46 protein-coding genes, 5 pseudogenes and 1 riboswitch are annotated in these 54,121 nt (G+C 39.3%); of the genes and pseudogenes, 45 read left to right on the forward strand and 6 right to left on the reverse strand.

Features of this window, described 5'->3' with window-relative positions:
- The 10 genes from JCM10596_RS30420 to JCM10596_RS17510 all read left to right on the forward strand — a co-directional run.
- The coding region (locus tag JCM10596_RS30420; RefSeq protein WP_034681622.1) for a hypothetical protein at nucleotides 1-193 on the forward strand (193 nt) is incomplete at its 5' end.
- On the forward strand, nucleotides 175-822 hold the full coding sequence (locus tag JCM10596_RS17470; RefSeq protein WP_025028236.1) for a hypothetical protein: 648 nt from the start codon (nucleotides 175-177) through the stop codon (nucleotides 820-822). The genes JCM10596_RS30420 and JCM10596_RS17470, both read left to right, overlap by 19 nt.
- A gap of 804 nt (nucleotides 823-1,626) precedes the next feature.
- On the forward strand, nucleotides 1,627-2,250 hold the full coding sequence (locus tag JCM10596_RS17475; protein WP_025028237.1) for a class I SAM-dependent methyltransferase: 624 nt from the start codon (nucleotides 1,627-1,629) through the stop codon (nucleotides 2,248-2,250).
- Between the two features lie 55 nt (nucleotides 2,251-2,305).
- The gene (locus tag JCM10596_RS17480) at nucleotides 2,306-2,872 is read left to right on the forward strand and encodes a GNAT family N-acetyltransferase (protein ID WP_034681625.1); all 567 of its coding nucleotides are present in this window, start codon (nucleotides 2,306-2,308) and stop codon (nucleotides 2,870-2,872) included.
- A 62-nt stretch (nucleotides 2,873-2,934) separates the two neighbouring features.
- Nucleotides 2,935-3,573 (forward strand): type 1 glutamine amidotransferase family protein, encoded by a 639-nt coding sequence (locus JCM10596_RS17485; RefSeq protein WP_025028239.1) that lies wholly within the window; start codon nucleotides 2,935-2,937, stop codon nucleotides 3,571-3,573.
- A 48-nt stretch (nucleotides 3,574-3,621) separates the two neighbouring features.
- On the forward strand, nucleotides 3,622-4,248 hold the full coding sequence (locus JCM10596_RS17490; RefSeq protein WP_025028240.1) for a hypothetical protein: 627 nt from the start codon (nucleotides 3,622-3,624) through the stop codon (nucleotides 4,246-4,248).
- Between the two features lie 206 nt (nucleotides 4,249-4,454).
- Nucleotides 4,455-4,889, forward strand: a complete 435-nt coding sequence (locus tag JCM10596_RS17495) for a DUF6678 family protein (protein WP_025028241.1) — start codon at nucleotides 4,455-4,457, stop codon at nucleotides 4,887-4,889.
- 105 nt (nucleotides 4,890-4,994) lie between these two features.
- A complete protein-coding gene (locus JCM10596_RS17500; RefSeq protein ID WP_034681627.1) occupies nucleotides 4,995-5,732 on the forward strand; it encodes a YwqG family protein in 738 nt (245 codons plus the stop codon).
- 70 nt (nucleotides 5,733-5,802) lie between these two features.
- Nucleotides 5,803-6,297 carry a cysteine hydrolase family protein gene (locus JCM10596_RS17505; RefSeq protein ID WP_025028243.1) on the forward strand — a complete coding sequence of 165 codons (495 nt, stop codon included), beginning with the start codon at nucleotides 5,803-5,805 and terminating at the stop codon, nucleotides 6,295-6,297.
- A gap of 78 nt (nucleotides 6,298-6,375) precedes the next feature.
- A complete protein-coding gene (locus JCM10596_RS17510; RefSeq protein WP_025028244.1) occupies nucleotides 6,376-6,927 on the forward strand; it encodes a GrpB family protein in 552 nt (183 codons plus the stop codon).
- Between the two features lie 133 nt (nucleotides 6,928-7,060).
- On the opposite strand, the pseudogene JCM10596_RS26235 reads toward JCM10596_RS17510, so the two are convergent.
- Nucleotides 7,061-8,634: pseudogene (locus JCM10596_RS26235) on the reverse strand (FAD-dependent oxidoreductase).
- Between the two features lie 228 nt (nucleotides 8,635-8,862).
- On the opposite strand from JCM10596_RS26235, the pseudogene JCM10596_RS26240 reads away from it, so the two are divergent.
- The 8 genes and pseudogenes from JCM10596_RS26240 to JCM10596_RS17555 all read left to right on the forward strand — a co-directional run bounded on the left by JCM10596_RS26240 (nucleotide 8,863) and on the right by JCM10596_RS17555 (nucleotide 15,644).
- Nucleotides 8,863-10,808 (forward strand): annotated as a pseudogene (locus JCM10596_RS26240) (BglG family transcription antiterminator).
- A 157-nt stretch (nucleotides 10,809-10,965) separates the two neighbouring features.
- Entirely contained in the window at nucleotides 10,966-11,271 is a 306-nt protein-coding gene (locus tag JCM10596_RS17525; RefSeq protein WP_025028245.1) for a PTS sugar transporter subunit IIB, read from the forward strand.
- A gap of 15 nt (nucleotides 11,272-11,286) precedes the next feature.
- Nucleotides 11,287-12,633 (forward strand): PTS cellobiose transporter subunit IIC, encoded by a 1,347-nt coding sequence (gene celB / locus JCM10596_RS17530; RefSeq protein ID WP_025028246.1) that lies wholly within the window; start codon nucleotides 11,287-11,289, stop codon nucleotides 12,631-12,633.
- 89 nt (nucleotides 12,634-12,722) lie between these two features.
- On the forward strand, nucleotides 12,723-13,061 hold the full coding sequence (locus tag JCM10596_RS17535; protein WP_025028247.1) for a PTS lactose/cellobiose transporter subunit IIA: 339 nt from the start codon (nucleotides 12,723-12,725) through the stop codon (nucleotides 13,059-13,061).
- Nucleotides 13,054-14,384 (forward strand): annotated as a pseudogene (locus tag JCM10596_RS26245) (6-phospho-beta-glucosidase). The gene JCM10596_RS17535 and the pseudogene JCM10596_RS26245 overlap by 8 nt, the downstream one beginning before the upstream one ends.
- A gap of 105 nt (nucleotides 14,385-14,489) precedes the next feature.
- Nucleotides 14,490-14,789: a phosphocarrier protein HPr gene (locus JCM10596_RS17545; protein ID WP_025028248.1), complete on the forward strand. Its 300-nt coding sequence runs from the start codon at nucleotides 14,490-14,492 to the stop codon at nucleotides 14,787-14,789.
- 153 nt (nucleotides 14,790-14,942) lie between these two features.
- Nucleotides 14,943-15,086, forward strand: coding sequence for a hypothetical protein (locus JCM10596_RS29590; protein ID WP_159102368.1), 144 nt, complete (start codon nucleotides 14,943-14,945; stop codon nucleotides 15,084-15,086).
- 75 nt (nucleotides 15,087-15,161) lie between these two features.
- Nucleotides 15,162-15,644 carry a hypothetical protein gene (locus JCM10596_RS17555; protein ID WP_025028249.1) on the forward strand — a complete coding sequence of 161 codons (483 nt, stop codon included), beginning with the start codon at nucleotides 15,162-15,164 and terminating at the stop codon, nucleotides 15,642-15,644.
- Nucleotides 15,645-15,655: 11 nt separating this feature from the next.
- Here the strand turns inward: JCM10596_RS17555 and JCM10596_RS17560 are convergent, their stop codons facing one another.
- Nucleotides 15,656-16,126 (reverse strand): hypothetical protein, encoded by a 471-nt coding sequence (locus JCM10596_RS17560; RefSeq protein ID WP_199900156.1) that lies wholly within the window; start codon nucleotides 16,124-16,126, stop codon nucleotides 15,656-15,658.
- The gene (locus tag JCM10596_RS17565; protein ID WP_025028251.1) at nucleotides 16,126-16,914 is read right to left on the reverse strand and encodes a hypothetical protein; all 789 of its coding nucleotides are present in this window, start codon (nucleotides 16,912-16,914) and stop codon (nucleotides 16,126-16,128) included. The genes JCM10596_RS17560 and JCM10596_RS17565 overlap by 1 nt, the downstream gene beginning before the upstream one ends.
- Nucleotides 16,915-17,128: 214 nt before the next feature.
- A riboswitch (cobalamin riboswitch) is annotated at nucleotides 17,129-17,335 on the forward strand.
- A gap of 158 nt (nucleotides 17,336-17,493) precedes the next feature.
- Between JCM10596_RS17565 and JCM10596_RS17570 the strand changes: the two genes are divergently transcribed.
- From JCM10596_RS17570 to JCM10596_RS17615, 11 genes are all read left to right on the forward strand, one after another.
- On the forward strand, nucleotides 17,494-18,312 hold the full coding sequence (locus tag JCM10596_RS17570; protein WP_025028252.1) for a DUF4430 domain-containing protein: 819 nt from the start codon (nucleotides 17,494-17,496) through the stop codon (nucleotides 18,310-18,312).
- Nucleotides 18,309-20,051: a DUF4430 domain-containing protein gene (locus JCM10596_RS17575; protein ID WP_025028253.1), complete on the forward strand. Its 1,743-nt coding sequence runs from the start codon at nucleotides 18,309-18,311 to the stop codon at nucleotides 20,049-20,051. The genes JCM10596_RS17570 and JCM10596_RS17575 overlap by 4 nt, the downstream gene beginning before the upstream one ends.
- Nucleotides 20,045-21,553, forward strand: coding sequence for an S-layer homology domain-containing protein (locus JCM10596_RS28145; RefSeq protein ID WP_025028254.1), 1,509 nt, complete (start codon nucleotides 20,045-20,047; stop codon nucleotides 21,551-21,553). The genes JCM10596_RS17575 and JCM10596_RS28145 overlap by 7 nt, the downstream gene beginning before the upstream one ends.
- A gap of 154 nt (nucleotides 21,554-21,707) precedes the next feature.
- On the forward strand, nucleotides 21,708-22,055 hold the full coding sequence (locus tag JCM10596_RS30425) for a hypothetical protein (protein ID WP_234410549.1): 348 nt from the start codon (nucleotides 21,708-21,710) through the stop codon (nucleotides 22,053-22,055).
- Nucleotides 22,056-22,245: 190 nt separating this feature from the next.
- A complete protein-coding gene (locus JCM10596_RS30430) occupies nucleotides 22,246-22,488 on the forward strand; it encodes a DUF4430 domain-containing protein (protein WP_267879712.1) in 243 nt (80 codons plus the stop codon).
- Entirely contained in the window at nucleotides 22,485-23,411 is a 927-nt protein-coding gene (locus JCM10596_RS17590) for an energy-coupling factor transporter transmembrane component T (protein WP_025028256.1), read from the forward strand. The genes JCM10596_RS30430 and JCM10596_RS17590 overlap by 4 nt, the downstream gene beginning before the upstream one ends.
- A complete protein-coding gene (locus JCM10596_RS26260) occupies nucleotides 23,390-25,045 on the forward strand; it encodes an ABC transporter ATP-binding protein (RefSeq protein WP_234410550.1) in 1,656 nt (551 codons plus the stop codon). The genes JCM10596_RS17590 and JCM10596_RS26260 overlap by 22 nt, the downstream gene beginning before the upstream one ends.
- Nucleotides 25,046-25,103: 58 nt before the next feature.
- Nucleotides 25,104-25,793, forward strand: a complete 690-nt coding sequence (locus tag JCM10596_RS17600) for an ECF transporter S component (protein ID WP_025028257.1) — start codon at nucleotides 25,104-25,106, stop codon at nucleotides 25,791-25,793.
- A gap of 167 nt (nucleotides 25,794-25,960) precedes the next feature.
- On the forward strand, nucleotides 25,961-26,191 hold the full coding sequence (locus JCM10596_RS31485; protein WP_369345665.1) for a sugar phosphate isomerase/epimerase family protein: 231 nt from the start codon (nucleotides 25,961-25,963) through the stop codon (nucleotides 26,189-26,191).
- Between the two features lie 35 nt (nucleotides 26,192-26,226).
- Nucleotides 26,227-26,724 (forward strand): sugar phosphate isomerase/epimerase family protein, encoded by a 498-nt coding sequence (locus tag JCM10596_RS26265; RefSeq protein WP_369345666.1) that lies wholly within the window; start codon nucleotides 26,227-26,229, stop codon nucleotides 26,722-26,724.
- Nucleotides 26,725-27,389: 665 nt separating this feature from the next.
- Nucleotides 27,390-28,097 carry a class I SAM-dependent methyltransferase gene (locus tag JCM10596_RS17615; RefSeq protein ID WP_025028258.1) on the forward strand — a complete coding sequence of 236 codons (708 nt, stop codon included), beginning with the start codon at nucleotides 27,390-27,392 and terminating at the stop codon, nucleotides 28,095-28,097.
- On the opposite strand, the pseudogene JCM10596_RS26270 reads toward JCM10596_RS17615, so the two are convergent.
- Nucleotides 28,094-28,552 (reverse strand): annotated as a pseudogene (locus JCM10596_RS26270) (alpha/beta fold hydrolase); the annotation flags it as partial. The gene JCM10596_RS17615 and the pseudogene JCM10596_RS26270 sit on opposite strands and share 4 nt — an antisense overlap.
- Nucleotides 28,553-28,888: 336 nt before the next feature.
- On the opposite strand from JCM10596_RS26270, the gene JCM10596_RS17625 reads away from it, so the two are divergent.
- The 8 genes from JCM10596_RS17625 (at nucleotide 28,889) to argD (ending at nucleotide 36,017) form a co-directional block, all read left to right on the forward strand.
- The gene (locus JCM10596_RS17625; protein ID WP_025028259.1) at nucleotides 28,889-29,071 is read left to right on the forward strand and encodes an H-type small acid-soluble spore protein; all 183 of its coding nucleotides are present in this window, start codon (nucleotides 28,889-28,891) and stop codon (nucleotides 29,069-29,071) included.
- A gap of 127 nt (nucleotides 29,072-29,198) precedes the next feature.
- Nucleotides 29,199-29,630 carry a ribonuclease HI gene (rnhA, locus tag JCM10596_RS17630; RefSeq protein ID WP_025028260.1) on the forward strand — a complete coding sequence of 144 codons (432 nt, stop codon included), beginning with the start codon at nucleotides 29,199-29,201 and terminating at the stop codon, nucleotides 29,628-29,630.
- Nucleotides 29,631-29,693: 63 nt separating this feature from the next.
- A complete protein-coding gene (queG, locus tag JCM10596_RS17635; RefSeq protein ID WP_081792095.1) occupies nucleotides 29,694-30,887 on the forward strand; it encodes a tRNA epoxyqueuosine(34) reductase QueG in 1,194 nt (397 codons plus the stop codon).
- Nucleotides 30,884-31,423 (forward strand): methylated-DNA--[protein]-cysteine S-methyltransferase, encoded by a 540-nt coding sequence (locus JCM10596_RS17640; RefSeq protein WP_034681630.1) that lies wholly within the window; start codon nucleotides 30,884-30,886, stop codon nucleotides 31,421-31,423. The genes queG and JCM10596_RS17640 overlap by 4 nt, the downstream gene beginning before the upstream one ends.
- 272 nt (nucleotides 31,424-31,695) lie before the next feature.
- A complete protein-coding gene (gene argC / locus JCM10596_RS17645) occupies nucleotides 31,696-32,730 on the forward strand; it encodes an N-acetyl-gamma-glutamyl-phosphate reductase (protein WP_025028263.1) in 1,035 nt (344 codons plus the stop codon).
- Between the two features lie 34 nt (nucleotides 32,731-32,764).
- Nucleotides 32,765-34,018, forward strand: a complete 1,254-nt coding sequence (argJ, locus tag JCM10596_RS17650) for a bifunctional ornithine acetyltransferase/N-acetylglutamate synthase (RefSeq protein WP_051541363.1) — start codon at nucleotides 32,765-32,767, stop codon at nucleotides 34,016-34,018.
- A 12-nt stretch (nucleotides 34,019-34,030) separates the two neighbouring features.
- Complete coding sequence (gene argB / locus JCM10596_RS17655; protein ID WP_025028265.1) at nucleotides 34,031-34,828, forward strand: acetylglutamate kinase; 798 nt, start codon at nucleotides 34,031-34,033, stop codon at nucleotides 34,826-34,828.
- Complete coding sequence (gene argD / locus JCM10596_RS17660) at nucleotides 34,821-36,017, forward strand: acetylornithine transaminase (protein ID WP_025028266.1); 1,197 nt, start codon at nucleotides 34,821-34,823, stop codon at nucleotides 36,015-36,017. Before argB ends, argD begins: the two co-directional genes overlap by 8 nt.
- A 68-nt stretch (nucleotides 36,018-36,085) precedes the next feature.
- Here the strand turns inward: argD and JCM10596_RS17665 are convergent, their stop codons facing one another.
- On the reverse strand, nucleotides 36,086-37,015 hold the full coding sequence (locus tag JCM10596_RS17665) for a DMT family transporter (protein ID WP_025028267.1): 930 nt from the start codon (nucleotides 37,013-37,015) through the stop codon (nucleotides 36,086-36,088).
- Nucleotides 37,016-37,230: 215 nt separating this feature from the next.
- Between JCM10596_RS17665 and JCM10596_RS17670 the strand changes: the two genes are divergently transcribed.
- The 6 genes and pseudogenes from JCM10596_RS17670 (at nucleotide 37,231) to JCM10596_RS17695 (ending at nucleotide 46,572) form a co-directional block, all read left to right on the forward strand.
- A complete protein-coding gene (locus JCM10596_RS17670; RefSeq protein ID WP_025028268.1) occupies nucleotides 37,231-38,337 on the forward strand; it encodes a carbamoyl phosphate synthase small subunit in 1,107 nt (368 codons plus the stop codon).
- Nucleotides 38,324-41,551: pseudogene (gene carB / locus JCM10596_RS26275) on the forward strand (carbamoyl-phosphate synthase (glutamine-hydrolyzing) large subunit). The gene JCM10596_RS17670 and the pseudogene carB overlap by 14 nt, the downstream one beginning before the upstream one ends.
- On the forward strand, nucleotides 41,548-42,528 hold the full coding sequence (argF, locus tag JCM10596_RS17680; protein WP_025028269.1) for an ornithine carbamoyltransferase: 981 nt from the start codon (nucleotides 41,548-41,550) through the stop codon (nucleotides 42,526-42,528). The pseudogene carB and the gene argF overlap by 4 nt, the downstream one beginning before the upstream one ends.
- Nucleotides 42,529-42,616: 88 nt before the next feature.
- On the forward strand, nucleotides 42,617-43,828 hold the full coding sequence (locus tag JCM10596_RS17685; RefSeq protein ID WP_025028270.1) for an argininosuccinate synthase: 1,212 nt from the start codon (nucleotides 42,617-42,619) through the stop codon (nucleotides 43,826-43,828).
- A gap of 23 nt (nucleotides 43,829-43,851) precedes the next feature.
- Nucleotides 43,852-45,228, forward strand: coding sequence for an argininosuccinate lyase (gene argH / locus JCM10596_RS17690; protein ID WP_025028271.1), 1,377 nt, complete (start codon nucleotides 43,852-43,854; stop codon nucleotides 45,226-45,228).
- Between the two features lie 408 nt (nucleotides 45,229-45,636).
- A complete protein-coding gene (locus tag JCM10596_RS17695; protein ID WP_025028272.1) occupies nucleotides 45,637-46,572 on the forward strand; it encodes an aminoglycoside phosphotransferase family protein in 936 nt (311 codons plus the stop codon).
- Here the strand turns inward: JCM10596_RS17695 and JCM10596_RS17700 are convergent.
- Nucleotides 46,569-47,558, reverse strand: a complete 990-nt coding sequence (locus JCM10596_RS17700; protein WP_025028273.1) for a DMT family transporter — start codon at nucleotides 47,556-47,558, stop codon at nucleotides 46,569-46,571. The genes JCM10596_RS17695 and JCM10596_RS17700 overlap by 4 nt on opposite strands.
- Nucleotides 47,559-47,777: 219 nt before the next feature.
- Between JCM10596_RS17700 and JCM10596_RS17705 the strand changes: the two genes are divergently transcribed.
- A complete protein-coding gene (locus JCM10596_RS17705; protein WP_199900157.1) occupies nucleotides 47,778-48,989 on the forward strand; it encodes a small-conductance mechanosensitive channel in 1,212 nt (403 codons plus the stop codon).
- On the forward strand, nucleotides 48,961-54,096 hold the full coding sequence (locus JCM10596_RS17710; protein WP_025028275.1) for a diguanylate cyclase domain-containing protein: 5,136 nt from the start codon (nucleotides 48,961-48,963) through the stop codon (nucleotides 54,094-54,096). The genes JCM10596_RS17705 and JCM10596_RS17710 overlap by 29 nt, the downstream gene beginning before the upstream one ends.
- The last annotated feature ends 25 nt before the right edge of the window (nucleotides 54,097-54,121 follow it).

The following is a 54,121-nucleotide window of genomic DNA, read 5'->3' on the forward strand; positions in this document are numbered from 1 at the left end:
TAATGAGCAGTTAGTATCAGTCATTTTAAATGAAAGAGTTCGCGGTAAAAAATTAGAAGGGTCAACTTATGAAAATGAATTAAATAGTTCCATATTAATTGAAATCGATCATATTGCAGAATCTTTAATAAATGATTTTCTCCCTCCTAAAGAGTTACTACAAAAATACCAGGGATGTTACCTACTAAAATAAATGAATTATGGGTATTTTTTGAAACTAGTCAATCAATAGATGAACTGATACCTTTTTATCCACTCCATTCATATGGAGAGAGTTATGAAAGATTTAAAAAAATTGTGCATTTATGTGGAGTTTATTTTGAAAATAACAATTGGAATGATGATTTCGTCAAGAAAATTTCTATTAATTCATTTAAATGGATGCTAGGACAACCATTATCATCAATTATTTTCTTCGATGCAAATTCTTTGAATAAAAAGGAAAAGCAGTTAACAAGTCTTGTTAAATCACAAGTTGAGTTTCTTAATCTAACAATAAGATATAAACTAGTAAAGTACATGCAGGTTTATACAGAAGTACTTAGGGCTTATTTGATTTCGATCAAAAAAAATGACAAAGCTGAGAATCTTGTTAATTTGTCCGCTTACTTAGAGTACGGAGCCTGTACTGTCCCAGCTCTCGAGTTTATGGCGATTGGACTTCCGAGAGAAGCCGCATTACTACTAGCTAATCGACTAAGTTACCTAGAAATATATACAGCAGAAATATGCTTAGAATGGTTGAAAAATTTTGATATTGAATCATTAAAAACGACCAGTTATATGAAGAAGCAAATAAAGATTGTTCAGACTAGTTTATAGCAAAATTTTTGGCTGTTCGTCATTTTCTGTGTAGCTCGCACATTTCAGCCTTTTCATAGGCTAGTCTTCCCCCTTCTTCACTTAACTACCAATCAGATGATGCCGCGTAAGCCTCAAGAGGTTTGGGCTTGAGGCTTACGCGGCATCATCTACAATGTGAGCAAATGGAGAAGGAATAATCGACTGTTCTTTCGAACATTCTAGTTTCACTCGAATACGGAAGTTTTCCAGATTACGAAAGAATACGTTTGCGATTCTTTATCTTGTGATTAATTCCTTCCCAATTTACGGTTAACGTAACTAATCGTTGTCCCAGAACACATATCAAACGCTTTTTTACGAAACCGTAGGTTTGGTGTTTACCAGTTGGTACTGATGTAAGTGGTTCAGAGAACACATCATTACAGTTATGACAACGCCAGCATTTGATATGGATAAATAAATAGATAGAGAGTTTTATCTAATAAATCTAAATCTCGCACCTTCCTAATTCGCTGATCATGTTTTTTAGGGTTGAGAAGCCACAATGAATATAATATTTAGGTATCGTCTTTGTCTCGACATCTAAGTAAATGGTATCTTTTTGAATATTTTGTTATAAAATTATAAACTCTGGCAATCCTAGTGGTAAACAAATATTTGTTTTCACTCGCTATTCCTCCTATTATTGTATTTGCCTACAAAAAAGGATTACCAGGAAATAGTGAGTTTTTCATGTTTGTTATTTTTTTTTTTCATAAATTAACAATTGAACAAATTTTTAGTGTACAGGCTTGTTTATTAAGGATGATTGGAGAGATAATAATGGGGAATACTGACAAGTTTGAAATGATTGCTAATACATATGACACTCCTGAACGAATCCAAATTGCAAAGGTATCATCAGATGCTATCCGCAATTATTTAGTTGACGCTAAAAGTAAGAATGCTATTGATTTTGGATGTGGAACTGGACTTATCGGAATGAACTTGTTAAATGAGTTTAGTTCTATGCTTTTTCTAGATACGTCACAGAACATGATTAATCAAATAAAGCAAAAAATAACTGATTTCAATCTTCAGAATGTAGATACGTTATGCTTTGATATTGAAAAGGAAAGTTTGGTGGATGTTCATACCGACTATATTTTTATGACTCAGGTTCTACTCCATATTCATGATGTGGAATTAGTTTTATCAAGATTATTTGATGTTCTTAATGAAGGAGGGCATCTACTAATTGTGGATTTTAATAAAAATGAAAAAATTGTTTCAGATATGGTTCATAACGGATTTAATCCAGATGAGTTAACCGACATAATGACTAAAATAGGCTATAGGGATATTCAATTCAAAACTTTTTTTACAGGAAGTAAAATATTCATGGGACATGATGCGTCTATGTTTATACTTGATTCAAAAAGGATTCATAGTAAAGAATGCCTTTGAGTCGACTCTCTTGACCGCAATATAAAAGCTTTTTGGCAAAGGAGAGTCCCCTTCAATTCAAGGAAATAGGGTTTTATTACGAAAGCCAATCGAGAGCGACATCCATGACTATTATAGCTATGATAGAGATGAAGAAATTGAAAGAATGTCTGGGAAAGGCACGAGAAATTTAAAACCATTAACGTTAGAAGAAGCTAGAAATTATATAAATGGATTTTATGAGCAGAAATATAAATGGTGTATTGAGTATGAAGGAAGATGTATAGGAAAAGTAGGACTAAAAGTAAACGATATTGACTGTAGGGCAAGATATTCTGTTGGATTTTTTGACTCTAGCATTTTAGGAAAAGGCCTGGGGACTGAGGTTACCCAATTAATATTACAGTTTGCGTTTGAAGAGATTAGATTACATAGAGTAGATTTAAGAGTCCTTGATTATAATCGAAGAGCGATTGCTTGTTATGAGAAATGTGGATTTGTAAAAAAGGGAGTAGAAAGAGAAGGGGCATTTATTGAGGGGAAGTTTCAAACAGATGTAATAATGAGCATATTAGATAGAGAATATATGTCTATTAGAGATCAATTTATTAAAATGGTAGGGGAGCCCCATGGCAATTGCTGATCAATGATTTGAAGATGGGTGCGGTCATTCGGAGTTTCGAAATAAACATTAGGAGGAGAATAATGACAACCGAATTAAATTGTAAAAAATGCTATGTATATGTTCTGGATACTTTAGCTGATTGGGAAATTGGTTTCATCACTGCGGAGTTAAATAGCCGTAGGTTTTTTGCTAATAACACAACAGTAGAGCTTATCATGATTGGAAATACTTTAGAGCCAGTTAAAACAATGGGTGGAATAACCATTACACCCGATAAGGATATTCATAATGTCGAATTTCAAGAAGGCGATTTACTCGTTCTTCCTGGAGCAGATACCTGGATGGATGAGAAAAATAAAAACGTATTAGAAATCGTATCAAATGTAATTAATCAGAAGGTTATCATTGCAGCTATTTGTGGCGCTACAGTAGCATTAGCTCAATATGGCTTATTAGATCATAGAAAGCATACAAGTAACGATAAGGAGTTTTTAAAAATGTTTTGTCCTGATTATAGGGGAGGTTCTCATTATGTAAACACTCCAGCAGTGGTAGATGATAACTTAATCACTGCCACAGGGCTAGCTTCATTAGAATTCTCATACGAAATATTTAAAAAGATCAACGTAATGAAAAAAGATACAGTAGAAGCATGGTATCAATTACATAAAACGAAAGAATCGAAATATTATTATAGTTTAATGGAATCACTGAAATAAACTGAACGATGTCTCTATTGAAAAGAAAAATACAGTAGGTGAGAAACTTTGAAAAGGTCGTATGTAGGTTTAATGATCATCCTTATTCTTATCCTGATTAGTCTTGGCTGTTCTAATAAGCAAAAGCCGAATACACCTACTATCTCAATAAACCCAGATTCTGAATATGAGAATACTTTTAAGGATTTAAATTTAGGGATTTTATTTGATTTTGACTTTTATTTACCTAGTGCAGATAAAAGATGGGTAAACCTTTGGGTCGAAAGATACAATGATGGAAAAAAAGATTCTCAACCTTTAACGCAATTATCCTATGGCAACAGCCCTAATAAGGTGGAAGAAGGTAATTTGGGGTTTGGAATGATAAATCCAAACTCAAAAGATACTCTAGTATTTCTTTATGGACCTGGAGTAAGCATGCAACCATCGATAATTGAAAAAGAAAATAAGACTTATACTCTTAGTTCTTGGGACTATGCCATTGGAAAAGGAAAAGAAGAGATGGAGTTAAAGTTAGGAGAAACTAAAATATTGGCGGCGTATAGAGAAACGAGAAGTAAATCAATGAGTATGATTGATTTACAAGATGAGGAATCAGTAAACAGAATAATTAAAGAAGATGATATGGTCCTATTGCTGAAGATAAAAGTGGAAGAAAATAATGAAGTGCCATAGAAACCTTGAATGGGCTAAAGTCCAAGCGAAAGACATTGTCCGCTCGCATCGCGGCCAGCACAGTCACGCAAGAATGACTCCTAGGCAGTTTAAGATGGGGGCATCGTGAACAAGAACGTTATGTGTAATTTGGCGGATTAACGATAGAGTAGCGACTATAGATGGCCGCAATTTGAAAGAATATCAATGGAGGTTTTCTTTGTTACATGGATAGGAGAATGGAAAGTCTTAAGAAAAATATACAATCTGTCTTATCTGAAAAACAGTTACATCCTATAATGAATAACACAAAATGGAAAGAGTTGCAGAGCGCAGTTATAAATACATTACCCTTTCCTCCACCTTATCAAGTTAAATATGTGTTGGAAGAAACCCCTGAACCAATCTCCTTTGATAATGATGTGTGGTATTTTGGGGATTGGAACGAGGGACTATCACTTTTTTATTCAGTAGAATGGATTCGAGTCAGACCTAGGTATTTGAAACATAGGGGCGTACTTATAGACGACGAATTAATTGATATTACAGTTGAATTTCTCAGAGTTTTACACCATCTTAATATCCCTTATATAGAAGAAAGTAACTCATATTATATCTTTGGTTATACATCAAATACGGATAAGCTATTTTCAAAGAAATAGGGAGAGAACACTATAGCAAAGAAGGGATTACCGTCTAAAGTAAGTAACTGAAGAACCTACTAGAAAACTTGGTAATCTAGTGATGTTGGAAAGGAGATTGAAAAAATGTATCAAGTATCTCAACTATTTAAAGAATATGAAAAAATCATTAAATCAACTGTTAGAAAAAGTAATGAGATAACATTTTTAGCTCAGAAAACGAAGCCATGGGAAAGTAAGTTGGGAGGTTGTCCTTATCTTGAAGATATAAGTGAATATCCAGTAGAGGATAACGGTAAGCCAATGATATTTCTAGCACAGATCAATCTTTCTGAATTAGTTGAATTAGATCATATGCCTAAACGGGGTTTGTTGCAATTTTATATTCACTATGATGATTGTCATGGATATGATAGACCTTGTAAGGTTCGATATATTGAGGAATTTATAACAGATGAGAATAAACTAGTAACAGAAAATCCTTATGAAGAAACTTATCAAGATTTGTTGCCTTTTGAAAGAGAAGGGAAGATGCTTTTTAAGTTGAGAGAAATGCCGATATCTACTTCTTGTGACTCATTATTTAATAAAGTTTTTTCAAGTATAGAATTTAGTGATGAACAGGAAGAAAAGATATGGGAGGAGTTTTGCGCAGCAGGAAGCAGAGTGGGGGGATATCCATACTTTGTTCAATCAGAGCCGGTCTATAGTGACAAATATAATATTTTATTATTGCAGCTTGATATAGATGATGAATGTGGAATTATGTTTGGTGATTCGGGAAATTGTAATTTTTTTATTGCGGAAGAAGACTTGAAAAATAGAGATTTCACCAATGTTCAGTATGATTGGCAATGTTGCTAATTTACAAGGAGAGAAAAGTGATTTACAGATTAATTTAAGTTTCTTAAATACTATTTGAGGAAGTGTTAAGATGAGAATAGCCATGTTAGTTATTGATATGCAGTCAATTTATTTACAAGAAGAACCAATTGAAAAGAAAGTGATGGATAAGGCGTGCATGTATATAAATCATGTATCTAATTTACTGCGTTCCAAAGATCATATTGTAATACATGTTCAAGATGTAGAAGGGCTTGAAGAATCAAATAAAGGAATGTATGATGTTATTCCGGAAATTGAAATCCATGAGAAAGACTTAATGTTGACTAAAGAGAACTCCAATGCATTTTGGAAAACTGAACTGGAGCAAAAATTGCAGGAACATAACGTGGGATTAGTCATAGTTTCAGGCTTCGCAGCGGAGCACTGTGTTCTATTTACCTACAATGGAGCAATCGAGAGAGGTTTCAAATCTGTCATATTACAGAATGGAATCGTAAGCACGAAAAATGATGTAATAAGTTCAACCTACAGAGACAGGAATTTGGTTTCTTATCCTGTTGTTGAGTATTTAATAAATAAGTGATTGAAACTCCCGCGGCGAAAGTCGCAAGCCCTACACAGATAAAGTAAATTATATGCAAATTCGAAGAAGGAGGACTAAATGAAAAGTAATCATGATGAAAGTACATGGCCTATTTGGGCAAATGAGGAGATAAATATAGTTCAACCTAATCCCAATTGGATTGAAAGAGGAGTTCTTGAAAAAGAACTTCTTCTCCATCATTTAGCACAATTTGGTGTAACGGAAGTGGAACATTACGGGAGTACATCTATTCCGTTTTTACCTGCTAAACCAATTATTGATGTAATGGCGAAGATAGATTCATTTGAGAAAATTGGTGAAATAGCTTCAATTTTAGCTCCTCATGATTGGAATTACGTACCTCCAGAATTAGATGGGAGACCTTGGCAACGTTTTTTTGTGAAAGTAAAAAACGACAAACGAGTAGCACATTTACATATTATGCTAGAGGAAGAAATAAGGTGGGATATGCAGCTATTGTTTCGTGAGCGATTAAGAAATAATCCACAGCTTATTACAGAGTACGCTTCACTTAAACAAAACTTAGCAGAAATGTACAATAATGACCGTGAAGCATATACCAAAGCAAAAACAGAATTTATTAAATATGTCTTAGACTCTAAGGAGTAAGTGTCAAGAGTGATATATACATAGAAAGTGCCGAATTTTGCAAAGATATCTTGCAAAGTTCGGCACTTTATTTTGCTGCTTGGATCTACTTTACAAGGTAGGTATAGAGATTGACGCTTGATTTACTCTGTATTTAGACTCTCCTCAATTGCGGCCAAGCAATTTCTACACCGAGACTGGTCAGCATATTTTGGAATCTGAGTGTATGTGTTGCGCTTCGATATACGGCTCTGGGTGTCAGATCATTTTGCAAACAATAGGCGGCTAGAGCACCGCTGGCTTCACCAATATTCCATTCTACAGGATGAAGTCGATAGCAGCCGTTGGTAATATGAGTGGTCCCAATGTTTTTACATGCGGGTAACAAGTTTTCCATGCGAACAGGAATCAAGCTGCCCAGTGGAATTTGGAACGGCAAGCTAGGAATGTCTACGTAATTTCGTCCTTGTGTACTTGGGTGCAGGTCGATGCGATAGCAGCCGACACCGACAGAATCTCGAAAAGGAGGAGCGATTTGCTCGTTTTCTCGTCCTATGGCACTCACATGTTGCTCTAATACAGTAAATAGGGCTTGGATTCGTCGAGACTCTCGAATATATGGCTTTTTAGCTAGACCATCTATTGTCCCTGTGACATCAGAACGTAAACGTAAGCCAGGGTATCCTATTTTTCCATCGGGGCGAGGGGCTTCGGTCTGCATCCAATACAAGAAGGACAAGCTTAATTGCTTGGCTGCATGAAGGTGGGTTTGTTTTTCTTCTTCACTGACATTGATAATAGGACCTAACCAATATCCAATTTGTTGCCAATTGACTAAAGTAATATCACTTTGGAAGACAGCATCATCAAATAAGGATGTATCCATGATTCGTCTGTAGTTCCATAATGAAAATTGGTCTCCCTCGCTAAATAATGGATATTCAACTGGCTCCAGAGTACGAGGATTCACTCCCGTCCAACTTAGCAGATGGTCTGGCCAGAAATCTGCTTTGTAGTTCTTCCAAAAGGAATATTGCTCTGGTTTGTCGATTGTAAAATCTTCACCCTCTATGTAATCCATAGCGAAGCAATGGGTAAAAGACTGCATATTCATAGGATCTGCTTCTTCTAAAGCATGAGGCTCGCCTGTTTCTTTTTGTGATTCTGCCCCAACTCTAAACTCTACATTAGCAAGGGGCAGCAGTTCACCTGTTTCTGTTGCATCTAAGATATAACGTCCTGTTAATACATATGCTTGATTAGAAGGGGTATGCTGAATCGTTACAGAGTCGATCTTATCTCCCGTTACCTCTGCTGATACGGGGATACACTCAGTGACAATCTTTAATCTACCACTATGAATATATGGAGCTAGCATATCTTGGATAGCTCTTAACGCCGTTCTTGGTTCATGGGCAATTCTACTTACGATCGCATTGCCAGGATTTAAATAGGGATTTCGATATGCTGTGGAGGTTAAACTGAAATTCTGGCGGTAATAATCCCTTACTCTTTGGCGGAATTGCCGGTAGGATGCTGTACATCCAAATTGCTCAATCCAGGGGTGTTCATCAGGAGGTACTGCTTGGCTCGTTAATTGACCTCCAATCCAATCACTCTCTCTGTCATGATGACTGAATATCCTAAGCGTGCTGCTGATAAGGCTGCGGCACAGCCACCTGTACTTGCACCAATAATAATCACATCCGCATTCCATTCTTTTGCCATGTTTCGTCTCCTCCCTATACATAAGAGTTTTTATAGCTTATGTATATTCCATAAATTAACACTTATGAATTTGAACTGTCAACCCCTTAAGCTGGACGAATGGTAACAGGAAAAAGTTAGAGGGCTGTGGAACTACTAAAAAAAGAAGAGCTAAATGCTAGAATGAGGAATCGTATTTTTTGGATTCGTATCGCATAAAAGCAGGATGCAGAGAAAGGAGACAAAAAAATGCTTGGTGTCAGAATAACTTCTATTTTTCGTGAATTGTTAGCTGCAGATATACCTCTCACGAGTGAATATTTAGCAAAGGTGGTACAAGTGACGTCTCGAACCATACGCAATGATATGAAAGAATTGGAACTGCTCTTGTCTAAGCACGGGGCATCGATCAATTCAATCCGTGGGAAGGGGTATCAGCTGGAGATTATCGATAAAGAGCTGTTTAGAACGATGCTCCAAGAGATCTTTAGGTATGATGAACTAGGTTTTGGTTTTTCGCCTCATTCGCCTGATGATCGGGTTGAGGTTCTGTTAAAAAAACTTCTTTTATCTAATAAATATGTGAAACTAGATGAATTAGCAGAGGAGCTTTTTATTAGTAAATCGACCTTGCAAAATGATCTTCAGCAAGTGAAAAGAATGCTAAAAAAGTATGATATAACAATCGATATTCGTCCCAATTATGGGTTTAAGCTTAAAGGGGATGAGCGTAAGCTGCGCTATTGTATGTCAGAATATTTGCTAAATAGAAAAAAGCGAGAGATAGTAGAGGGTCCAATCTCAATTTTATCTGAAGCAGAAACGTCAAGGATTCAATCTATTATTATGGATTATGTAAAAAAATATGATTTAGAGATTTCAGACATCAGCTTTCATAATTTGATTGTTCATATTGCCATTGCATGTAGGAGAATTAGAAGCGGTCATCATGTTTCGATTTATCCTGAAGAGTTAACCGAAATTGCTGCTGAGAGTGAGTACATGATTGCTGAAGGATGGTAAAGGAGATCGAGCAGAGTTTAAACGTCAAGTTTCCCGATATAGAAATTGCGTATATTGCCATTCACCTATTAGGAACAAAGCTGGTAACCGATACAAAAATGGCTGAGAGTCAATTGAAAGCTCTCATTGATCATGAAATCTATCGCTTAACTATGAAAATCATTGATACGGTTGAAGAGAAGTTAAAATTAGGGATCAATCAAGATAAAGAACTTCAAATAAGCTTATGTATACACTTAAAGCCTGCGATTAATCGGCTACGATATGGGATGAATATACGAAACCCTATGCTGCATGAAATCAAATCCTATTATCCTGTTTCGTTCCAAGCCGGTGTCATTGCAGGACTCGTGATCAAAGAAGAACTACATATTGAGATCAATGAGAATGAAATTGGTTATATTGCTTTACATTTTGGTGCTGCGGTGGAAAGAGCAAAGCTGAATGATCGACCGAAACGGTGTATCATTGTTTGCGCTTCAGGAGCGGGGAGTGCAAGACTACTACAATACAAGCTACAGTCTAGGTTTGGCTCTAAAATAGAAATTCTTGGCACAACAGAATATTATCGGCTTGGTCAAATGTCCTTACATTCCTTAGATTTTGTGATTAGTACCATTCCCATTTCCAAAGAATTATCTGTACCTGTTATTGAAGTCAATACGATTCTAGGTGGGGAAGACATCGAAAAGATTGACTCTATTTTTTCAACAGAGGATCAAGATACCTTTGAATATACGAGAGAAGAGCTGGTTTTTCTTCATGAAAAACTACATACCAAAGAGGAAGTGATTTCTTTTCTAGGGGAGAAGCTTCAACAGTTAGGGTTGGTAGATCACGATTATACTCGTTCTGTATTAAAAAGAGAAGCGGTATCGCCTACTTGTTTCGGAAACCTTGTCGCGATTCCTCATCCGATCGTTCCACAGACGGAAACCACTTTTTGGGCAATATGTACTCTTGAAAAGCCTATTATGTGGGAGCATAAAGCGGTACAGTTTGTTTGTCTATTAAATGTAGAGAAGAATAGCTCAAAGAATCTGCAAAAAATGTATAATATCCTGCTTAGTGTTATAGATAGCAAGGATCTTATTCAACAACTGCTAAAATGCCATACATACCCTGAGTTTATTCACGTTTTTACGAAAAAGTATTCCAATCATTTCCGTTAGGTAGCGGAAAAAGAATAGGTGTAAATGTAAGCGATTTCAAAATAGAATGAAATCAACAAGGATCACGCTCTACAAGAAATAATGTGACGCTCTAACTCCGATGTAGAGTGAAGGATATGGATGAATTTATACATTAAATTTTAGGGAGGAATTCAACATGAACATTCTATTATGTTGTGCAGCAGGAATGTCTACTAGCTTGTTAGTGACCAAAATGGAGAAAGCGGCAGCCGAGCAAGGAATAGAAGCAAAGATTTGGGCAGTTCCGGGTGATGCTGTGAAAAATCATATTGATCAAGCAGATGTTTTATTACTAGGACCACAAGTACGATATTTGCTGCCTCAGCTAAAACAGCTAGGTCAAGAAAAAGGGATTCCAGTGGACGTGATTCAGACAACCCATTACGGAACCTGCAATGGAGCAGAAGTCATTAAGCATTCCATTCAATTAATAAATGGCTAGAGAGGAGGATGTACGGTGGACAAATTTAGTGCATTTCTAGAGAAATACTTTCTACCTTTCGCTGGGAGAATTGCTGCTCAGAGACACCTTCAAGCACTACGCGATGGGATCATCCTAACAATGCCCCTGATTATTATTGGTTCTATCTTTTTAATCCTTGGTTTTATTCCCATACCAGGTTATAGCGATTTTATGGGCAGTGTCTTTGGTCCTCAATGGCTAACGAAGCTTCTCTATCCCGTTGATGCCACGTTTGGAATTATTGCTTTAATTGCAGGATTTGGTATTGCCTATCGTTTAGCTGAAAAGTATGGAATTGATCCCTTAACAGCTGGAGCTATATCCATATCAGGTTTTCTATTAGCGACTCCTTTTCAAGTGCTACGATCGTTTGAAGGATTTGAGGAAGCTGTAACCGTAGATGGTGTTATTCCTATCGCACTGATGGGAAGTGGTGGATTGTTTGTAGCCATGCTGATTGCCATCTTATCAACGGAAATCTACCGTTATATTACATCGAAAAATATTGTCATCAGAATGCCGGATGGTGTACCACCCGCAGTAAGTAAATCATTTATTGCTTTAATTCCAGGATTCATTGTTATCTCTATAATCTGGCTTATGCGCATTTTGATTGAAATGACGAGCTTTGAAAGCTTACACAATGTGGTGGGAGATATTTTATATACCCCACTAAGTGCCTTAGGTGGGAGCTTAATTGGTTCGATGATAGCGGTCACGCTTATTTCACTTCTATGGTTTACCGGATTGCACGGTGCTTCGATTGTTGGAGGGGTTATGTCTCCAATATGGTTATCTGCTACAGATCAAAACCGTATAGCATTCCAAGCAGGAGAGGAAGTCCCACATATTTTCACAGCGCAATTCTTTGAAATTTTTATTAACATGGGTGGTTCGGGAGCTACATTTGCCCTAGTCATCATTATGCTTTTATGGTCAAGAAGTAAGCAAATGAAACAACTAGGGCGTTTATCAGCAGGGCCTGGTGCTTTCAACATTAATGAGCCTATTATTTTTGGAACACCGATTGTAATGAATCCCATTCTGATTGTTCCTTTCTTCTTAACCCCCTTAACGATGACCGTTCTTACCTATTTTGCCATGAGTACAGGGTTAGTTGCCAAACCAGTAGGAATTGCCATACCGTGGACGACACCTCCTATCATTGGTGGATACTTAGTGACTCAAAGCATCTCAGGTGCTGTTATGCAGATTGTGAATATTGGGGTTGGACTACTGATTTGGTTACCTTTCTTTAAAGTTTGGGATAGACAAAAGGTAGATGAAGAAGGAGGAAACACAACAACTCCTGAGTCCACAGGAGATAAGAAAGCAGGCTAACGTAAAATGGTGCAAACGTATACTTAACAGAAAATCGTTCAGCCCGAAATGATCATGAACAAATCATGTAATGGATTGGAGAGAGAGAAATGACAGTAAATACGAATGAGGAAATCATCTTCCAACTGATTCTTCACGCTGGTAATGGCAAGAGTTCAGCGATGGAAGCATTAGCAGCAGCTAAACGCGGTGATTTTGCAGAAGCACGAGAGAAAATCATTCAAGCAGGTCAAGAACTGAATGAAGCGCATCAGATACAGACCTCTCTTATTCAAGGTGAAATAAGAGGAGAAAAAATAGACATTTCTCTGTTGATGATCCATGCCCAAGACCATTTAATGAATGCCATCACGGTGAAGGAATTAGCAACGGAGTTCATTGATTTATACGAACGAATACACGCAAATGGAGGGTTAGACCATGAGTAAAACAGGGTTAAAAATTGCTACAATTGGCGGCGGATCAAGCTATACACCGGAGTTGGTGGAAGGATTTATTAAGCGTTATGCTGAACTCCCCCTTCGTGAATTATGGTTAGTCGATATTGAAGCAGGCAAGGAAAAAATGGAGATCGTAGGAAACTTGGCAAAGCGGATGATTGAAAAAGCAGGTTTACCTATTGAAGTTCATCTTACACTGGATCGGAGAGCTGCCTTAAAGGATGCCGATTTTGTCACCACCCAATTCCGAGTTGGATTATTAGAAGCTCGTGCCAAAGATGAAAGAATTCCTCTAAAATATGGTGTCATTGGGCAAGAAACAAATGGTCCTGGGGGACTTTTCAAGGGGTTACGAACGATTCCTGTCATCCTAGATATTTGTAAAGATATGGAGGAGTTATGTCCTGATGCCTGGCTCATTAATTTCACGAATCCAGCTGGGATGGTTACAGAAGCGGTACTACGGTATTCTAAAATCAAAAAAATCGTCGGCTTATGTAATGTTCCTATTGGAATTGAGATGGGGATTGCTAAATTACTAGATGTTGATCATTCACGTATTCGTATTGATTTTGCTGGGCTAAATCATATGGTTTATGGATTAGATGTTTATGTGGACGGTGTCAGTGTAAAAGAAACCGTGATTGAAAAATTAACAGACCCTACTAATAGTAGTTTTGTGAGAAATATTGAAGGGATTGGCTGGGAACCAGAATTTATTCAAGCTGTGGGTGTACTTCTATGTCCGTATCATATGTACTATTACAAAACACAAGAAATGCTAGAAAAAGATTTGAAAAATGCTGAAAAGGAAGGGACAAGAGCCGAAGTGTCCAAAGGCTGGAAGAAGAATTATTCGAGCTGTATAAAGATCCTGCATTAAACATAAAGCCACCTCAGCTAGAAAAAAGAGGGGGTGCCTATTACTCTGATGCAGCTGTTCGTTTAATCTCTTCTATCTATAATGATAAACGAGATATTCAGCCAGTCAATACAATGAATAGGGGTGCTATTGCTAGTATACCAAAGGAATCAGCGGTTGAAATAAGCTGTGTGATAACCAAAGACGGACCAAAACCCATTGGAATAGGAGATCTTCCGGTCCCAGTTCGTGGACTTGTTCAACAGATCAAATCATTTGAACGGATCTCGGCAGAAGCGGCTGTAACAGGGGACTACAATACGGCTGTACTAGCAATGACCATTAATCCACTAAGCCCATCAGATTCCATTGCCAAAGAGATTGTAGCTGAAATGATGGAAGCGCATAAAGAGCATCTCCCACAATTTTTTAACAAAATAGAAGTATAGTTTCAGATATAGTTCTAGTGAATGTCGCTAGAACTATATTTTTGAAACATAAAATAGTGAGGAGCTAAAATCTGGATAAGTTTTCAAGTAAAGGAGATAGGAAACATGTCAACAATCACGTATGTCATTACAGATCCTGTTGGAATACACGCACGACCTGCGACATTATTGGTGAATACGGCAAGCAAATACGAGGCGGAGATAAGATTAGAATACAAAGGAAAAGGAGTGAATTTAAAATCGATTTTGGGAGTGATGTCCTTAGGTATAAGGCAAGGAGATGAAATTGTTATTGTAGCAAGGGGGATAGATGAAACAGAAGCACTGAAAGCAATTGATGAAGTGATACAAGCTGGTCTGGGGGGACCTCTAGTTATTAGGGAAGAGAACGAGAGTTTTTCATAAAAGGAATAGATATAAAGGTCAAGATCGTGATTGACCTTTTTTTGTTGGCAAAAATAAATATGAAAACAAAGGTAAAATATGGTATTGTAAAGAGTAGTTGTGCATAAGAAGTTAGAGTTCATCAAAATCAGTCGTACGGAGGGAGGGGATTTCATGCAACCGAACAATGAGGATAACAAGGAACTGAGAAATCTAGCAAAGTGGTTGAAGGTATTGGCGATCACTTCTGTTGTAGGGCTTTCTGTTTTTGTCTTTTTTATCATTATTGGGATTTTACAGTTTGTACTTCAATCGTAATCTCTTGATGGTCCAATTCACAAGGTTTCGACTGCCGAGTGAAATTGAAACAGTCGAAGCCTAAGGAGTAATCGAATGTCCAATAAAAATGCCATTCTATTAATGATAACGATCCTTCTTATGATCGTGTTTTTTTCTGCCTGTGTTCTTAGTGCAAGTCAAGATAAGATCCATGTTAGAGTATCTAGCGAAACGATTAGAGAACAAAACGAGATAGAAAAATATGAAAAACTACCTCCTGGGGAGAGCTATACATTGCTTATCCTACATATTGAGATCGAAAACAAGGGACTTAAACCTATAAAGGAGTTGATGGTCTCCATCCCTACAGAAAATGAAGCCCAATATAGCAGATCAAGTGCCTTACCCGGATCAAAAAAGCTATATCCGAAAAGAATTGCAGGACCTTATATTTTTCGATTTGTTTTTAAGGGAGAGTACAGTGAGAAAGAAATACAAGTGTTTATGAAACAGCTTCAAGCCAATGTTTCATATCAAGAGGAGGGAGGAAAGAAAAACAAGAAGATATCTATAAGAAACCTTATAGATAGTCAATAACTAAGATGAATTCAGGACTTGTCTACTTTAGCCACCCCAATAGCCAAGTGATGCCATAATACTTGCTCCACCATGTCGGCTTGCTGTTCCTGACAATGGATGATAAGCACTACCTCAGATTGAATATCGTTGTCTTTTCTTTTTTGAAAAAAGCGCCTCTTGCCAATAAGTAAATCAAGAACGAACCCCACAACAGCACCAGATCCCAGACCAATCATTCCCCAGATAATCGGTCCCCATTCCCAAATGAAACCATAGATTGAACCTAACACCATCCCAGCAGTCCCTAAGGCTGCTGGACCATCAAATAGACTGATTCCATCGGCTTGATGTATGGTATCAAAAAACCTTCCTTGCTCTTTCTTTTTATTCAGAGGTATCGCCATGATTTGTTGTTTGGTCAACCCTCTTTCTTCTAGTTCTGTAATAGCCAGCTCTAATAAATGAGAATATTCAAAAGTAGATACGACATACATAGTCATCACCTCATTTCCTGTTTGCAAGGCATAACAAATGTAGAAGCTTGATAATTCTTTTGCAAGAATTCAGCTAACTCTGTTTCAAAAAGCCGGTTATATTCAACTGCTAATATATACGATCTGTAAATAGCAAAACAATAGATAGAAGGCATAAACATAAGCCATTGAGCGTCTACAACGTTCTTTGCTTGGGTAAAATCCCCTAACATCGTGTAATGAATCGCTGGAAGGAAATTAGAAAAATAGACCATTATGATCCAGATAATGAGCAGGAAAAAGCCTAACAGAACCCTTTTTAAATACAAATGACCAAGCCCTGGCATCATGATAGACCACCAAGTGGCTAACCAAGGGTGACGTTTATCAAGGTAATTCACACTAATATTTCCCATCTGAAAAGGGACAATGGGTGCCTTTTCTCTTTTTGCTAAAACATATAGTTTGTTGAGATCCACGCTTGTCCTGTAACTATCCCAGATAGAAACGATATAAACGGGGGCATATAAAAGAAACCACTTGGTATCTAAAACCTCCCTTGCCATGTCAAATTCGCCGATGAAAGAATATAAAATGGCGAGGTTTAAGTTAGACATTAAGTTAATGATAAACTCCCAGCCAAAAAGAATAAACCCTTTGAGATAAGCTCCATGTATCAGGTGCCCCATCCCTGGAAAAGCGGCGGACCACCAAGCAGCGACCCAGGGACTCTTCGGATGAATATAATTCGTATTTAATACGCCAACGTAGGCTCGGTATCTTCGATAGGACTGAGTTGATTGTTTTGTGTCCACTAGTATTACTCCTTAAAGTCTGATAATAGGGGGATTCTTCTCTGTGTAGAAATCTTTGTGTATCTATTAGTTATACCCACTATTTGTAAAAAGCAGACCTACTTAAGCTTTTTTTGTATTGAAGTGATAAGAATAAGGTTCAAAATCCTCTAATGTTTCATTCTAAAGGTACTATACATACCCAAATTCCTGTATAATAGATTCGATTACTATTAAATAAATATATAGATAAGGTGCTTCAAATCTCACACAAGATTTGCAAGCTTAATAGGGAAGCTCGGTGAAAATCCGACACGGTCCCGCCACTGTAAGTGTGAAGGTACTCTAAACAATGCCACTGTTTCTCCTCAAACGAAATGGGAAGGCTTAGAGTTACTGATGATGCACGAGTCAGGAGACCTGCCTTATCTCTGTTTTGTAGACGAACCTACGGAGAATTAGGGAGCGTGATACATAGTAGTGCTTATTTTTTGTTCTAGCCTATTAGCACCTTCAAATTAGGGAGGTGCTTTTCTTGTTTATCCACACTATTTTTGAATAGAAGAAGGTTTTATATTTTGAAAAATAAGGAGAATGGAAATGAACAATCGAATACAAATTAAAGCTTTGAATTTATTTTTAGCTGTGATCCTGATTGTGGGACAGGTATTCTTTGCCCTGCCTTCAATTGTTTTTGCTAACAGTGGGGAGAGTGCCATAGTAGGAATCAAGGTAGTAGATAAAGAAGGGGGCTTCTTAACAGATACCACCATCGAATCGACAGTTGGAGAAACGGCTTTAGAGCTTTTGAAGCGTGCAGTTGGTGAGGAAAATGTAGGGCTTGCCTCTTCTGCTTGGGGAGATTATCTGGTATCGATTCAGGGAGTAGCCGCAGAGGGAACCTATTATTGGTCTTTTCTAGTAAATGGCGAGATGGCACAGGTTGGAGTAGGTAGCTACGAAATTCAAGATGGAGATCAGCTTGAATTTAAGTATGTATCATGGTCAACGAAAGCTAACGTGAAGGTCAGCGGTAAAAACGGAGCAGAATTAACCAATATGGAAGTGGACATAACCCGAGGAGAAACGGCCTTAGAGGTGCTAAAACGTGCTGCTGGTGAGGAGAATGTAGGAATCGAATCCTCAGCATGGGGAGACTATGTGGTTTCCATCCATGGTGTGGTAGCAGAAGGAACGTATTATTGGTCCTTCCTAGTGAATGGAGAGATGGCTCAAGTAGGTGCTGGGAGCTATGCCGTGGATTACGGTGATCAACTGGAATTTAAGTATATTTCATGGGATACGGGTGATGGGGAAGACCCAACAGATCCTGACGATGGAGATCGTCATCAGAGAGAAGAACCCACCTCATATGATCTAGCGAAGCTCAGGAGATTGAAAAAATCATCGCTGATGTGAGTACAGATGTCCTTTCTAAGGGAATTACTTCAGATTGGGACGTGATTGCTGTATCCTTAGCTGGTAAAAAAGTGTCACAGAGCTACTTGGATCAACTTGTTGCGGAGATCAAAAAGAAAGATGGAGTCTTTTCTTCTGCGACAGACTATGCTCGTACGATTTTAACAGCCAAAGCTTTAGGAGCAAATCCTGAGAAAATAGGGGGACATAATCTAGTTGAGAAGCTTTATAGCTACGATAACTTATCTCAATACAACAATGGCTTAATTTATGCCTTGATTGCTCTGGATAGTGGTTCGTATACCATTCCAGATGATGCTAAATGGTCCAAAACAACCATTCTCCAAACGTTATTGCAAAAGCAAAATACAGATGGAGGCTGGAACTGGTTTGGTTCGAATGAGAGCGATGTTGATGTAACGGGGATGGCACTGACCGCCTTAGCATCATATACGGAAAAGCCCGAAGTACAGGAGGCGATTCATAAGGCACTGGCGTTCTTGACACAGAAACAGCAGGATAGCGGCGGGTTTAATGTGTCTGGTGATCCAGTCCCTACTGTGGCGCAAGCTATTATTGGCTTAACAAGTGTGGGCAAAAGTCCGTCGAATACAGAATTTACAAAGCAAAATCATACTCTCATTGATACTCTATTAAGCTACTATAAAGAAAATGAAAAACGATTCTATCATCAACAAGCTAGCTCAAGTATGGCGACACAGCAAGCCTTACAAGCCCTTGTTTCCTATAAGCATTTCATTGAAAAGAAAAGCTTGATGTATCACTTTGATGGTCAGTTTGGAACAAAACCAGATTCAGGTACAAACCCAGGTACGAATCCATCTGATCCATCTGATCAAAAAACAATCAAAGTAACCATTCGTGGACTAAATGGAGCAAATATTTTAGATACGTCTGTAACTGTAACGGGAAAAGCGACAGCTTATGGCGTTCTTCTTGAAGCTGTAGGGACGGAGAATGTGAAAGTCAGCGGTTCAGGAGAGAACGTTTATATTAAAGAAATTAAGGGATTAGCCGAGTTTGACCATGGTCCAAAAAGCGGTTGGAATTACTCAGTTAATCAAACCTTTCCTACGGTAAGTGCAGGAGCTTATACCCTTTCAAATGGAGATCATGTACGGTGGTTATATACAACGAATCTAGGCTCCGATGTTGGGGGAGGAAGCGGATCAACTGGATCAACCGTGGCTCCAGTAATGACCGAAGAGAAGCTGCAAGAGCAAAGAAACAAAACAGAAGAAGCAGTGAAAGCCTTAGCGGGATTAGAGAAGGATAATCGTCAATCTGTTAGACAGTTTGCTAAAACAATCGTCGTCCTACAGAATGAGCGAATGACTCAGGCTGAAGCAGATAAGCTGAAGGAAGAAATCAAAAACAGCTCAGTGAAGGAAAGCAAACGAGTTACCTCTCAACAAGAAACGATTATAGCAGATTCAGCCTATCTCGTATCTCTTATCGTTCCTAAAGAAGCCTTACAATCTGAGCAAACCATTCAGATCGAAAAGCTGTCCAGTCAAGCTGTGAACAAAAAGGAGCTTGTATCACCTGTTTATCAATTTGGACCTTCTGGAATCACATTTGAAAAACCGGTGTATGTGTCCATCCGAGTGCCACTTGAAGTGTCCGATTTAGAGAAACTGGCGCTCGTCTGGTTGGACGAGGAAAAAAATGAGTGGATCCCTATTCCAGCTGTGCTTGATCCAAAAACAGGTTGGTAACAGGGCTAGTCAATCACTTTACAAAATTTGCTGTGATTGATCGAACTAAGCTTGAAACAGCAAATGAACAGGCAAAGGTAAAGGAACAGATTAAAGAAACGGCACAGTTTCTAACAAAGCATCAGGAAGGCTCTGAGTGGGCATTATTTGCGCTGGCAAGAGCGGGTGCTCCAGTAGCTCATCGTTCAATCGAGCAGTTGGAAAGAGAGGTACAAGAAAATCAAGGGACATACCGCAATGTAACAGATATTGAAAGGCTGGTCTTGACTCTATCTGCCCTTGGAAAAGATCCACGTGTGTTTGCCGGTTATGATTTAATCGAAAAGCTGTATCAACATGAGAGAATGACCCATCAGGGATCGAATGGTTTGATTTTTGCCTTAATTGCTCTAGATAGCAAGTCATATGAGCTCCCTTCTCATGCTACGTGGACAAGAGAACGAATCATTGCTGAACTTCTGAGCTATCAGAATTCAACAGGAGCCTTTTCATTGGCTAAGGGGCATGAAAATAATGTGGATATTACAGCGATGGCGCTAGCCGCACTTGCCCCATATCAAAAACAAAAAGAAGTAAAAGAAGCGGTGGATAAGGCAGTGAAATGGTTATCCACAGAACAGCAAGCGAATGGTGGGTATCGCCAAGACATGGTGGAGAGCAGTGAAAGTATTGCACAGGTTGTCATTGGCTTGACTGCATTAGGGATCGATCCTGTTGGAGAAGCATTTACAAAAGAAAAAGGCCACCTTCTTACAAGGTTATTTGCTTTTAAAAATACGGATGGAGGTTTTGCTACACAAGTGGGAAAAGCCTCTGATCAGATGCCAACAGAACAAGCCTTAATGGCGTTAGTCGCGTATGAACGATTTTTAGCTGGGCAGAGTCGTTTGTATGATTTGAAGGAAATCAATGTGGGAAGCCAGCTTCCGAATGGAGAAACAGAAAAGAAGGCATTATTTGCAGATGATGCTCTCATTTCTCCTTATGCTTATGAAGCGGTTTATCGTGCTCTGGAGCTAAGAATTTTTGAAGGAGTAAGTAAGGATGAATTGCGCTTTGCTCCTAAACAAGACCTGACTCGTGCTCAATTTACCAAAGTGATTTTACAGCTCATGAAGGAGGAGCCAGCAGGACAAGGTAATGGGAATCATCCATTTGTTGATGTAACCCCAGATGCCTGGTATTTTCATAATGTGACTAGAGCTGCTGAATTAGGAATTGTTCAGGGGACAGCACCAACTACATTTGATCCGCATGCTTCTATAACAAGAGAACACCTAGCCCTCATGATAGGGAGAGCCTTAAAGCTGGATGCTTCCGCAAGTGGGCATCAATATAAGGATATTCAGCATCTCTCCTCTGAATCACAAGCCTACATTGCTGTTCTGCATGAACGAGGAATTATGATAGGGAATGGAGAGAAGTTTCACCCGCATCAAAAGGTGACTAGGGAAATGGCTGCTGTTATAGCGGTTCGCTTATATGAAATGATGAATCCATAGAAAAGAACAGAAAAAGAAAAGAACAGGAAAAACAAAAAGCGAGTAAAAGAAAAGAAGTAAAAGAAAAAAGAAGTAATGCAAAGAACAAGGAGAGGAATCCCTTGTTCTTTGTACCATTATAAGAAAGATATTGTGCTAGCTAGGGGGAAGAAGGATGCAAAGAAGATGGTCAGCTGTATTGGTTAAACTTCTTTTTGTCTTGGTAGCTTTTGGATGGATAGCAGGCTGTCAAACGTCAGAATTGACGTCAGAACGCCCGCCTGAGGAGGCAAACAACCTCATAGAACATACTGGAGTTGAGGCTCCAGCTACAAATCCACCAGTAACCATTGTAGAAGAACAGGACAAGAGTATTGAAATGCCAAGTGCAGAACAAAAAAAATACAACTCAGAAGAAAGAAACGACGGAAAAAACATCCGTAGTTCCGCAAGAAAAAAAACAAGCTCAGAGCCATCAAGTAGCAAACCAACAACAAGGACAAAACAACCAAGTAGCCTATAAGCAAGAAAAAGGGGAGGAAAAAAAGCAGGATCAACAGGATAAACAGGATAAACAGAATCAGTCTTCTCCAGATGAAGGAACAAAAGCCTCTGAAAAACAATCACTGTCGGTGACATTATCCATTGATAGTCAATCGATCAAGGGAGTTATTTTGACTAAGACAACGGTAAGTATTCATGAAGGAGATACCGTGTTAGATGTCTTAGTCAGAGCAACAAAAGAAAAGCGCATCCAAATGGAATACAAAGGAAGAGGAGGCACTGCCTATGTTCAGGGGATCGACCAATTGTATGAGTTCGATCAAGGTCCCACTAGTGGCTGGATGTACAGTGTCAATGGTGAATTTATTAGCAAAAGTGCAGGTGCAGTGAAGGTGAAGGATGGAGATGAAATCATATGGTGGTATACGTTGGATCTAGGTAGGGATTTATGAGCGAAAAGGGGATGAGTGTCAGCACGAAGAGAAGTGTAAATGATCACACGGGCTTTGCCTCGCTACATCCTATGGTCTTATTTATCTTTTATTTAGGGCTCTTTTTATTTGCGATTCTCTTTCTGCATCCTGTATTTCTTATTGTTTCCTTGCTTGCTGTCATCCTGCTAACTTTTATGTATGATCAGGGAAAAAGCTTCAAAAGAACGTGGTATTTTTTTCTGTTTATGGCCCTTGTGGTTTTGGTGGTGAACCCCCTTATTTCGCAGAGAGGAGCAACCATTCTTTTTTATCTCTTTGATCGACCTGTCACTTTAGAGTCGATGGTATACGGTGTGACAATGATGCTCTCACTTCTCACCTTGTTGATCGGCTTTATGTCCTATCAGGCTGTTATGACAGAAGATAAATTTTTGTATTTGTTTTCTTCTATGGTTCCAAAAGTAGCCTTATTAGCTGTACTCTCGATCCGTTTTGTTCCCTTACTAAAAAGAAGGCTATCAGAAATTATAGCTGTGCAGTGGACAAGAGGAGTGAGAATGAATCAAGGGACATGGAAAGAAAGAGCGACCAATGGGATGAAAATCTTAAACATCTTGCTTACATGGTCTTTAGAGGAAGCCTTGCAAACCGCTGATTCGATGAAGTCTAGAGGGTATGGGGTGGGAAGGCGAAGCTCTTTTTTTACCTTTACAATGGATCGACGAGATCGAATCGTGTTAGTCTTGCTTATGGTTCTACTTATGGTCAGTTTAGGTGGCTTAGCAGGGGGATATGGTAAATTAACTATCTATCCTGAAGTTGAACCCTTATTCGTCCAAGGGGTGGAATGGATCTACTTTCTTTGCTTCTGTCTGTATCATTTGGTTCCAATTCTTGTAGAAGGGAGAGAATGGCTTGTATGGCGCTCTTTGAAATCATAGATCTTACGTTTAGCTATCCAGATGAAAGGGTAGAGGCTCTTAGCCATTTTTCCTTATCCATTGAGGAAGGGGAGTTTATTGTTTTATGCGGGCCTTCTGGTTGTGGCAAGACAACACTGCTGCGGTATTTAAATAGAGAGATCCAACCTGTAGGCAAGCGCTCAGGGGTCATCCTATATCATGGTAGAGAGCTAGAGGAGTGGTCTACGGCGAAAACGTCAAAGGAGATCGGAATGGTCTTTCAGGATCCAGAAGCTCAAATCGTAGCGACAACAGTTTGGCATGAGCTTGCTTTTTCTATGGAAAACTTCGGTTATCCTCCAGAAGTGATTCGAAAGCGAGTAGCCGAAATGGCAAGCTACTTTGGAATGGAAGATCTGATGCATCGATCTATTCATGAACTATCAGGTGGACAGAAGCAATTGCTGAATCTGGCATCTGTTCTTACCTTACATCCCCGTGTTCTTTTACTTGATGAGCCAACCTCTCAATTAGATCCTATCGCTGCTCGAGAGTTTTTACTTTTACTCAAGCGGATTAACGAAGAATTTTCAATCACGATTGTTCTAAGCGAGCATCGCCTAGATACGGCTTTTCCTTTGGCAGATAAGGTGGTTGTACTGGAGGCAGGATCAAAACAGAAAGCCGGCTCTCCTCAAGACATCGTTGAATGGGTTAAGAGGAATGAATGTGAAGGGATATTTCCCTATTTACCAAGCATCGCTCAATTATATTTATCTATTGAAAAAGAAGATGCACAGGTAGAAGCTACAGGGTTCAATGAAGAGCCAGAGTTGGGTCAAGGAAAGGAATATAAACAAGAGTTACTAGTTCCTCTTACTGTGAAGGAAGGAAGGCGTTGGATCAGTCGGCTAATTGAAAAAACGGAGGATACTGAGGCGTACTCACCAAAGCGACGAATACAGAAAGAGCAGGTGTTAATAGATTGTTCTCATTTAAGCTTTCAGTATGAAAAACACCTCCCACCCATCATCAACAAGCTTTCCCTCCAGGTCCATCAAGGTGAGTTTCTAGCCATTGTTGGAGGTAATGGAGCAGGAAAATCGACTCTCTTAAAAATCATGGTAGGGTTACTGGAAGCGCAAAGAGGAAGGCTGCTGGTGCATAACAAAAAGGTCAAAAAAATGACCGATCTTGAACGGTGCAAGACTATAGGCTACCTAGCTCAGAATCCACTTACTCTCTTTCTTCATGATTCTGTAGAAGAAGAATTAAATCAGGCAATCAGGTTGTTACATGTTGATGATCCAGAGAAGAAAAGGAGAGATATCATCTCATTCTTTCAGTTGCAATCTGTGCTGCACAAGCATCCCTATGATTGTAGTGGAGGAGAACGTCAGAAGCTAGGATTAGCCCTGACCATTTTGGCGAACCCTTCTATTCTATTACTTGATGAACCAACGAAAGGGTTGGACCCAGTGGCTAAAGCAGAAATTGGACGTTTATTACAGGAGCTACAGGAACAAGGGACAACCATCGTCATGGTGACGCATGATATTGAATTTATCGCTTCCCATGCTTCACGCTGTGCCATGCTTTTTAATGGAGTGATCACGTCTGAAGGCGAACCGCATCATTTTTCAGTGATAATTATTTTTACACAACAACGATAAACCGAATGGTAAGAGAATATTTTCCCTATGCCTTACATTATGAGGATGTGTTGAAGCGATGGCCCGTTCACAAAAAATATCTTTAATTCTTGCCTTATGCTTGTTTTTTCTCGCCTTAATCGCTTCAGTGATCTCAGAAGGGGATCATTATTTATTATTTAGTTTTATGATGATTCTGGCTGCCAAGCTCCCGTTGTTTTTATCCTTTGAACGAAAAAAAATGGATGCGAGAGAAATTGTTTTAATTGCTATGCTAGCAGCGATTGCTGCTGTGAGCAGAATTCCTTTTGCAGGGATTCCGAGTGTACAGCCTACTTCTTTTGTTATTATTGTTGCGGGTCTTGTTTTTGGTGCGCATACAGGTTTTATGATCGGAGCCATAGCTGCTTTAGTTTCCAATATGTTTCTGGGACAAGGTCCATGGACACCTTGGCAAATGTTTGGCTGGGGAATGATGGGCTTAACAGCTGGATTATTGAAGGACAGCTGGCTAATGATGAAAGTGCCAGGGCGCTTGCTGTTTGGCTTTGTATGGGGTTTTTTATTTGGCTGGATTATGAATCTGTGGTTTATTATTGGGTTTGTCGAAGAGATCACCCTTCCACTTATACTAGGTTCTATGGCATCTAGCTTTTATTTTGATCTTATGCATGCTCTTTCAAATTGCTTTTTTCTTGCTCTATTTGGAACTGGGTGGATCAAGATTTTGAATCGTTTTAAAAGGAAGTATGGGTTGTTGAGAGCGTAAAACTCAATATAAAGAAATCAAAGAAATCTGACTCCATGTTATCGAGTCGGATTTTTTGTTAGTACACCCTGAAAAAAACAACAACAAATCGCATTTACCATATGAAGAAAATAGTATATTCTATTCAAAACAAACCATTTTCTAGAAAATAAAAGGAGAGTATGTAGATGATACAGATTCCAATAGCCCTTCAAATGTATACCCTAAGAAATGAAAGTGAACAAGATTTTGTAGGTACGTTAGAAAAAGTAGCAAAGCTTGGTTTTCAGGGAGTTGAACTTGCTGGATATCATGGGCTTACATCAGCCGAATTAAAAAAGGTTATCGATTCACTAGGCTTGCGCATAGCATCAAGTCATATTCCTCTTGAGGATTTAGAAGATAACTTGGTAAGGTAATAGAAGATCAGCATGTAATCGAGAATAATAAAATTGTGTGCCCTTACCTCCCTCCCGAGCAAAGAAAAGAAGAAGATTATCGCCAGCTCGTCAACAGTCTAAATAAAATCGGGGAGCACTGTAAACAAGAAGGCATCACTTTGTGTTATCACAACCATGATTTTGAATTAGAGCTACTATCGAATGGAAAGACCGCTCTTGAAATGCTGCTAAACGAAACGAACCCAGAATGGGTCAAGGCAGAATTTGATATTTATTGGTTAACACGTGCAGGGCATGATCCAGTGGAATGGATCAAGCGCTACCAAGGGCGTACTCCTCTCGTTCATTTGAAGGATATGACAACCGATGCTGAGAAACAATTTGCTGAGTTAGGTACAGGTGGGGTTGATCTTCATTCAGTACTTGAGATAGGAGCTGAATCAGGGATAGAGTGGTGGATTATTGAGCAGGATGAATGTAAGAACCCACCATTACAATGTGTTGAGAAAAGCATGAACTATCTTCAAAACTATAGGAATCAGTATCAATAAGGGTAAGAGTTGAAAGATAAGAAATTGCTCAAAAAAAATAATAAAAAAATATTTAGAATATTTACAATATAAAAATAATAGTGTAAACTAGACCATAAGAAAGAAAAATAAATCAGGAGGAGTTGATGAGATAAGCTAGATCGTCAGTAAAGGAATACATACTTGGGATTGGAAAGGATGTGAATCCAATGATCTAGGTAAGCGAAGTGTACTCTAAGCAGGATTGTACACGGGAACCTATGCTGAGTCAGAAGCTATTCAGAGAAACAGAGAGAAAATACTTATTATAATAGAAAGGATTATTTATTAATGACCGAGGAAGAAATAATCTAAGCGACCTTATCAATCAAAGGAGATAAGGTCGCTTTTATGTTGAAATTGTTAAATTTTGCAAGAGTAGAATCGATAGGTAAAAAAATTGTAGAAATAAACAAAAAAATAGTTGAACTTGTCTTATGTAGTAGATATAATATAAAACATGTGAATCATACAGTTCTTATTATAAGAACCTCGTGTTGGGATTTGTTCTAGACAAATTTTCAGCATACATACCTTTATTAACGCGGTTTTTCGTATCTTAGAAATACGAAGAGTCGCGTTTTTCCATTCTAACAGATAATAGAGATACATAAGATTCATCTAAACTAAATGTGAAGAGGTGAAATATGAAAGATAGAGTTAAGGAAACTTTTAATCAACTTGCTAGCGTTTATGAAAACACAGTTGATACAACGAGTTTGTATAATAGCGAATATGAAAGACCAGCAATGTTAGGAAAGATACCACACTATTTAAGGAATATGAATGTTCTAGATGCTGGTTGTGCGGCTGGATGGTATACTCTCCAATTAGTCCAACGGGGAGCAAATGTTGTTGCAACTGATATTAGTCCTGAAATGGTTAGTTCTACTATGAGGCGTGTTGGAGATAAAGCCAATGTTCTTTGTTTAGATTTAGAGGAAGAACTACCTTTTGAAGAGAACACCTTTGATTACATTTTGAGTTCATTAACCCTTCATTATATAAAGGATTGGAGCCATACTTTTAATGAATTTAAAAGGATTTTAAAGCCAAAGGGGATATTATTGTTTTCAGTACACCATCCGTTTTCAGACATAAAACTACTCCAAGATCCTAAATATTTCTCTACTGAATTAATTATCGATAAATGGAATAAAGAGGGTAAGTTATTTGAAGTTCCCTTTTATCGAAGACCTCTTCACTTAATATTAAACGATACACTTAAATGCTTTTCTATTGAAGAAGTTATAGAACCTAAGCCCACAATGAACTTCAAAGCACAAGCACCAGAAAGATATGAAATGCTAATGAAATGCCCGCAATTCCTCATTATTAAGGCTGTTTTGAATTAATATTTCTTAAGATCCCACACACGAGTCCAGTTATTTTTCTCAATCATATTAAAGGCTTCCTCTATATAATCTTTATTTCGAGGGTTAAATTTTGATAGCATATTTGCTTGTATTCTTCCAGAAATCCTCATGGGTATTATACGAGTGGAAAAGCGGTTGATCGGAATAAATATTTTTTCATACCAATTAAAAGAATTAGTAAAAGGAGTGCCAATTAAAATTAATGCTTCCACTCTTTCTGGGTAACGAATTGCGGTTTGAAGTGAAATATGCCCACCCATAGATAAACCACAAAGTATAGCCTTTTCAATATTTAGATGGTCTAATAGAGTAATTAAGTCTTTGGAAAAATCTCCAGAATCAACTTTCCCTTTAGGTAAGCTTGAAAGTCCATGACCTCTAACATCCCAGACGACCGTTTGATAACTATTAGAAAAAAACTTCACTTGTGGGTGCCATTGTTTATGGTTTCAAGATGCTCCGTGTGTAAAAATAATCGTCTTTCCTTTCCCTTGATTTTCGTAATACAGAGTAACATTATTACTAGTTATTGTAGGCATTTTACACCTCCAGAGTATATGGTTTAAGGATAACACTAAAGCAATCGTCTACTAATGCTTCCAATTGGACTATAATTAGTTAGTAAGTGAATATTCATTTACTAAGTATAAAGATTTCTTATAATGATAACTATATACTCTTTGAAATCTATCCAAACTTGTGCATATTTTGTCATGTTTTGGTCAAAATAATCAATATGAAAATGAAAGCACAAGGAGGATAATAAGAATATGGATATTGGACGTGCCAAGCAAATTATTGATTCCCCTACTGAAATTGAAGTTCTTTATCAAGGAATTCCTGTATGGATTCAGACAGTGAATGAAGGAAATGAAACGGCTCGTGTGTATATGAGGGAGAATCCAGATGATGAAAAAGTAGTATCGGTTAGAGAGCTAAACGAAGTGCACTAGAACAATATACATTAAACTAAAGGCAACCTTGGATACTTCTCTCTTCCATGGTTGCTTTTTCTATCCGTATACCATCACAAATCATGGTACAATATGGGTAGAAATGGGGAAGGGGACGAAGGGTATAATGAAGAACGTTGAAATCTATACGGACGGTGCTTGTTCAGGAAATCCCGGACCTGGGGGCTGGGCAGCTGTTTTAATGTTTGGTGAACATATCAAAGAGCTTTCAGGTGGAAGCGAGCACACGACCAATCAGAAAATGGAGCTATTTGCTGCTATTCAGGCACTAAAAGCCTTAAAAGAACCCTGTCAGGTTAGGCTATATAGTGATTCAGCCTATATGATTAATTGTTTTGAACAAAACTGGTATAAGAATTGGATCAAGAATGGATGGAAAAACAGCAAAGGAAAACCAGTTGAGAATCAAGATTTGTGGAAAGAATTATTAGAGCTAAGAGAGATCCATCAAATTGAGTTTATTAAGGTCAAGGGCCATGCAGATAATAAATGGAATAATCGATGTGATGAATTGGCTGTTGCCGCAGTCCCTAGATAAGTAGGAGAGGAATCGAACTGATCATATATGAACCATGCATGAAAGGAGGGAGAAGAAGAAGGTATGTCCACCCAGATGACACCTCAAGAAATACAAAAGCTAAAAGATGAGCTGATTCAATATGGAAGAGAGATAGGCATAGATAAGATGGGCTTTACCTCGGCGGAACCTTTTAAGGAGCTAAAACAAGTACTAATCAAGCATAGGGAAAAAGGGTATGAATCAGGATTTGAAGAACCAGATATTGAGAAAAGGGTAACACCAAAAATGGTTTTACCTGAAGCAGAATCGATTATTGCCATTGCCCTAGCTTATCCTTCGAAAATGGAGAACCCGCCAAAATCGACAAAAGGAGCTTACCGAGGAGTGCTATCTCGTTCTTCATGGGGAATAGATTATCATCATATCTTGCGTGATAAGCTAAGTAAATTGGAAGAATTTCTTCGTCAGCGTGTCCCTGATATTCAGGTTCAATCAATGGTTGATACAGGTGAGCTGTCGGATCGAGCTGTAGCTGAACGAGCAGGTATCGGGTGGAGCGGAAAAAACTGTGCCATTATTACTCCTGAATTTGGTTCGTGGGTCTTTCTTGGAGAAATGCTTACCTCCATTCCTTTCAAACCAGATACTCCAATCACGGAAGCCTGTGGGAGCTGTACAAAATGTATTGATGCCTGTCCGACAGGAGCGCTTGTTCAAGGAGGGCAGTTAGACTCTACCAAATGTGTTGCTTTTCTGACACAGGTTAAAGATTTTATTCCGTTAGAATATCGTGATAAAATAGGGAATCGCTTGTATGGCTGTGATACGTGTCAAACGGTTTGTCCAGAGAATAAGAAGAAGCATTTCGATCATCATCCAGAAATGAAGCCAGATCCAGAAATAGCGAAACCTCTTCTGATTCCTTTATTAGATATAACGAAAAGTGAATTCAAACAGAGATTTGGACCGACATCTTCTGCATGGAGAGGGAAAAAACCTATCCAACGCAATGCGATTATCGCTTTGGGACATTTTAAAGACGAAACAGCCGTTCCTCACCTCATTCGGTTGTTACAGAAAGACCCTAGACCAGCTATTCGAGGAACCTCTGCTTGGTCTTTAGCAAAAATAGGTGGAAAAGAAGCTCAAAATGCGTTACAATCAGCTAAAATAAAAGAATCAGATCCTCAAGTGAAGACCGAAATAGAATATGCCTTGAACCAGATAGATGTAAAAGGAAAAACAAGAAGCGGAAAGGGGAAAGACGCTTTATGACACGTTTGTCCAATTTGTACTATTCAGAAATGGACACACCGCTAGGAATGATTACATTAGCCAGAACCAAAAAAGGTTTATGCTGGTTGGAGTTTAATCAAGGGGAATCTGTTCTGCATATGCTGGAAAGATGGTCTAGAAAACATTTTTTAACAGACCAAATGCAACAAGATGATCAGGCTTTACAAGACATACGAGATCAATTGGATCAATATTTCGCAGGTCAAAGAAAGCAGTTTGATTGTGAGATTGATTTAATAGGAACTCCCTTCCAAAAGCTAGTTTGGCAGGCTCTTTTAGAGATTCCATTTGGAGAGTATCGCTCATATAAGGATATCGCTCAAGCCATTGGAGCTCCGAAGGCTGTTCGAGCAGTAGGGGGAGCAAATAATAAAAATAATATTCCTATCATCATCCCTTGTCATCGTGTGATTGGGACGAATGGTTCCCTAGTGGGTTATGGTGGAGGATTGCATATTAAAGAATACTTATTAAATTTAGAAGGCACTGAATACAAGGCAAAGAAAAAAGCCTAAAAATAAAAAAATTATCGTAATTGCTTTTGGGGTGACCAAAAAGTCTATGTGGACTTAGGGGTCACTCTTTTTTCAATAACAATAGTGGTGATTAATGTAATTTTTACAAAACAATTACCAACAAACGGTTTAATTTATGGTACTATAGGGTATAGAACAAATAGACTGTAAACGGATACAAAATTTTTACACTCTATTCCTAAAAACAGGTTGTATATTAATACATATGACAGTATAATAATTCAATATAGTAAAAGAGGGAGTGTTGAGAAGTGAAGGTATCAATCGTTGGTGCAACAGGCTATAGTGGAGTAGAACTTATTCGGCTTCTTCTACAACATCCACATGTCTGTATACATTCCATTGTGTCTGGATCGCAGAATGGAACAGAGATGAGAGAGGTCTATCCACATTTAAGTGGAATCATAGAAGATACATTAACAAATTTGGACATCGAGAGGATGGCAAAAGAAGTAGATCTGGTCTTTTTTGCAACTCCTTCAGGTGTTAGTAAAGAGAGTATACCGCTATTGATGGAACGAGGGGTCAAGTGTATTGATGTGTCTGGGGATTTTCGTTTATCAGCAACTGAATACGAAGCCTGGTACAAACACGAAGCAGCAGACCCAAAATATCTAGCTCAAGCAGTCTATGGGTTAAGTGAAATCTATACTGAGCGAATCAAGGACGCCTCGTATATAGCCAATCCTGGATGCTATCCTACTGCTAGTTTACTAGGGTTAATACCTGCTTTACAAAGCGGGCTTATTAAGCCTCATTCGATTATCATTGACGGGAAATCTGGTGTGTCAGGTGCGGGTCGAAAAGCCTCACTTGGTACACATTATGTAGAGATAAATGAAAATGTTCGTGCCTATAAGCTAGGGTCTCATCAGCATATTCCTGAGATTGAACAAACCTTAAGCGATGTCATTCAGGAAAAAGTAACGGTGACTTTTTCGACCCATTTGATTCCGATGACACGAGGTATTATGTGTACGATCTATACAGATTTAACTCAGGAAGTCACCACACAAGAGGTCATTCAGTTATATGAAGAGTTCTACCAGGAGCACCCTTTTGTCAGGATTCGTCCAGAAGGAACATGGCCAGCGACGAAAGAGGTCTATGGATCAAATTACTGTGATCTAGGCTTTAAGGTAGATGAACGTACCAAGCGTTTAATGATTGTGGCTGTTATTGATAATGTAGTGAAAGGAGCAGCTGGGCAAGCCGTTCAAAATCTAAATCTAATGTCTGGTTGGGAGATCACTACAGGATTGCAAATGACCCCTGTTTATCCCTAATTCAAATGAAACAATGAAAAGTGAGGCGGAAAAAATGAATAATCAAGATCAGGTAAAAGTAATAGATAAAAGTGAGGAGAAGCTCACTATATTGAAAGAGGCTAGTGTGACAACGGCAAAGGGATATCATGCTGGTGGGCTGTTTTGCGGAATTAAAAGAAAAAGATTAGATCTAGGTTGGCTATATTCAGAAGTGCCAGCAGCAGCAGCAGGCGTCTATACGACCAATCTTTTTCAAGCAGCTCCATTAACAGTAACGCAAGAAAGCATTGCAGTAGAGAAAAAATTGCAAGGGGTTCTGATTAACTCTGGAAATGCCAATGCTTGCACAGGCAAGCAAGGCTTAGCAGATGCTTACGAGATGCGTCATGCTTTTGCCGAGGCAATGGGAATGAAAGAGCATTATGCAGCGGTTGTTTCTACTGGAGTTATTGGAGAGTTATTACCGATGGAGAAAATAAAAGCAGGGATCAGCCAAATCTCTGAAGTCAAGGATCAGGTGACAGTGGAAGAATTTGAGAAAGCGATTCTTACCACGGATACATGTACCAAACATTTTGGTGTTCAATTGGAAATTGATGGACAACAGGTGACCATTGGCGGTGCAGCAAAGGGATCAGGAATGATTCATCCCAATATGGCTACGATGCTAAGCTTTGTCACAACGGATGCCAATATTGAGCAAGAACATCTCCATGGGGCATTAAAAACAGTGACCAACAAGACCTTTAATATGATTACTGTAGATGGAGATACGAGTACAAATGATATGGTTCTTGTCTTTGCTAACGGCTTAGCGGGGAATGCTTCCTTACACCCAGAGCATCCAGAGTGGGATGTGTTTCTGCTTGGGCTGGAGAAGGTGTGTCAGGAACTGGCGAAGAAAATCGCGCGTGATGGAGAGGGAGCTACTAAGCTCATTGAAGTGCAAGTAAAAGGAGCACCTAGTGATGAAGCAGCTCAAGCCATTGGTAAGTCCATTGTTGGCTCCAGTCTAGTGAAGACAGCAGTCTACGGTACAGATGCGAACTGGGGACGGATTGTGTGCGCTATTGGATACAGTGGGCAAGCGCTAGATCCCGACAAGGTGAAGGTATCCTTAGGACCGATCACGGTTGTTGAGAATGGGCTTCCTTGTGTCTTTAGTGAAGAGGATGCTAAGGCATACCTGGAAGAAGAGAATGTGTTTATCTATGTGGATATGAATCAGGGCGAAGGTCAAGCGTCCTGCTGGGGCTGTGATTTAACCTATGAGTATGTCAGAATCAATGCTTCGTATAGAACGTAATGGGGGAGAATCATGAAATATCTTGTGATTAAGTGTGGAGGAAGTGTCTTTGAAGCGTTACCGACAGCTTTTTATGAGAATATAGTCAAGCTTCATCAGAGTGGAGAGTGGTACCCTGTCATCGTGCATGGTGGCGGACCTCTCATTAACTCTTTACTCGAAAAGCTAGGAATCAAGACGCATTTTGTCAATGGTCTAAGAGTGACCACGGATGAGATGCTTGATGTGGTGGAGATGGTTCTGAGCGGCTCAGTGAACAAAAAAGTAGTGAAATACCTGACACAAGCAGAAGGAAAAGCATTTGGCATGAGTGGAGTGGACGGCGGTTTAATCAAGGCGAAGCAGCTGGATCCAAAGCTAGGCTATGTCGGGGAAGTCACTTCAGTTGAAGCTTCCTTTATTACAAACCTATGTCAGCAAGGATATATTCCTGTTATCTCTCCCATTGCGATCGATGAACAGGGACAGCGTTATAACATTAATGGAGATATTGCAGCCTCTGCTATTGCCAAGGTGTTAGAGGCTAAATTATGCCTAATTAGTGATATACCAGGAATTATGGTTCAACATGAGGATGATACGGTTGTTCTAAGAAAAGTGAGTAAAACAGAGGTTGAACAGCTCATTGCTGATGAAGTGATTACCGGAGGAATGATTCCGAAGGTGCAAGCGGCGATTGATGGGCTTGTGCATAAAGTACCTGAGGTGGCGATCTTAAATGGCTTAGATAGTGAGAGCCTATTAGATTTTTGTGCGGGCAAAGAAGTAGGGACTAAATTGGTTTTAGAAAAGGAGGCTTCCCATGCCTAATTCAGTTCTTTCTACTAATAAACAAGCAACCATGGACACATATGCGAGATTTCCCCTTACCCTCGTTAAGGGTCAGGGAAGCTATGTGTGGGATAACGAGGGAAATAAGTACCTTGATTTTAGTACAGGGATTGCAACCTGCAATCTAGGGCATGTTCCTTCTTACGTCAAAGAGAAGGTGGAGCAGCAGCTTCAAGAATTATGGCACTGTTCCAATTTGTATCATATTCCTTCTCAAGAAAAGCTAGCTCAAAAGCTAGTGGCTCATAGTTTTGCCGAGCGAGTATTTTTCAGCAATAGTGGAGCGGAAGCGAATGAAGGAGCGATTAAGCTAGCGAGACGATACGCTCAAAAGGTGAAGGGTTCGAACGCTTATGAGGTCGTTACCTTTAAACAATCCTTCCACGGGCGTACTTTAGCCACGCTAAGCGCAACGGGGCAGGAAAAAATTCAAGACGGCTTCTCCCCTCTTATGCCTGGCTTTCGATATCTTCCGTACAATGACATCAAAGCTTTAGATGAGTTGGTTACGGATCATACCTGCGCGGTTCTTCTAGAATTAGTACAGGGAGAGGGAGGTGTCTATACGGCTGATCTAGAGTGGATTCAACAGCTAGAGAAGCTGTGTAAAGAAAACCATATCTTGTTGATGATCGATGAGATACAAACAGGAATGGGCAGAACAGGGACTTTGTTTGCCTATGAACAATTTGGTATTACTCCTGACGTGATCACATTAGCCAAAGGGTTAGGCTCAGGGTTTCCACTTGGCGCGATTTTAGCCTCTGAGGAGGTTGCTAAGGGGTTTTCTCCTGGGAGTCATGGAAGCACCTTCGGAGGGAATCCATTAGCGACAACAGCAGGGCTGGCTACCTTAGAATATATGGTTGAACAGAATATCGCACAAAAAGCGCAAGAGGCAGGAGCTTATCTAAAAGAAAAGCTGCTCAAGCTTCAAGAATCGTTTCCTGTAATAAAGGAAATCAGAGGGAAGGGATTGCTTTTAGGGCTGGTATTTGAGGATCAAGTTCTTGAGCTGGTGACTAAGGCAAGGGAGAACAAACTGCTCATTGTTACAGCAGGACCTAATGTACTAAGGATTCTCCCTCCTTTAACAGTAAGTAAAGAAGAAATAGATGCTTGTATTGCTGTTCTAACAAAAGGGCTCGAAGCTTATCAACCCAAGTAAAATAGAATATCTAGAAATTCACGAACAAAAAAGAGAACCTGTTTCTAGCAGATTCTCTTTTTTTAGTGTCATTTTCCTTTAGTCACAGATTGAGGTTGGATAGGGGATGGTGGGAGGCTGATCTCCTGTTTCTTTTTAAACTGAGTAAAAAGATAGCATCCTCCAATTACAAAAAAACTTCCCACGATCTGTACCTGAGTTAATTGCTCTCCTAAAAAGAGAAACGCCAAAAGAGCGGTAAAAATCGGATTAAAATTAAGAAAGATTCCTGAAGTGGTGGCGCCTAGTTTTTGTACTCCTATATTCCAGAGGACCATGCAGACAACGGTTGAAATACATCCTGTATAAATGATCGCCCAGAGGAAAGAGGCATTAGGATTTGAAATGGTAAAATCAGATATCGTAAACGGCAGAAGAATAAGGAGTCCGAATACACCAGAGTAAAAGGTAGATAACATCGGAGATACCGTCTTCATTGCCCACTTGGCACAAACCGAATACAAGCCCCAAACGATGACGGCAGCAACCATCCACAGATCCCCTACATTAAGCTGAAGAGCTAACAGTCGATCAAGTTCTCCCCTTGTTAAGACAATGACAACTCCTAAAAAAGAAAACAGCATCGAAAAAATCTGAAGCAGGTTGATTCGATCATGTAAAAAAATAGCAGATACAATGGCAATAGAAATGGGATTAAGGGTTGATATCAAGCCCACATTGGTCGCTGAGGTTGATTCTAGAGCCCAAAATTGAAAAAGGTTAAAGAAGACAACACCAGTAATCCCCATGAAGAGTAGAGGGACGAGAGATTTTTTGGGAATGAGGAGCGTCTTCTCTTTATACCAGACGATAGGAAGTAGGCATAGGACGGCAATGATCCATCGCAGGCTAGTTAATGTCATGGAAGAGGCATGCTCGACTAAAAATTTTCCTACTACAAAATTACCTGCCCATAACAAGCTTGTCAGAAGCAAAAGAAAAATGTATACAATTGGCATAATAAGCCTCTCCTAACACGATGCATAAATTGAACTTAACGTATTATAGCACAAATTAAAAGATGTAAACGGATACAAAAAGTTTACAAAGTGAAAATAAAAAAGTGTTGTATATAAATGCATTAATAAGTATAATAATTCAATATAATCATGTGTGAGAAATAATCTGACATAGATGTTATTGGAAAAGCAAGCAGGTGTGAGGAGGGAACAAAATGGGGAAAGGATACCTCGTTTTAGAGTCTGGTGAAATTTTTGAAGGTGAAATCATAGGCAATTCTCAAGAAGTTATTGGGGAAGTTGTTTTTAATACAAGTATGACTGGATATCAGGAGATGATTACTGATCCATCGTATGCAGGGCAAATTCTTGTTTTTTGCTATCCATTAATCGGAAACTACGGAGTGAATCCATTCGATAGTGAAAGTACAAAGCCGCATGTTGCCGGAGTGATCATAGGGGATGTTTGTCTGAATCCGAGTCATTATCAAGCCAATCAATCCTTCTCTGCGCAACTAGAGCAAGCGGGAGTAAGTGGATTGACTGGTGTAGATACACGTGCCTTGGTACAAATCATTCGAAAACACGGTACACTTCGAGGAATTGTCACTCCTCATCTGCTAAGTGAAATAGAGATTGACTATCGTTGGCAGCAGCCGAACGTCAAGCAGCTCTTAAGTAAATGCTGGGTTCAAGAGGTTTCTACAAAAGAATGGATCACGTATGAACATTCAGGACCTCACGTGGCATTGATTGACTATGGCTATAAGAAGTCTATTTTAGATGCTTTATTGCAAGCGGAGTGCAAGGTAACGGTCCTTCCTTACGATGTGACCTATGCTGAGCTGTTGACCTTACAGCCAGATGGAGTGTTATTTAGCAATGGACCTGGAGATCCGATGAGTCTTAAAGCGATGTTTGGAGAAATCAAAAAAATAACGGAGGCTTTCCCTAGCATGGGAATCTGTCTTGGTCACCAATTGATTGCTTTGGCACATGGAGCGAAAACGACAAAATTAACGTATGGTCATCGTGGAGGAAACCACCCTGTCAAAGAGATTTTTACAGGAAAAGTAAGAATGACCTCTCAAAATCACGGCTATGTTGTATTAGATGAAAGCATTAATAAGGCGAAATTCGAGATCACTTATCGCAATGTCAATGATGGTTCAATTGAAGGGTTACAGCATAAACATTTACCTATTCAAACGGTACAATTTCACCCTGAAGCACATCCAGGGCCCAGTGATACGGATTATCTATTTATGAACTTTATTCAACAATTGACTCAAGTAGGGGAAATGAAATATGCCATTAAATAAAGAGATAAAAAAAGTGTTAGTCATCGGCTCTGGACCCATTGTAATTGGTCAGGCAGCAGAGTTCGATTATGCAGGTACACAAGCCTGCTTAGCCCTAAAAGAAGAGGGAATTCAGGTTGTTCTTATTAATAGTAATCCGGCTACGATCATGACTGATCCTACGATTGCCGATCAAGTTTATATTGAACCCTTAACAGTTGAAAGCATTGAAATCATTATACAGAAAGAAAAGCCAGATGGGATCATAGGGACCTAGGGGGGCAGACGGGATTAAATTTAGCTGTACAGCTATATGAACAAGGAATTTTAGAAAAATATGGAGTACGGTTGCTTGGAACTTCTGTGGAATCGATCCAAAAGGGAGAGGATCGCGAGAAATTTCGTAATCTGATGCTTGAAATTGGCGAACCAATCCCCGAATCCTCCATTGTCCACTCTGTGGAAGAAGGAATGAAATTTGCACACGAAATTGGCTTTCCTCTCATTATTAGACCTGCCTACACCTTAGGAGGAGCTGGTGGGGGATTTGCTTACAATGAGCAGGAGTTAGAACTGATCCTGAAAAAAGGCTTACAGTTAAGCCCGATTCATCAAGTCCTTCTTGAAAAAAGCATCAAGGGCTGGAAGGAAGTCGAGTATGAAGTGATGCGAGATGCCAATGATACATGTATCATTGTGTGCAATATGGAGAATATGGACCCAGTGGGTGTCCACACAGGTGATTCGATCGTCGTAGCTCCATCGCAGACGCTTTCAGATGTGCAATACCAAATTTTACGGGATTCTTCATTGAAAGTGATTCGTTCGCTCGCCATCATCGGGGGCTGTAATATCCAATTCGCTCTAGATCCCTATTCAAATCAATACTACATTATCGAGGTAAATCCACGTGTCAGCCGTTCCTCAGCTAGCTTCGAAGGCGACGGGATATCCGATAGCGAGGATGGCGGCAAAATGTGCCGTGGGTTATCATCTGGATGAATTAAAGAATCCGATCACAGGAAGCACCTATGCCTCCTTTGAACCGGCTTTAGATTATATTGTGGTGAAGCTTCCTCGTTTTCCTTTTGATAAATTTAGTGAAGCCGATCGTAGTCTAGGCACACAAATGAAAGCCACAGGTGAAGTGATGGCGATCGATCGTACCTTCGAAGGAGCTTTGAATAAAGGATTACGTTCCCTAGAAATGAAGGTATCAGGTCTATCACTTGGAATGTTCAAAAAATACAGTAAGGAAGAACTAATTCCTTATCTTGCCGAAGCCACAGATATCCGCCTTTTCGCGATTGCTGAAGGCTTTCGAAAGGGATATGAAATAGAAGAAATTCATCAATTAACCCAAATTGATCTTTGGTATCTGGTTAAAATCAAAAGCTTGATTGAGTTAGAACAGCAACTCGTACAATATACATGGTCAGACCTTCCAGAAGCTTTGTTTAGGAAGGCAAAAGAACAAAACATAGGAGATCAGTATCTTGCTTCCTTGTTTCAGGTTCCAGAGCAAGAAATTCGTCAGAGAAGACGTCAGCTAGGGTGGAAGCCAGGGTATAAGCTAGTGGACACATGTGCAGCTGAATTTGATGCAGTAACGCCTTATTATTACTCTACATGGAAGGGACAGGATGAGGTTGAAGCGAGCCAACGCAAAAAAATTCTAGTCATTGGTTCAGGACCTATTCGAATTGGGCAAGGCATCGAGTTTGATTATTGCTCTGTCCATGCAACGTTGGCGGTGAAGAAAAAAGGATACGAAGCGATTGTTATGAACAACAATCCAGAAACAGTCAGCACAGACTATTCCATAGCTGATCGTTTGTATTTTGAACCCTTAGCTGTTGAAGATATTCTTCATGTTATAGAAAAGGAACAGGTCAAAGGAGTCCTAATCCAATTTGGAGGTCAGACAGCGATTAACGTCGCTCAGGCTTTAGAAGAAGAAGGCGTACCCCTTCTTGGAACGTCCATCGATGCTATCGATCAATTGGAGGATCGGAAGCGATTCTACCAATTACTTAATGAAGTAGAGATCCCTCACATTCAGGGAGAAACAGTGAACACAGCAGTAGAGTTAATCAAAACAGCAGAAGCTCTAGGGTATCCCGTTCTTGTTCGTCCTTCCTATGTCATTGGAGGGCAGGCGATGCATATTTTCTACCAGGCAGAAGAGCTGCAAGAGTATATGAAGCAGCTAGAGGAAGAGCAGGATGCACGTCAATGGCCATTATTAGTGGATAAATATCTTCCGGGATTAGAGTGTGAAGTAGATGTGATCTCGGATGGTACTGACATCATTATTCCAGGGATTTTTGAACATATTGAAAAAGCTGGCGTTCATTCAGGAGACAGCATGACGATTTTCCCTCCTATCACCATCAAGAATGAAGTAAAGGAAACACTGGTGGAATACGCTAAGAAAATCGCTCTTAAGCCATTCCGATTATAGATGATGAATATTCAATTTGTTGTGGCAAATGATCAAGTCTATGTGTTAGAAGTTAATCCTAGATCCTCTAGAACGGTTCCCATCATGAGTAAGGTGACACAAATTCCGATGATTGAATGGGCTACCAATGTCCAATTAGGAGACTCCTTAAAGGATTTACATTCTCAGCTTGGACTCCTTGATGAGCCGCTCTATTATTCGATTAAAGCACCTATCTTCTCGGCTGCTAAACTGAGAGAAGTAGATCATGTCTTAGGACCCGAGATGAAATCAACTGGAGAGGTGCTAGGATTAGGAGAATCGTTTCAAGAGGCTTTAGAAAAGGCGATGTTCCTTGGAGCCGTGAACCCATTTAAAGTACAGTATGAACAACCAGCCTATATTTTATGCTCTATCGTCGATCGAGAAAAAGACGATAGCATTCCATACATTCAAGAGCTAATAGCTCGAGGCTATACCATCTTAGCGACAGAAGGAACAGCCGATTATTTCTTCCGTAAAGGGATTCCAGCTACGTCGATCGTAAAGGATCGAACTCAGATTGATCAGCGCCTTAAGCAGGGTGATGTAGTGGCAATTCTAAATATCCCGCGTCAAGGAAGGATGAAGGATCGATTTGGTTTCTTCCTCAGAGAACAAGCGGTACGTTATCAGATTCCTTGCTTTACTTGCCTAGACACAGTCAAGGCAGCGATTGGAAATGGAGAGGAGTATCACAAAGATATTCGTTCCATGAATGACTACTATAATAGAAAGGTGGAGTTCGCATGAGCCAACCACTAAAGCTTGAGCTACAAAAACCAAAAGCAAAGCCCCATTTTGGGGCTAAAGACTTTTTGACAATAGCTGAATACAGCACGGAAGAGATTCAATATTTATTAGATCAAGCGCTGATGTTAAAAGAAATGCAGAAAAAAGGACAGCAGCACCATTACTTAAACGGTAAAGTATTAGGTATGATTTTTGAGAAGCCATCTACTCGGACGAGAGTATCCTTTGAAGTGGGGATGTATCAGTTGGGCGGTCAAGCGACATTTCTTAGCTCCAAGGATTTACAACTAGGCAGAGGGGAATCCATCCATGATACAGCGAAAGTTCTTTCCCGCTATTTAGATGGAGTGATGATCCGTACATTTGCTCATGAAACCATTCAAGAGTTTGCAGAGCATGCTTCGATTCCTGTCATAAATGGCTTAACAGATTCCCATCATCCAGTTCAAGTACTGGCTGACCTACTCACTATAGTAGAGCATAAAGGAACCTTACAAGGATTAAAAATGTGCTATATAGGAGATGGAAATAACAATATGGCACACTCCTTAATTGAAGGAGCGGTAAAAGTAGGGATGGATATTCATATCGCTAGCCCTAAAGGATATGAAGCTAATCAAGCGATTGTTGAAGCGGCGCAGAAAGCAGGAGAACAAACGAAGAGCCAAGTTGTATTAACTACTTCTCCACAAGAAGCCATCGCAGATGCCGATGTGGTAGTTACAGATGTTTGGACGAGTATGGGACATGAAGCAGAGATTGAAGCCAGAAAAAAAATCTTTCTTCCTTATCAGGTCAATACTGAATTATGCCAACTGGCTAAGAAAGATTTTATCTTCTTGCATTGCTTACCAGCGCATCGCGGAGAAGAAGTTACAGCAGAGATTCTAGATGGTCCTCATTCCGTTGTCTTCGATGAAGCAGAGAATCGCTTACATGCTCAAAAAGCTATTCTCAAGGCTTTAATGGAAAAATAAAAAAATAAATTTTTTTCGTGCATAATGAATAAAAATACGATATTATATATATTAATGCATAGTATAGAATGAGTAAGGAGAGAGAAAAATGGCAAAAGAAAAAGTAGTATTAGCATATTCCGGGGGGCTAGATACCTCCGTTTCAATTAAATGGATTCAAGAGAAATATGGCTATGATGTAATTGCATTAGGATTAAACGTAGGGGAAGGGAAGGATTTAGAAGCGATTCGACAAAAAGCCTTAGATGTAGGAGCCATTAAAGCGATTATGTTTGACGCGAAAGAGCTACTTGCAGAAGAGTATATCTTGCCAGCGTTAAAAGCCAATGCTTTGTATGAAGGGAAATATCCTCTTTCGTCGGCTCTATCTCGTCCCTTAATTTCTAAACTTTTAGTGGAAGTGGCAGAGCAAGAGGGAGCAGTAGCAGTAGCTCATGGTTGTACAGGGAAAGGAAATGATCAGGTTCGGTTTGAGGTGTCTATTCAAGCCTTAAATCCTAATCTTAAAGTCATCGCTCCTGTTCGTGAGTGGGGAATGACAAGGGATGAAGAGATTGAATATGCGAAAGAGAAAGGGATTCCGATTCCTGTCGACTTAGATAATCCATTCTCGATTGATGCTAATATTTGGGGACGTGCGTGTGAAGCAGGAGTACTAGAAAATCCGTGGGTAGAAGCTCCTGAAGCTGCTTATGATTGGACGAATCCAATTGAAGCGACTCCAGATCAACCAGAATATGTAGAGATTGAATTTGTAGAGGGCGTACCAGTCGCTCTTAATGGTCAGAAGAAGGACTTAGTAGAGCTAATTGAGTCCTTGAATGAGATAGGCGGTAAGCATGGGGTAGGCAGAATCGACCACATTGAAAACCGTTTAGTAGGAATCAAATCTCGTGAAGTATATGAAAACCCAGGTGCACTTATCTTAATTAATGCTCATAAGGAGCTAGAATTCTTAACCCTTCCTCGGGAGGTATCCCAATTTAAGACCACGATTGATCAGCAAATGGCGAAAATCATTTATGATGGCTTATGGTACTCACCATTGAAAAACGCGCTAGACGCTTTTGTGAATGAAAGTCAAAAGGTCGTATCAGGAACGATCAGAGTAAAACTATTCAAAGGAAATCATATGGTCGTCGGTAGAAAATCAGCGAATAGCCTATACAATGAAGAATTGGCGACCTATTCCAAAGGCGACCTCTTCGATCACAATGCGGCTGTCGGCTTCATCAAATTATGGGGCTTATCGACGAAGGTGTACACTGAGGTTCATCAGAAAGAAAAAGTAAAAAGCTAAGCAATAGGCAGGGGGAAATAGATATGTCAAAGCTTTGGGGTGGACGATTTACCAAGGAAACGAATCAATTAGTCGAAGAGTTCACAGCCTCCATCTCATTTGACCAGCAATTGGCCAAGGAAGATATTGAAGGAAGTATGGCTCATGTGACAATGCTAGGAGAGTGCGGGATTATTCCCACAGAGGATGCAGAAACGATTAAAAAAGGTCTGCAAACCATTCTAGCAAAAGTGGAAAAGGGAGAGGTTCAATTTCAAGTAGAACATGAAGATATTCATATGAATATTGAAAAGCTGTTAATAGATGAGATTGGTCCCGTAGGAGGGAAGCTTCATACAGGCAGAAGTCGTAACGATCAGGTAGCAACCGATATGCATCTCTATCTTCGTCATAAAACGGAAGAATTCATTCAGCTACTGACAAATGTTCAAAAAGCATTTCTCCAACAAGCAAGTGAGAATGTAGATACCATTCTTCCTGGGTATACTCATCTCCAAAGAGCGCAGCCTGTTTCCTTTGGACATCATCTGATGGCTTACTTTTGGATGTTTGAAAGAGATAAGGAACGTCTGCAAGACAGTCTAAAACGAGTGAACATGCTTCCACTGGGAGCAGGGGCGTTAGCTGGTACGACGTTTCCGATTAATAGAGAAAGAGTGGCAGAGCTTCTTCATTTTGAAACGGTTTATCCAAATAGCATGGATGCGGTGAGTGATCGTGACTTTATTCTTGAATTTCTATCCATTGCTTCTATCCTGATGACTCACATCTCTCGTTTATCAGAAGAGCTTGTGATTTGGTCAAGTCAGGAGTTTCAATTTATTGAGCTTGATGATTCCTTCTGTACCGGTTCTAGTATTATGCCGCAGAAAAAAAATCCAGATGTTCCTGAGCTGCTTCGAGCAAAGACAGGACGTGTGTATGGGAATCTCATAGGTTTACTAACCGTACTCAAAGGATTACCCTTGGCTTACAACAAGGATATGCAGGAAGACAAAGAAGGGATGCTTGATACGGTAGCAACCTTAGATGGCTCTCTCCGTTTGCTTGCACCGATGATTGAAACAATGCAGGTCAACAAAGACAAAATGAAACGAGCCGTAAAGGAAGACTATTCCAATGCAACGGATATTGCTGATTACCTTGTAACAAAAGGACTTCCTTTCCGTGAAGCGCATGAAGTGATAGGCAAAATTGTCCTGTATTCTATTCAGCACAAGAAGTTCTTATTAGAATTAAAAATAGAAGAATATCAACAGTTTAGTCCATTATTTGAAGAGGACATCTATCCGATTCTAGAGCCTGAGCATGTTGTAGCCGCTAGAAATAGCTTGGGTGGAACCGCTCCTAATCAAGTCCGAGCACAATTGAAGCTGGCTTACGAAAAGCTAGCAAAGTAAAAAGGATAATACAACAGTTAAACCTACAACGTTACATCTGTAACCTGTAGGTTTTTTTGTCCTGATATCGGAAAGTATATAATCTTTTGGTGTGAGCACCTTTATTTGTTTTGGTAAAATAGAAAAGAAATATGGAGTCGAACATTCTTAAGCAAATTTTTAAGGAAACGCTGGCAATCTTTTGTGGATAAGGATGGCAAGCTAGGCGGGGGAATACCTGTCCGAAATGGAAGTTAAGCGATGAGCGTTGGAATGGAGGATAGGTATTCCCCTGCCGTTCGTTGGAGGGATTAAGCTTCATAAAAAAACCAAAACAAAAAGGACTCGGCAAAGCCGAGTATTTCTTTTTTGTATATAATAAGAAATAAAGTACTTTATCAATTAAGAGGAAACAAAGAGGGATGTACAATGGAGTTTATTCGCAAAATAAAGGATTTGGATCTAGATGTTGATTCTGTAGAAGAACTAAAAGGCAGCTTTGCTTCAAAAATATATCGGATTCGTGCCCAAAATAAAGATAAGCAACCCCTCAGTCTCATTTATAAAATCTTTCAAGAAGGGCGTGATCAGGAAGTAGAAATATATCAAAAGCTATCTCAACATCTTGAAAAGTGGATGCCCCCTGTCCATGCTATGTTTTTGGAGGAGCCTAGATCCATTCTAATTGAAGATATGGGAGCCTCCTTAAAAGCAGAAAAGCATTCAGAGCAAGTAGAATACTACAATGTACAGCTTGTCCTGAAAGCTCTTGCTGATCTGCATAGTTCAAGCAGAGTAAAAGTGGAGAAGTGGATGACCGAGGGCTTGATCACTCCTTATCCGTATAGCGCTGAATGGGCAGTCTGGACTATAGAACAAATGAAAAGATTAAATGAATCCGACTCTATGTTTCAGGTAGATAAATGGCTTATGCCTCTGACTGAAAAGATAGAGCAATTTTATCCACAGTACCCATCAGCTATTCTGGCTCCCTTAACGGTGACACATGGAGATCCTCATTTGGACAATCTATTTGTTCATCAAGGACAAGCCATCTTTATCGACTGGGAATGGGTTCACGTCGCTTCTCCAGTAAGAGATATCAGCATTTTATTACAGGATTTTGACGAGGAAGCCATTCGCCAGAACATCATCGATGAGTACTATGATCTTCTGATGGAAAGCGGATATCCGCTAAAGAAAGAGCAGTACCATCATGATTTAAAATGGACTCTCTTTGATAACACACTTATGATGCTGGGCTGGGATATTGAATTGTATTTTATGAATCAATTAGAAAAAAAGAAACTAGAACGAAAGCTACAGTTTAAGCTGAAACACCTATTGGATTTCACCGATATTTAGACTGATTTCCCCCACTTCTTAGCTTGAACAGACCGAAGAACAGGGGAACCCGAATCTTTGGAATAAAAACTATAGAGCACCATTCCTCCCATAATAATAAGAAGACCTATTAATGCAATTCCTTGGGGGAGTGGGGTAGAAAGAAATAAAATTTCTCCTAGGATAACGAACAATACTTGAGTGGATTGTGTGGCTTCAACTGCCGCTAATTTTCCTTGATGCTCTCTTACTCGATCCGTGGCAACAAAAAACAAAATCGTAGCAATGACTCCAGAGCAGATTGCCACAACCAAGGACTGAATAAGTTGATCGGTTGAGGGAGGTCCTACTTGGACATACCCCCAAATAGAAAGAATAATCCAGAATGGAAGGCTCGCTAGTGTCATGCCGAATACCCGCTGGAAGGTATCGAGTCTTCCGCCACATACCTCCATCATTTTTCGATTTCCTAATGGGTAAGCAAAGGCTGCAAGCATAACAGGAAGAACACCGATGCTAATCATTCCCCATGTCAGATCCTGCGCTTGTTGTAGCTGAATCAGCACAACGCCAAAAAGAATCAAGCAGGATATAGCTAAAGCTTTCAAGGGGATTTTTTGTCTGACCTTACGTATACCATTAGCTGAAGGAACCTGTTGAAAAAAGAGAGGACTTAGTAATACACCTGCAACAATGGTGATCTGCCATGTTCCAGCCACTAACCAACCTGCTCCATAAGCGGCTGCATAGGTTAAAGGAGCATAAAACAGAACAAAGCCGACAAAGCTCCAGCCTAGCCAGTGAAAAGGTTGTTTACCAATTTCCTTCATAACCTGCATCATATTTTTTCTGAACAACACGATCAAAAATAAAAAAGGGAACATGAAGAGATATCTCAAAGAAGAACTCCAGATCCAGCTACCTCCTGCAAGTTCCATAGAGCGATTCAAAATAAAAGTGATAGCAAAAAACAAAGAAGCTAAGATGCCGATGGAGATTTCCTTCATACATACACACCTTTCATTCCTACAAAAATAAGTATGGTATAATATACCTTTCACTCATTATATTATATAAGAAGGCTGCAAGGAAAACCTATAGAAAAACATTCTATCATTTTTTTGCACATAAAAATCGACATATTTTTTCAATTATTTTCATTTTTCGATAAAAATAGCATGACTTGAACTGTATCGTCCCTTATACTAGGGATAGGGTGATACATAATGATGAAACAACTTGTAAAAGGGAAAAAAATGTTTTGGCTTGGCATGATTTTAATCATACTGCTCCCTTTGCTGGGAAGCTTGATTTCCAATAAGGGCTTACCTCCCGGCTTTGGAATCTTTCCTCCGCAAAAAGTAGCAGGTGAACCAGGGTTTAATCTCTATTATTTTCTATTTATTGCACTAGGAGAAACCGTTATCATTTTACTTATTTTATTTCCTGCTTTGTTTGGTTTTAAGAAGTTGTCCACAAGAAGAACGAATGACAAGACAGAATGTTTTCGCTATCCCTTGTGGTTTTGGTTAGGAAGCATCGTTTGTCTTGGGTCTTGGTTTGTCATGTGGGGAGGAGTTTCTCTTGGAGGACTTGAAATTTACACCTTTGTTCCTCTCTGGTGGGGATTTATTTGTGCACTTGATGGGATTGTCTATAAGAGAAGTAGAGGATACTCTCTGTTAGCAAGTCGTCCTAAATTAGTCCTACTCCTTAGTTTAACATCCATTTTCGGTTGGTATTTATTTGAGTACTTAAATTATTTTGTCAATGAGAATTGGTATTATCCCAATAACAAGCTTCTCTCCCCTGTTGGCAATGTGGTCTGGTATACATTAGCCTATACGACCGTTTGGCCGGCTATTTTTGAATGGTATTTGCTGTTACAGACCTTTGAGGGCCTGAAGAACAGATATACGAATGGACCTAAGCTGAATTTAACGAAAAAATGGGGCTTCATCATCATGCTTGGAGGAGCGTTATTAACATTTGGAACAGGTATTTTTTCTCATCTGCTCTTCTTTGGTTTGTGGATTGGTCCGCTTTTCATTTTATCAGGCCTGTTAATCTACAAAGGGTATTGGACGCCTTACAGTCCGATGGCTAAAGGGAACTGGAGCCCCTTTATTCTTATGGGGTTAGCTTCGTTATTTAATGGTTTTTTGTGGGAAATGTGGAATTATGGGAGTCATTATTTTAATCCAGACAGACCAACAAACCCTAATTTTTGGATCTATGATATTCCTTATGTTAACGTGATTAGAATTTTTTCAGAAATGCCTTTGCTAGGTTACTTTGGGTATTTGCCTTTTGGTGTTTTATGTTGGGTGTTTTGGTTATGGGCAGCTTATTTGTTTAATTTAGAACCGGATTTTGCATCAAAATTAAATAAACAAGAGGGATTGAAAAATGAGATTGATAGAGCAATTAGGTTATAGAACGGTTGAAACCTTATACCAGAGCTTAAACACGGTGGTCTATCGGGCAGAAAAGGATACGAGTGAAGCTGTCATTCTAAAGCTATTAAATGATGAGAATCCTGCTCCACACAAGATAGCCAGGCTCCAGTATGAATATAATATTCTATCAGAGCTTGCTATTCCAGGCGTGATCAAAGCCCGCTCTTTACTAAAATTAAATAAGGGCTACATTCTAGAGATGGAAGATACGGGAGGGATTCCTCTCTCTAAAGCCCCTGTCTTTCACTCTGGGCGGAATGTTCAGCACGATAGAGAAAGCCTAATCGAGAAGATTTATATTTTTATTGACTTAGCAAAAACTTTAGGAGAAATCCATCGTTGTCATATTATTCATAAAGATATTAATCCATCGAACATCTTAATCCATCCCGAAACCAATCAAATTCAATTTATTGATTTTGGGCTATCAACGAAGCGACAGTTGGAAAGCATAGAATTAAATATGATGAGTGTAGTAAGTGGAACATTAGCGTATATTTCCCCAGAGCAGACGGGGCGAATACGCAGACCTATTGATTATAGGGCTGATTATTATTCTCTTGGAGTTACCTTCTATGAATTGCTCACAGGAATCCTCCCCTTTCAAGAGAAAGATCCTCTAGAAATAATCTATTCACATATAGCCAAGAAACCACTCTCACCACACGAACTAGATTCAGACATTCCCAAACCTCTTTCAGATATCATCATGAAATTACTCGAAAAAATGGCAGAGCACCGTTATGGAAATATCTATGGACTGGTATCGGATTTAGCAACTTGTTTAGAACAGCTAGAAAAAAAAGAAAGAATTGAATCTTTTGCTCTTGGGACACAGGATGACAATGTTCATTTTCAGGTTTCACCTAAAATATATGGGAGAGAAGAAGAAATTCAGCAGATGATTCAAGCTTTTGATAGAGTGAAAAAAGGGTCCATGGAATTGGTCCTTGTTTCAGGTTTTTCAGGTGTGGGCAAGACTGCGATCATTGAACAGGTACACGAACCTATCTTACAGGCACGTGGCTTATTTATTAGTGGTAAATATGATCAATATAGCAGGGAAATTCCTTATAGTGCCATATTACAAGCTTGTAAAGAACTGCTAAGATATGTTTTGTCTCACTCTGATGAAGAAGTGGCTAAGTGGAGAGAGAGGATCATTGCTTCATTGCATCGAAACGGAAAATTATTGATCGACTTGCTTCCTGAATTAGAAAAAGTGATAGGACCTCAGCCAGATATTCCAGAGCTGACTCCTTCTGAAAATCAGAATCGTTTCCTTGTTACTTTTGGTAACTTTATTCACTCATTTACTGCTGAAGGAAGACCTTTAGCCATTTTTTTAGATGACTTACAATGGATTGATCAACCCTCTCTAGCTTTGATTCATTATCTACTGAACAGAGGGGATGTTCATCATTTACTTATGATTGGAGCTTATCGAGAAAATGAATTATTTGATGATCATCCTCTAGCGCGATCTCTTAATGAAGTTAGGCATTCTAAGGAAGTGATAGAACTCACCATTCGTCCATTAGAAAAAGATGAAGTGATTCAAATGGTTGCAGACACACTGCACATTGAGATGCAGGAAGCAGAATCACTTGCCGCTCTTATTTATCGTAGGACAGAAGGGAATCCTTTTTTCTCAATTCAGTTTTTACAAAGCTTATATGAAGAAGGTATGATCTATTATCAAGAAACGAGAAGAAAATGGGGCTGGGAATTAGGTCATATAAATCAAATGTTCATCAATGAGAATGTGGTTGATCTTATTATTCAGCGTATCAAAAAACTATCTGAAGAATCACAAGAAACTCTGGTTCTTGCTTCCCTTATTGGAAATGTTTTTACATTAAAGACCCTAGCGAAGGTTCAGCAAAGCCCTTCTTCGGTCATTATGAAAAAACTAATGCCTGCAATTGAGATGGGGATTCTTATTCCGATCACAAAGGATTATGATTTAGCCTGCATGGAGAATTCAGAATTGGATGTTGTTTTGAAATTCCATCATGATCGAATTCAACAGGCAGCGTATAGTTTTTTTGAGGAAGAAAAAAGAGAGGCTGCCCATCTTGATATTGCTCGTATACTGATCAAAGGGGCAACGGTCCATGAAATAGCGGAAGAGGCGATTCAAATTGCCAAACACTATAATCATGCTGTACATTTGATCACTTCCGATCAGGAAAAACAAAAGGTTGCTGAACTTAACTTTTTAGCTTGTCAAAAGGCAAAAGCTTCGACAGCGTATCATCAAGCTCTTAAATTTATCGAATCATGTGTTCACCTTTTGCCTAGTGAAGCTTGGCAGGAGCAGTATGAATTTATTTATAGAGCTGTTCATTTATATGCGGAATGTGCCTATCTCTGCAATGAATTTACTGTTGGTGAACAAATGACAAGGCTATTATTTCAACATGCTAAAACGGATATTCAAAAGGCACTTATTTATAAGATGCAACTAGAGCAATATGCTTTTTTTGGTCGAATGCAAGAATCAATTGAGTATGGAGTTTTAGCTTTAAAACAGCTTGGTTTTCACATCCCTTCGCGTCCTGGTAAAGCTCTCATTGTCAAGGAATTGATTAGCGCGAAGCTCAGGATCAGAAACAAAACGACGGAACAGCTTGCTACGTTACCACTAGCTAAGGACGAGAAAGTAATTCTGGCGATGAAAATCATGCTTAATTTTATTCCGCCCGCTTATCTAACTGGTAATGAGAATATGTTTGCATATGTCATTCTAAAGAACTTAAATCTTACTTTAACTCATGGGCTTATTCCTCAGACGTCAGCTATCTATATTGGCTATACTGTTTTGCTCGCTGGATTAGGTGATTTACGCGGAGCAGAACGGTTTGGAAAGCTTGCCATACGAGTCAGCGATCAGTCAGTAGATCAGCAATGGAGAGGAATGACCTGCGTTTTATATGGATTATTTAGTCATAGCTGGAATCATGATTGGTCGGACATGACGGAATGGTTCAGCAAATCGATTGAAGCAGGGCTTTCATCAGGTGAACATCTCTATATGTCTTTTAGTTGTGGATATGTTCATCAGTGGAATCCGAGGCTACAGATTCAGGAAGCCATTAATGAAAATAAGAAATACATCTCCTTAGTGAGAGAGTCAAAGTATAAGAATGCCATGAATGCTATGTTACTTCATCAGCATCGTTTCTTAAATTTTGCCGGCTATACCTCCTCTTCCTTATCCTTGAATACGGATCAATTTACCGAAAAGCATTGTCTGGATCAAATGAAGCAAGAGGGGTACTTATCAGGAGTGGCTATTTATTATATCTTTAAGAATCAAATTTTTTATATGAATGGAGAAATCGATCGGGCTTATGCTGCTTTAGTCGAAGCAGACCATCATATTAAGGCTTTAAGTGGTTCGCCATACATAGTAGAGTATCGTTTCTTCTCGCTTCTAACCCTGGTTGAGAAATATCGTGTGAGTGAAAAGAAGATAAGAAGAGGGATCTGGAATCGAATCAAAAAAGACGTTCGGCTACTTGATTCATGGGCCAAGCATTGCCCCGATAATTTCTTGGGTAAGAAGCTTATTGCAGAAGCAGAAATCATGTTGCTTCAAGAAAAGTATGATCAAGCGATTAAGCTATATGATCAAGCCATCCGAGAGGCGAATAAGAATGGGTACCTATGGGATGGTGCCTTAGCCAATGAACGAGCGGGAACTCTCTATATTTGCCGTGGAAATAATCGACTAGCTAAGATGTACCTGAAAGAGGCGGTTTACCTATATCAAATGTGGGGAGCTTCTGCGAAGGTGGAAGAAATCATGGGAAGATATCCCGCCTTGTTTACGAGAAGAATAAAGGATGAAAAATCGATTACCCTATCTACGACAACGACAACAGATACCGTGATTGAAGCTCTAGAATTATCTACAGTGATTAAGGCTTCTGAAGTGTTCTTAAATGAATTTCATTTCCCTTCTTTATTGAAGAAAATTATGATGGTCGTTTTGGAATACTCTGGAGCAGAAAAAGGATATTTGATCCTTAAGCAAGAGGAAACTTGGTCTGTGGAAGCAGAAAAAGATTCTTCAGATGGAGAGATCACTGTATTGCATTCCATGCCACTCTACCATTACGACAGTAAAGTAGCGAAGTCAGTCATACAGTATGTGTTGAGAACGGGAGAATGGGTTGTATTGGAACATGCTTCTAAAGAAAATAGCTATTTGCACGATCAATATATGAAAATGAATGATATTAAATCTCTCTTATGTCTTCCGATTATGAACAAAGGGACTTCCATTGGATTGCTGTATTTAGAAAATAACTTAGCTCCGGCTGTTTTTACTAAAGAAAGAGTCAAGATATTAGAGCTAATCTCAACTCAGATCGCTATTTCTATCGAGAATGTTAAACTCTATGCGCATTTAGAATCAACAAATCAGAAATTACAAGAATCAAAGGATCAATTGCAGAAGTGGAACTATAATCTTGAAAAAGAAGTGAAGAAAAGAACAGGGGAGTTAGAACAGGCGAATTCAAGATTAAAGGAACTCACCTATATAGATGGATTAACCAAAGCGAAAAATCGACGCTTTTTTGATCAGGTTTTTGTTCAAGAATGGGAAAAAGCGATTCAAAACCAGTCTAGTATCTCCATGCTGATGGTTGATATTGATCAGTTTAAAGAATATAACGATCGGTATGGACATCTGCAAGGGGATGATTGCATACGAGCCGTCGCTGCTCTTCTGGAGAGAGTCATGCGTGAGAAGGGAATTGTAGCTAGATATGGTGGAGAAGAATTCGCTATTATTATCCCTGTTCTGGACCAAGCTGAAGTCCAAGGGATGGCGGAAGAGATTCGTTCATCCATTGAAGGATATCGAATCCCGCATGAGAAATCCAGAGTGAGTCAGGTGGTAACCGTTAGTATAGGTATCGCGGGAATGATCCCTGACAAGAATGATTCGAGCCATCTTCTTTTACATCATGCTGACCAAGCATTATACCGCTCTAAGCTAGATGGGCGTAATCGAGTGACGGTGTATGGCAAGAACGAGATAGAATATGGGAAAGATAAACAGTATAGATAGAATACAGAAAAGAGCTTATAGAGGA

Origin of the sequence: Caldalkalibacillus mannanilyticus JCM 10596, from assembly GCF_000615945.1 — a bacterium.
Taxonomy (GTDB): Bacteria; Bacillota; Bacilli; order Caldalkalibacillales; family JCM-10596; genus Bacillus_AT; species Bacillus_AT mannanilyticus.

Bases quoted from the DNA above. Each gene is read 5' to 3' on its own strand.
- JCM10596_RS31485 (WP_369345665.1), top strand. From the start codon at position 25,961: ATGATACAGATTCCAATAGCCCTTCAAATGTATACCCTAAGAAATGAA.
- rnhA (WP_025028260.1), top strand. From the start codon at position 29,199: ATGAAGAACGTTGAAATCTATACGGACGGTGCTTGTTCAGGAAATCCC.
- JCM10596_RS17615 (WP_025028258.1), top strand. From the start codon at position 27,390: ATGAAAGATAGAGTTAAGGAAACTTTTAATCAACTTGCTAGCGTTTAT.
- argH (WP_025028271.1), top strand. From the start codon at position 43,852: ATGTCAAAGCTTTGGGGTGGACGATTTACCAAGGAAACGAATCAATTA.
- JCM10596_RS17505 (WP_025028243.1), top strand. From the start codon at position 5,803: ATGAGAATAGCCATGTTAGTTATTGATATGCAGTCAATTTATTTACAA.
- JCM10596_RS30425 (WP_234410549.1), top strand. From the start codon at position 21,708: ATGCAAAGAAGATGGTCAGCTGTATTGGTTAAACTTCTTTTTGTCTTG.
- JCM10596_RS17485 (WP_025028239.1), top strand. From the start codon at position 2,935: ATGACAACCGAATTAAATTGTAAAAAATGCTATGTATATGTTCTGGAT.
- JCM10596_RS17495 (WP_025028241.1), top strand. From the start codon at position 4,455: ATGGATAGGAGAATGGAAAGTCTTAAGAAAAATATACAATCTGTCTTA.
- JCM10596_RS17475 (WP_025028237.1), top strand. From the start codon at position 1,627: ATGGGGAATACTGACAAGTTTGAAATGATTGCTAATACATATGACACT.
- JCM10596_RS17555 (WP_025028249.1), top strand. From the start codon at position 15,162: ATGTCCAATAAAAATGCCATTCTATTAATGATAACGATCCTTCTTATG.
- JCM10596_RS17535 (WP_025028247.1), top strand. From the start codon at position 12,723: ATGACAGTAAATACGAATGAGGAAATCATCTTCCAACTGATTCTTCAC.
- JCM10596_RS17695 (WP_025028272.1), top strand. From the start codon at position 45,637: ATGGAGTTTATTCGCAAAATAAAGGATTTGGATCTAGATGTTGATTCT.
- JCM10596_RS17700 (WP_025028273.1), bottom strand. From the start codon at position 47,558: ATGAAGGAAATCTCCATCGGCATCTTAGCTTCTTTGTTTTTTGCTATC.
- JCM10596_RS17470 (WP_025028236.1), top strand. From the start codon at position 175: ATGTTACCTACTAAAATAAATGAATTATGGGTATTTTTTGAAACTAGT.
- argB (WP_025028265.1), top strand. From the start codon at position 34,031: ATGAAATATCTTGTGATTAAGTGTGGAGGAAGTGTCTTTGAAGCGTTA.
- JCM10596_RS17560 (WP_199900156.1), bottom strand. From the start codon at position 16,126: ATGACTATGTATGTCGTATCTACTTTTGAATATTCTCATTTATTAGAG.
- JCM10596_RS17685 (WP_025028270.1), top strand. From the start codon at position 42,617: ATGGCAAAAGAAAAAGTAGTATTAGCATATTCCGGGGGGCTAGATACC.
- JCM10596_RS17500 (WP_034681627.1), top strand. From the start codon at position 4,995: ATGTATCAAGTATCTCAACTATTTAAAGAATATGAAAAAATCATTAAA.
- JCM10596_RS17710 (WP_025028275.1), top strand. From the start codon at position 48,961: ATGAGATTGATAGAGCAATTAGGTTATAGAACGGTTGAAACCTTATAC.
- JCM10596_RS17640 (WP_034681630.1), top strand. From the start codon at position 30,884: ATGACACGTTTGTCCAATTTGTACTATTCAGAAATGGACACACCGCTA.
- JCM10596_RS17665 (WP_025028267.1), bottom strand. From the start codon at position 37,015: ATGCCAATTGTATACATTTTTCTTTTGCTTCTGACAAGCTTGTTATGG.
- queG (WP_081792095.1), top strand. From the start codon at position 29,694: ATGTCCACCCAGATGACACCTCAAGAAATACAAAAGCTAAAAGATGAG.
- JCM10596_RS17625 (WP_025028259.1), top strand. From the start codon at position 28,889: ATGGATATTGGACGTGCCAAGCAAATTATTGATTCCCCTACTGAAATT.
- argD (WP_025028266.1), top strand. From the start codon at position 34,821: ATGCCTAATTCAGTTCTTTCTACTAATAAACAAGCAACCATGGACACA.
- argJ (WP_051541363.1), top strand. From the start codon at position 32,765: ATGAATAATCAAGATCAGGTAAAAGTAATAGATAAAAGTGAGGAGAAG.
- JCM10596_RS17510 (WP_025028244.1), top strand. From the start codon at position 6,376: ATGAAAAGTAATCATGATGAAAGTACATGGCCTATTTGGGCAAATGAG.
- JCM10596_RS17590 (WP_025028256.1), top strand. From the start codon at position 22,485: ATGAGCGAAAAGGGGATGAGTGTCAGCACGAAGAGAAGTGTAAATGAT.
- JCM10596_RS17545 (WP_025028248.1), top strand. From the start codon at position 14,490: ATGTCAACAATCACGTATGTCATTACAGATCCTGTTGGAATACACGCA.
- JCM10596_RS17570 (WP_025028252.1), top strand. From the start codon at position 17,494: ATGAACAATCGAATACAAATTAAAGCTTTGAATTTATTTTTAGCTGTG.
- argF (WP_025028269.1), top strand. From the start codon at position 41,548: ATGAGCCAACCACTAAAGCTTGAGCTACAAAAACCAAAAGCAAAGCCC.
- JCM10596_RS17670 (WP_025028268.1), top strand. From the start codon at position 37,231: ATGGGGAAAGGATACCTCGTTTTAGAGTCTGGTGAAATTTTTGAAGGT.
- JCM10596_RS26260 (WP_234410550.1), top strand. From the start codon at position 23,390: ATGGCGCTCTTTGAAATCATAGATCTTACGTTTAGCTATCCAGATGAA.
- JCM10596_RS29590 (WP_159102368.1), top strand. From the start codon at position 14,943: ATGCAACCGAACAATGAGGATAACAAGGAACTGAGAAATCTAGCAAAG.
- JCM10596_RS17525 (WP_025028245.1), top strand. From the start codon at position 10,966: ATGAACATTCTATTATGTTGTGCAGCAGGAATGTCTACTAGCTTGTTA.
- JCM10596_RS17600 (WP_025028257.1), top strand. From the start codon at position 25,104: ATGGCCCGTTCACAAAAAATATCTTTAATTCTTGCCTTATGCTTGTTT.
- JCM10596_RS17705 (WP_199900157.1), top strand. From the start codon at position 47,778: ATGATGAAACAACTTGTAAAAGGGAAAAAAATGTTTTGGCTTGGCATG.